The 57,045-nt window shown below is 66.6% G+C and carries 52 protein-coding genes and 1 pseudogene (2 of these 53 only partly in view); 28 read left to right on the forward strand and 25 right to left on the reverse strand.

Annotated features, from left to right (window positions below; translation table 11 throughout):
• Together SLQ33_RS31040 and SLQ33_RS31045 are read right to left on the reverse strand one after the other, a co-directional pair.
• Window positions 1-536: pseudogene (locus tag SLQ33_RS31040) on the reverse strand (SDR family oxidoreductase) (its annotated part extends 172 nt beyond the left edge of the window); the annotation flags it as partial.
• Between the two features lie 36 nt (window positions 537-572).
• Window positions 573-1,784, reverse strand: coding sequence for a cytochrome P450 (locus SLQ33_RS31045; protein WP_319457774.1), 1,212 nt, complete (start codon window positions 1,782-1,784; stop codon window positions 573-575).
• Between the two features lie 186 nt (window positions 1,785-1,970).
• Here SLQ33_RS31045 and SLQ33_RS31050 point away from each other — a divergent pair, with 186 nt between their 5' ends.
• Entirely contained in the window at window positions 1,971-3,467 is a 1,497-nt protein-coding gene (locus tag SLQ33_RS31050; RefSeq protein ID WP_319457775.1) for an aldehyde dehydrogenase family protein, read from the forward strand.
• On the opposite strand, the gene SLQ33_RS31055 is transcribed toward SLQ33_RS31050, so the two are convergent.
• The 4 genes from SLQ33_RS31055 to SLQ33_RS31070 are packed head-to-tail and all read right to left on the reverse strand — an operon-like array spanning window position 3,464 to window position 7,350.
• A complete protein-coding gene (locus SLQ33_RS31055) occupies window positions 3,464-5,092 on the reverse strand; it encodes an acyl-CoA synthetase (protein WP_319457776.1) in 1,629 nt (542 codons plus the stop codon). The two genes, SLQ33_RS31050 and SLQ33_RS31055, sit on opposite strands and share 4 nt — an antisense overlap.
• 25 nt (window positions 5,093-5,117) lie before the next feature.
• Complete coding sequence (locus SLQ33_RS31060; RefSeq protein ID WP_319457777.1) at window positions 5,118-5,720, reverse strand: PaaI family thioesterase; 603 nt, start codon at window positions 5,718-5,720, stop codon at window positions 5,118-5,120.
• Window positions 5,717-6,337 (reverse strand): cysteine hydrolase, encoded by a 621-nt coding sequence (locus SLQ33_RS31065; protein WP_319457778.1) that lies wholly within the window; start codon window positions 6,335-6,337, stop codon window positions 5,717-5,719. The genes SLQ33_RS31060 and SLQ33_RS31065 overlap by 4 nt, the downstream gene beginning before the upstream one ends.
• Window positions 6,334-7,350, reverse strand: coding sequence for a Rieske 2Fe-2S domain-containing protein (locus tag SLQ33_RS31070; RefSeq protein ID WP_319457779.1), 1,017 nt, complete (start codon window positions 7,348-7,350; stop codon window positions 6,334-6,336). The genes SLQ33_RS31065 and SLQ33_RS31070 overlap by 4 nt, the downstream gene beginning before the upstream one ends.
• A gap of 101 nt (window positions 7,351-7,451) precedes the next feature.
• On the opposite strand from SLQ33_RS31070, the gene SLQ33_RS31075 reads away from it, so the two are divergent.
• Window positions 7,452-8,975: a carboxylesterase/lipase family protein gene (locus tag SLQ33_RS31075; protein WP_319457854.1), complete on the forward strand. Its 1,524-nt coding sequence runs from the start codon at window positions 7,452-7,454 to the stop codon at window positions 8,973-8,975.
• Here SLQ33_RS31075 and SLQ33_RS31080 read toward each other — a convergent pair.
• A complete protein-coding gene (locus SLQ33_RS31080; protein ID WP_319457780.1) occupies window positions 8,941-9,564 on the reverse strand; it encodes a TetR/AcrR family transcriptional regulator in 624 nt (207 codons plus the stop codon). The two genes, SLQ33_RS31075 and SLQ33_RS31080, sit on opposite strands and share 35 nt — an antisense overlap.
• Before the next feature lie 69 nt (window positions 9,565-9,633).
• Here SLQ33_RS31080 and SLQ33_RS31085 point away from each other — a divergent pair, with 69 nt between their 5' ends.
• From SLQ33_RS31085 to SLQ33_RS31100, 4 genes are read left to right on the forward strand one after another with little or no spacing between them, the layout of a single operon-like run.
• Window positions 9,634-10,689, forward strand: a complete 1,056-nt coding sequence (locus tag SLQ33_RS31085; RefSeq protein WP_319457781.1) for a phosphotransferase — start codon at window positions 9,634-9,636, stop codon at window positions 10,687-10,689.
• Window positions 10,686-11,060, forward strand: a complete 375-nt coding sequence (locus SLQ33_RS31090; protein WP_319457782.1) for a nuclear transport factor 2 family protein — start codon at window positions 10,686-10,688, stop codon at window positions 11,058-11,060. The genes SLQ33_RS31085 and SLQ33_RS31090 overlap by 4 nt, the downstream gene beginning before the upstream one ends.
• Window positions 11,057-12,100, forward strand: coding sequence for a TIGR03857 family LLM class F420-dependent oxidoreductase (locus SLQ33_RS31095; RefSeq protein ID WP_319457783.1), 1,044 nt, complete (start codon window positions 11,057-11,059; stop codon window positions 12,098-12,100). The genes SLQ33_RS31090 and SLQ33_RS31095 overlap by 4 nt, the downstream gene beginning before the upstream one ends.
• Before the next feature lie 4 nt (window positions 12,101-12,104).
• Window positions 12,105-13,250: an LLM class flavin-dependent oxidoreductase gene (locus SLQ33_RS31100; RefSeq protein ID WP_319457784.1), complete on the forward strand. Its 1,146-nt coding sequence runs from the start codon at window positions 12,105-12,107 to the stop codon at window positions 13,248-13,250.
• 13 nt (window positions 13,251-13,263) lie between these two features.
• Here the strand turns inward: SLQ33_RS31100 and SLQ33_RS31105 are convergent, their stop codons facing one another.
• The gene (locus SLQ33_RS31105) at window positions 13,264-14,760 is read right to left on the reverse strand and encodes an acyl-CoA carboxylase subunit beta (RefSeq protein WP_319457785.1); all 1,497 of its coding nucleotides are present in this window, start codon (window positions 14,758-14,760) and stop codon (window positions 13,264-13,266) included.
• A gap of 119 nt (window positions 14,761-14,879) precedes the next feature.
• On the opposite strand from SLQ33_RS31105, the gene SLQ33_RS31110 reads away from it, so the two are divergent.
• The 3 genes from SLQ33_RS31110 to SLQ33_RS31120 are packed head-to-tail and all read left to right on the forward strand — an operon-like array spanning window position 14,880 to window position 18,062.
• A complete protein-coding gene (locus SLQ33_RS31110) occupies window positions 14,880-15,950 on the forward strand; it encodes an LLM class F420-dependent oxidoreductase (protein ID WP_319457786.1) in 1,071 nt (356 codons plus the stop codon).
• 10 nt (window positions 15,951-15,960) lie between these two features.
• Window positions 15,961-16,827 carry an SDR family oxidoreductase gene (locus SLQ33_RS31115; RefSeq protein ID WP_319457787.1) on the forward strand — a complete coding sequence of 289 codons (867 nt, stop codon included), beginning with the start codon at window positions 15,961-15,963 and terminating at the stop codon, window positions 16,825-16,827.
• Window positions 16,827-18,062, forward strand: coding sequence for a cytochrome P450 (locus tag SLQ33_RS31120; protein ID WP_319457788.1), 1,236 nt, complete (start codon window positions 16,827-16,829; stop codon window positions 18,060-18,062). Before SLQ33_RS31115 ends, SLQ33_RS31120 begins: the two co-directional genes overlap by 1 nt.
• Here the strand turns inward: SLQ33_RS31120 and SLQ33_RS31125 are convergent.
• The 6 genes from SLQ33_RS31125 to SLQ33_RS31150 all read right to left on the reverse strand — a co-directional run bounded on the left by SLQ33_RS31125 (window position 18,059) and on the right by SLQ33_RS31150 (window position 24,726).
• The gene (locus tag SLQ33_RS31125; RefSeq protein ID WP_413467760.1) at window positions 18,059-18,196 is read right to left on the reverse strand and encodes a CstA-like transporter-associated (seleno)protein; all 138 of its coding nucleotides are present in this window, start codon (window positions 18,194-18,196) and stop codon (window positions 18,059-18,061) included. The two genes, SLQ33_RS31120 and SLQ33_RS31125, sit on opposite strands and share 4 nt — an antisense overlap.
• Window positions 18,196-20,499 carry a carbon starvation CstA family protein gene (locus SLQ33_RS31130; RefSeq protein WP_319457790.1) on the reverse strand — a complete coding sequence of 768 codons (2,304 nt, stop codon included), beginning with the start codon at window positions 20,497-20,499 and terminating at the stop codon, window positions 18,196-18,198. Before SLQ33_RS31130 ends, SLQ33_RS31125 begins: the two co-directional genes overlap by 1 nt.
• Before the next feature lie 118 nt (window positions 20,500-20,617).
• The gene (locus tag SLQ33_RS33675; RefSeq protein WP_413653779.1) at window positions 20,618-21,097 is read right to left on the reverse strand and encodes an N-acetyltransferase family protein; all 480 of its coding nucleotides are present in this window, start codon (window positions 21,095-21,097) and stop codon (window positions 20,618-20,620) included.
• 53 nt (window positions 21,098-21,150) lie between these two features.
• Window positions 21,151-22,689 carry an ATP-dependent DNA ligase gene (locus SLQ33_RS31140; protein WP_319457792.1) on the reverse strand — a complete coding sequence of 513 codons (1,539 nt, stop codon included), beginning with the start codon at window positions 22,687-22,689 and terminating at the stop codon, window positions 21,151-21,153.
• A gap of 21 nt (window positions 22,690-22,710) precedes the next feature.
• Window positions 22,711-23,088: a GatB/YqeY domain-containing protein gene (locus SLQ33_RS31145; RefSeq protein ID WP_319457793.1), complete on the reverse strand. Its 378-nt coding sequence runs from the start codon at window positions 23,086-23,088 to the stop codon at window positions 22,711-22,713.
• Window positions 23,089-23,190: 102 nt separating this feature from the next.
• Window positions 23,191-24,726, reverse strand: coding sequence for a molybdopterin-dependent oxidoreductase (locus SLQ33_RS31150; RefSeq protein WP_319457794.1), 1,536 nt, complete (start codon window positions 24,724-24,726; stop codon window positions 23,191-23,193).
• Between the two features lie 115 nt (window positions 24,727-24,841).
• On the opposite strand from SLQ33_RS31150, the gene SLQ33_RS31155 reads away from it, so the two are divergent.
• The 3 genes from SLQ33_RS31155 to SLQ33_RS31165 all read left to right on the forward strand — a co-directional run bounded on the left by SLQ33_RS31155 (window position 24,842) and on the right by SLQ33_RS31165 (window position 28,824).
• Window positions 24,842-25,609, forward strand: a complete 768-nt coding sequence (locus SLQ33_RS31155) for an SDR family NAD(P)-dependent oxidoreductase (RefSeq protein WP_319457795.1) — start codon at window positions 24,842-24,844, stop codon at window positions 25,607-25,609.
• A gap of 74 nt (window positions 25,610-25,683) precedes the next feature.
• A complete protein-coding gene (gene poxB, locus SLQ33_RS31160; RefSeq protein WP_319457796.1) occupies window positions 25,684-27,420 on the forward strand; it encodes a ubiquinone-dependent pyruvate dehydrogenase in 1,737 nt (578 codons plus the stop codon).
• Between the two features lie 42 nt (window positions 27,421-27,462).
• Window positions 27,463-28,824, forward strand: a complete 1,362-nt coding sequence (locus SLQ33_RS31165) for a neutral zinc metallopeptidase (RefSeq protein ID WP_319457797.1) — start codon at window positions 27,463-27,465, stop codon at window positions 28,822-28,824.
• A gap of 23 nt (window positions 28,825-28,847) precedes the next feature.
• Here SLQ33_RS31165 and SLQ33_RS31170 read toward each other — a convergent pair whose 3' ends face one another.
• Entirely contained in the window at window positions 28,848-29,522 is a 675-nt protein-coding gene (locus tag SLQ33_RS31170) for a helix-turn-helix domain-containing protein (RefSeq protein ID WP_319457798.1), read from the reverse strand.
• Between the two features lie 126 nt (window positions 29,523-29,648).
• Between SLQ33_RS31170 and SLQ33_RS31175 the strand changes: the two genes are divergently transcribed.
• Both SLQ33_RS31175 and SLQ33_RS31180 read left to right on the forward strand, forming a co-directional pair.
• Entirely contained in the window at window positions 29,649-30,476 is an 828-nt protein-coding gene (locus tag SLQ33_RS31175; RefSeq protein ID WP_319457799.1) for a class I SAM-dependent methyltransferase, read from the forward strand.
• A gap of 105 nt (window positions 30,477-30,581) precedes the next feature.
• Window positions 30,582-31,646 carry a phosphotransferase family protein gene (locus tag SLQ33_RS31180; RefSeq protein ID WP_319457800.1) on the forward strand — a complete coding sequence of 355 codons (1,065 nt, stop codon included), beginning with the start codon at window positions 30,582-30,584 and terminating at the stop codon, window positions 31,644-31,646.
• 4 nt (window positions 31,647-31,650) lie between these two features.
• On the opposite strand, the gene SLQ33_RS31185 is transcribed toward SLQ33_RS31180, so the two are convergent.
• The 3 genes from SLQ33_RS31185 to SLQ33_RS31195 all read right to left on the reverse strand — a co-directional run bounded on the left by SLQ33_RS31185 (window position 31,651) and on the right by SLQ33_RS31195 (window position 34,447).
• Window positions 31,651-32,400: a sulfite exporter TauE/SafE family protein gene (locus tag SLQ33_RS31185; protein ID WP_319457801.1), complete on the reverse strand. Its 750-nt coding sequence runs from the start codon at window positions 32,398-32,400 to the stop codon at window positions 31,651-31,653.
• 83 nt (window positions 32,401-32,483) lie between these two features.
• The gene (locus SLQ33_RS31190; RefSeq protein WP_319457802.1) at window positions 32,484-32,786 is read right to left on the reverse strand and encodes a DUF4193 domain-containing protein; all 303 of its coding nucleotides are present in this window, start codon (window positions 32,784-32,786) and stop codon (window positions 32,484-32,486) included.
• A gap of 125 nt (window positions 32,787-32,911) precedes the next feature.
• Window positions 32,912-34,447: an amino acid permease gene (locus tag SLQ33_RS31195; protein WP_319457803.1), complete on the reverse strand. Its 1,536-nt coding sequence runs from the start codon at window positions 34,445-34,447 to the stop codon at window positions 32,912-32,914.
• 125 nt (window positions 34,448-34,572) lie between these two features.
• On the opposite strand from SLQ33_RS31195, the gene SLQ33_RS31200 reads away from it, so the two are divergent.
• Entirely contained in the window at window positions 34,573-35,625 is a 1,053-nt protein-coding gene (locus SLQ33_RS31200; protein WP_319457804.1) for a putative nucleotidyltransferase substrate binding domain-containing protein, read from the forward strand.
• Window positions 35,626-35,633: 8 nt separating this feature from the next.
• On the forward strand, window positions 35,634-36,422 hold the full coding sequence (locus SLQ33_RS31205) for a Fic family protein (RefSeq protein ID WP_319457805.1): 789 nt from the start codon (window positions 35,634-35,636) through the stop codon (window positions 36,420-36,422).
• On the opposite strand, the gene SLQ33_RS31210 is transcribed toward SLQ33_RS31205, so the two are convergent.
• Both SLQ33_RS31210 and SLQ33_RS31215 read right to left on the reverse strand, forming a co-directional pair.
• Window positions 36,419-38,068 carry a SulP family inorganic anion transporter gene (locus SLQ33_RS31210; protein WP_319457806.1) on the reverse strand — a complete coding sequence of 550 codons (1,650 nt, stop codon included), beginning with the start codon at window positions 38,066-38,068 and terminating at the stop codon, window positions 36,419-36,421. The genes SLQ33_RS31205 and SLQ33_RS31210 overlap by 4 nt on opposite strands.
• Window positions 38,065-38,442 (reverse strand): metalloregulator ArsR/SmtB family transcription factor, encoded by a 378-nt coding sequence (locus SLQ33_RS31215; protein WP_319457807.1) that lies wholly within the window; start codon window positions 38,440-38,442, stop codon window positions 38,065-38,067. Before SLQ33_RS31215 ends, SLQ33_RS31210 begins: the two co-directional genes overlap by 4 nt.
• A 244-nt stretch (window positions 38,443-38,686) precedes the next feature.
• Between SLQ33_RS31215 and SLQ33_RS31220 the strand changes: the two genes are divergently transcribed.
• Entirely contained in the window at window positions 38,687-39,184 is a 498-nt protein-coding gene (locus SLQ33_RS31220) for a homocitrate synthase (RefSeq protein WP_319457808.1), read from the forward strand.
• An 11-nt stretch (window positions 39,185-39,195) separates the two neighbouring features.
• Here SLQ33_RS31220 and SLQ33_RS31225 read toward each other — a convergent pair whose 3' ends face one another.
• Entirely contained in the window at window positions 39,196-40,677 is a 1,482-nt protein-coding gene (locus SLQ33_RS31225; protein ID WP_319457809.1) for a cytochrome P450, read from the reverse strand.
• A 121-nt stretch (window positions 40,678-40,798) separates the two neighbouring features.
• On the opposite strand from SLQ33_RS31225, the gene SLQ33_RS31230 reads away from it, so the two are divergent.
• On the forward strand, window positions 40,799-41,428 hold the full coding sequence (locus SLQ33_RS31230) for a TetR/AcrR family transcriptional regulator (RefSeq protein ID WP_319457810.1): 630 nt from the start codon (window positions 40,799-40,801) through the stop codon (window positions 41,426-41,428).
• 13 nt (window positions 41,429-41,441) lie between these two features.
• A complete protein-coding gene (locus SLQ33_RS31235) occupies window positions 41,442-42,296 on the forward strand; it encodes an SDR family oxidoreductase (RefSeq protein WP_319457811.1) in 855 nt (284 codons plus the stop codon).
• Between the two features lie 6 nt (window positions 42,297-42,302).
• On the opposite strand, the gene SLQ33_RS31240 is transcribed toward SLQ33_RS31235, so the two are convergent.
• Genes SLQ33_RS31240 through SLQ33_RS31250 form a run of 3 tightly spaced genes read right to left on the reverse strand, consistent with a single transcriptional unit; the run spans window position 42,303 to window position 45,176 of the window.
• Window positions 42,303-43,463 carry an AAA family ATPase gene (locus tag SLQ33_RS31240; RefSeq protein ID WP_319457812.1) on the reverse strand — a complete coding sequence of 387 codons (1,161 nt, stop codon included), beginning with the start codon at window positions 43,461-43,463 and terminating at the stop codon, window positions 42,303-42,305.
• Between the two features lie 11 nt (window positions 43,464-43,474).
• Entirely contained in the window at window positions 43,475-44,530 is a 1,056-nt protein-coding gene (locus tag SLQ33_RS31245) for a DNA polymerase IV (protein WP_319457813.1), read from the reverse strand.
• Window positions 44,531-44,558: 28 nt separating this feature from the next.
• Window positions 44,559-45,176 carry a helix-turn-helix domain-containing protein gene (locus SLQ33_RS31250; RefSeq protein WP_319457814.1) on the reverse strand — a complete coding sequence of 206 codons (618 nt, stop codon included), beginning with the start codon at window positions 45,174-45,176 and terminating at the stop codon, window positions 44,559-44,561.
• Between the two features lie 47 nt (window positions 45,177-45,223).
• On the opposite strand from SLQ33_RS31250, the gene ponA2 reads away from it, so the two are divergent.
• The 7 genes from ponA2 (at window position 45,224) to SLQ33_RS31285 (ending at window position 55,284) form a co-directional block, all read left to right on the forward strand.
• Entirely contained in the window at window positions 45,224-47,734 is a 2,511-nt protein-coding gene (gene ponA2 / locus SLQ33_RS31255) for a transglycosylase/D,D-transpeptidase PonA2 (RefSeq protein WP_319457815.1), read from the forward strand.
• A 90-nt stretch (window positions 47,735-47,824) separates the two neighbouring features.
• Entirely contained in the window at window positions 47,825-48,367 is a 543-nt protein-coding gene (locus tag SLQ33_RS31260; RefSeq protein WP_319457816.1) for an NADPH-dependent FMN reductase, read from the forward strand.
• A gap of 464 nt (window positions 48,368-48,831) precedes the next feature.
• A complete protein-coding gene (locus SLQ33_RS31265; RefSeq protein ID WP_319457817.1) occupies window positions 48,832-49,083 on the forward strand; it encodes a redoxin NrdH in 252 nt (83 codons plus the stop codon).
• Window positions 49,084-49,114: 31 nt separating this feature from the next.
• Entirely contained in the window at window positions 49,115-49,573 is a 459-nt protein-coding gene (gene nrdI, locus SLQ33_RS31270; RefSeq protein ID WP_319457818.1) for a class Ib ribonucleoside-diphosphate reductase assembly flavoprotein NrdI, read from the forward strand.
• On the forward strand, window positions 49,540-51,711 hold the full coding sequence (gene nrdE / locus SLQ33_RS31275; protein WP_319457819.1) for a class 1b ribonucleoside-diphosphate reductase subunit alpha: 2,172 nt from the start codon (window positions 49,540-49,542) through the stop codon (window positions 51,709-51,711). Before nrdI ends, nrdE begins: the two co-directional genes overlap by 34 nt.
• Before the next feature lie 223 nt (window positions 51,712-51,934).
• The gene (locus SLQ33_RS31280; RefSeq protein ID WP_319457820.1) at window positions 51,935-52,432 is read left to right on the forward strand and encodes a hypothetical protein; all 498 of its coding nucleotides are present in this window, start codon (window positions 51,935-51,937) and stop codon (window positions 52,430-52,432) included.
• Window positions 52,429-55,284, forward strand: a complete 2,856-nt coding sequence (locus SLQ33_RS31285; protein WP_319457821.1) for a hypothetical protein — start codon at window positions 52,429-52,431, stop codon at window positions 55,282-55,284. The genes SLQ33_RS31280 and SLQ33_RS31285 overlap by 4 nt, the downstream gene beginning before the upstream one ends.
• A gap of 36 nt (window positions 55,285-55,320) precedes the next feature.
• Here SLQ33_RS31285 and SLQ33_RS31290 read toward each other — a convergent pair whose 3' ends face one another.
• Window positions 55,321-55,707, reverse strand: coding sequence for a DUF5997 family protein (locus tag SLQ33_RS31290; RefSeq protein WP_319457822.1), 387 nt, complete (start codon window positions 55,705-55,707; stop codon window positions 55,321-55,323).
• A 28-nt stretch (window positions 55,708-55,735) separates the two neighbouring features.
• Here SLQ33_RS31290 and SLQ33_RS31295 point away from each other — a divergent pair, with 28 nt between their 5' ends.
• Entirely contained in the window at window positions 55,736-56,449 is a 714-nt protein-coding gene (locus tag SLQ33_RS31295; RefSeq protein ID WP_319457823.1) for a LysR family substrate-binding domain-containing protein, read from the forward strand.
• A gap of 59 nt (window positions 56,450-56,508) precedes the next feature.
• A protein-coding gene (locus SLQ33_RS31300; RefSeq protein WP_319457824.1) for a GNAT family N-acetyltransferase crosses the window boundary here: on the forward strand, window positions 56,509-57,045 show its 5' portion. It continues 375 nt past the right edge of the window; 537 of the gene's 912 nt are visible here — the first part of the coding sequence; it begins with the start codon at window positions 56,509-56,511; its stop codon lies off the right edge, out of view.

The raw sequence follows: 57,045 nt of genomic DNA on the forward strand, positions 1-57,045 counted from the left end.
CTGCGCGCCTTCGCGACGGCCTCATCGCCGCCCAGGAGGTTGCGGATGACCGCGGTGGCGATACGTGTCTGAGGCCATAGGCAATTCGCGTCTATCCCGAACTCGGCGAACTCGGCGGCCCACCCCAGCGTCAGGATTGTCATCGCGTATTTCGTCATCGTGTAGGCAGGGAACCGACCGAGCCACGCGGGCGCCATGTTCAGCGGTGGGGACAACGTGAGGATCGCTGGATGCGAGGAATCGCGTAGCGCAGGTAAACACGCCTGGGTAAGCGCGAACGTGCCGCGCATATTGACGTCTGCCATCAGGTCGTATCGCTTCAACGGAAGTTCGTTGGTGCCGGCCTGAGCCATCGCGCTGGCATTGTTCACGACGATGTCCACCGTGCCAAAGTCATTGACTGCCACGTCAACTGCTCGGCGGACGTCCTCCTCGTTTCGCACATCGCCGACTACCGCTCGAGCACGGCCACCGGCGCGCTCGATCTGCTCGACTGCGGTGTGGACCGTGCCGGGCAGTCGTGGATCTGGTTCGTCCGGTTAGGCAGGCCCGCTCGAACGAAGCATCGGCGCTCACGCGGCGTCGAACGTCACCGGCAACACATTCGGCGAACGGAACGGTTGGCCGTGGATGTGCGGATCGCCCTCGTCGAGCAGTGTGATGTTCTTCAGCCGGCTCAGCAGACACTCCACCGCAACGCGGGATTCCAAGCGCGCCAAGTGAAGTCCCAGGCAGGTGTGCTCGCCTGCGGCGAACGTAATGTGCGGCGTGCGCTTGCGGAAGATGTCGAACTCCTCTGGACGGTCCCACCGTGACTCATCGCGGTTGGCCGAACCCATGCACACGTCGATCACGGAGTCCTTGGGGATTTCGATCCCGTCGAGTTCAGTGTCCTCGCTGGTAAAGCGCTGCACCGTCGTCAGGGGCGTTTCGAATCGCAGCCCCTCCTCGATGGCGGGTCCGATGAGCTCGTGATCGTCTTGCACTGCGGCGAACTGGTCAGGGTGGGTGAGCAGCAGGTGCAGCAAGTTGCCCGACGACCGGTAGGTGGTCTCGAGGCCAGCGGGCAGGAGAAGCCGCAGGAACGAGTAGATGGCCTCCTCGGTCAGCTTCTCCCCGTCGATGTCCGCAGTGACGAGATCGCCGATGATGTCTTCGGTGGGGTTGTCCTTGCGGGCATTCATCTGTGTCAGGAAGTAATCCTTCAGCGCCGCAGACGATTCGAACGCCTGCTTGTACTTGACCGTATAGCTGATGAGGTCGACGGCCCACTTGCGGAACTTGGGCAGATCCGCTTCGGGGAGACCGAGCAACTTGGCGATGACGCGAGTGGGGAACTCGAACGTGAATTCCTTGATGAGGTCCGTCCGGCCCGAGTTGATGAACTCGTCGATGAGTCCGTCGACGACGGGCCGCACGATCTCGGGCTCCCACCGCACCAACGACCTTGACTTGAACGCCGCTGATACGAGGTTGCGGTGCGCACGGTGTTCGGCTCCACCCATCGCGAGAATCGTCGGGCCGATGAACATGCCGATGGTGGAGTCGTACATCGCGGAGTTGAAGGTCTTGCCGTCCCGGTACACTGTGTTGACCGCGTCGAATGACATGGCGGAGTAGCACTGCTTGGGACGGAACTGCTCGGGTGTCTTGGAGTAATCCATGACGGTGCCCTCGAAGACGCCGTTCTCCGCGCGCTTCTTGGCGAAGAACGGATACGGGTTGCGCAGCAGGCTGGCCCTGTCGGCCCGCTGCTGGCTGGCGTCTTGTACTTCGGTTTCCACCACAGCCCCCCGCGTCGTAAAGCCTAGTGGACGGCGATGCCGCACGTCCGTACTGTAAATATTACAGTAGCTTATCCCACGTGCCCGGAGCGATGACGGCGACATCGCAGACGGCCGCGAATCGGGTGCTACCGTGAGCCTTACCGGAGGGCGTCGCGCCGCCGGGAGTTACGGAGTCTGGTGGCGATGAGTACAGCGGAACAGCACCTCGGCGTTGAGCTCGGGGCCGAAGCCTCGCAGATGCGGGAAGCCCTCGACCGCCAGCGCCGGGCCTTCGTGGCGGACGGCCCACCCAGTCTGGCCGTTCGGCGCAACCGCATCGACCGACTGATGGCGTTGGTGCTCGACAACACCGACGCATTCGTCGACGCCATGGCGGCCGACTTCGGCACCCGGTCACGGGCGGCCACGTTGTTCACCGAAGTGGTCGGCATCATCCCGGTGATCGAGCACACACGCGCGCACGTGGCGGAGTGGATGTCCGCCACCAAGCTGATGCGGGTGGGACGCATCTTCGGGCTGCGCGCCGAGGTCGAGTCCACCCCACTGGGCGTCGTGGGCATCATCGGCCCGTGGAACTTCCCGCTGAACCTGGTCGTGCTGCCCGCCGCCGCGGCGTTCGCGGCGGGCAACAGGGTTATGCTCAAGATGTCCGAGATCACCTCCCACACAGCGGAATTGATGGCCGCCGTCGCGCCGAAGTACTTCAGCCCCGAGGAACTCGTCGTGGTGACGGGTGGCCCGGACGTCGCGGCCGAGTTCTCGACGTTGCCGTTCGACCACCTCTTCTTCACCGGGTCGCCGTCGATCGGCGCTCGCGTGCAACGCGCCGCCGCCGAGCACCTGGTTCCGGTGACGCTGGAACTCGGGGGCAAGAACCCCGTGGTCGTCGCACCCGACGCCGACGTCCGTCGCTCGGCCGCCCGCATCGCCGCGGCCCGAATGGTCAACGGGGGACAGGTGTGCGTGTGTCCGGACTACGTTTTCGTCCCCGACGACCGAATCGACACCTTCGTCGACGTCGCGCGGGAGACCCTGCGTGGCATGTTCCCCACGATCGTGTCGAACGGCGACTACTGCTCATCGGTGAACGAGGCCAACTTCGACCGCGTGGTGGGTCTGATCGACGACGCGCGCGACGGTGGCGCCCAGGTCGAGAGCATCGCGCCAACCGGTGAGGCGTTGCCCGATCGGGCCACCCGCAAGATCGCGCCGACCATCGTGCGCGGGGTGGACGATCGCATGAAGATCGCCAGCGAGGAGGTCTTCGGGCCCGTGCTGGTCGTGATGGGATACGCACAACTCAGCGACGCCATCGACTACATCAACCAAAGGCCCGCGCCGTTGGTGGCCTACTGGTATGGGCCCGACGGGGCGCACTTCCGCAGCTTCGTGCGGAACACCCGCAGCGGCGGCGTCGCGCGAAACGACTTCGCGGCACAGATGATTCCGTCGGCCGCACCCTTCGGCGGCGTCGGCCGCAGCGGTATGGGCGCCTACCACGGCAAGGCGGGTTTCGACACCTTCAGCCATCAGCGGACCGTCGTGGGCACCGACCTTCCGTTCAGCATCACGGGTTCGGCCTCGCCGCCGTTCACCCGGCCGATGAAGGCCTACGCCGACATGTCCTTGCGCATGGCGCGGCGCCGCACCAATCGACGCCTCAAGTCCAACGAGGCCTAGGTGCTCGCCTGCTCGCGAGCCCACCGGTAGTCGGCTTTGCCCGCCGGGCTGCGCTCGATCACCGGGCGGAATACGACGGCCTTCGGCAGCTTGTAGCGCGCCAACGACGTTGCGGCGTGGGCGATCAACTCGTCCGCGTCCACCACGGCACCGTCGGCGAGCGCGACCACCGCCACCACCTCCTGGCCCCAGCGCTCGCTGGGTCGCCCGGCGACCACCACGTCGGCCACGGCCGGGTGCGCGGCGATGGCCGTCTCCACCTCTTCGGCGAAGATCTTCTCGCCGCCCGAGTTGATGGTGACCGAGTCGCGCCCGAGCAGTTCGACGGCGTCGGCGTCCACGAGCCTGGCCCGGTCGCCGGGAATGGCGTAGCGCACCCCGTCGACGACGGGAAACGTCGCCGCAGTCTTGGCTGCGTCACCCTTGTAGCCCAGTGGTACGTAGCCACGCTGGCCAAGCCAACCGATGCCGTCGTGGCCTGCCTCGAGCACGGTGCTCATGTCCTCGGAGATCACGACCGTGTCCGGGCCTGGCTTGAACCGCCCGGTCGACACCGCACCCGGTGCCGACATGTGCGACATCTGGGCACCCGTCTCCGACGAACCGACTCCGTCGACGACGACGAGGCCGGGTTTGGCATCGATCAAGCGCTGCTTGGTAGTTGGAGTCAGAAGCGCCCCGCCGTTGGCGACCGCGGCCAGCGGCGTCGAGCCCGCACGTTCGATGGCCGCGGCGAGCGGTCTGGCCATGGCGTCGCCGACGACCGTCACGACCATGACCCCCTCGCGTTCGATGGTCGCGACCACCTCGTCGGCGTCGAGGCGGTCGACCACCGAGGCGAACACTACTGTCTGTCCCGTGGTCAGCGCCGTCATGACGCCCCACTGGGCGGCCCCGTGCATCAGCGGCGGGAGGATCATCAGCTTGGTCCCCGTCCCGGCGGCGGCGCGCTCGACGAGCCCCTCGATCGAATCGATCACCGTGCCGTCGAACAGATTCCGCCCACCGAACGAGGTGACGAAGATGTCGTGTTGGCGCCACAGCACGCCCTTCGGCATGCCGGTGGTGCCACCGGTGTAGAGCACGTAGAGATCGTCGGGGGAGGGCTCGACGGGTGGTGGCTCCGCTGCGCTGGACGCCAAGGCTTCTTCGTAGTCGACGGCGCCGTCGAGCAGTTCGTTGCCGGAGTCGTCGGCGATCTGGATGAGCACCTTCAGCCGTGGCAGGTCGGGCAGGATCTCGGCCACACGCGGAGCGAAGGCGGCGTGGTAGACCAGTGCAGTGGCACCGGAATCCGCCAGCAGGTACTGCAATTCGTTCTTGACGTAGCGGTAGTTGACGTTGAACGGCGCGACGCGGGCCCGGAACGAGCCGAGCAGGGCCTCGACGAACTCGTTGCCGTTGTAGGCGTAGACGCCGAGTAGGTCCTGGCCGACCTCGTGGCCCGCCAACGCCGATCGGCCGGTGTGGCAACCCAGTCCGCGTGAGTGCAGATAGGACGCCAGCCGGTTGGACCGGTCGACGACGTCGGCATACGTGTAGCGTCGGTCGCCCTGGGTGAGCAGGACGCGATCGGGAATCGCGGCCGCGACGGCGTCGAACACGGCGGAAACGGTGAATTGCATTGCGGTCCTTGAAGTCTTCGTTAAGTCAGGGTTGGTGGGGGAGTAGCTTGATCATGAGTCCGTTGGCCTCCGACAGCACGGTGCCCTCGGCATCGGTCATGGTGGCGGTGATGAAGGCCTTGCGGCCGTCGAGCCGGTCGATGCGGCCCCGCGAGATCAGCGGCTGATCGATCGGCGTGACGGCGCGGTAGTCGACGTGCAGGTACGCCGTCCGGCTGATGGGGCGCCCCGCGGCCGACACGATCATGCCGAAGTGCCAGTCGTAGAAGAGCGGGATGACGCCGCCGTGTACGGCCATGTTGCCGCCCACGTGAAACCGGCTGAATTGGCCCTCCATGGTCACGCCGTCCGCGCTGTAGTCCGTGAACGTCCACGGCGGAATCAACGGATGGCCGAGGCCGGGCAGCTTGGTGGCCCGCCCCGCGGGAGCCTGACCATCCGGAACCTGATGCGGTTCAAGCGTTTCGCAGGCCCGCTCAATCGCCTCGGTGGCCGCGGTCCAGGACTCGCCGTCCGGATCGGTGGAGACGGCGAGATCCTGCAGCCGGCGCACCGCCGCGGTGAACCGCTCCAGTTCCGGTGGCGCGTCGACGGGTTTGAGCTCGGGGAAGCCGCGCGTCTCCGTCATGGGGCCTGCCAGGTCGTGATGAGCTCGTCGGTCGTGGTCACCGTGGCGAGCAGGGAAAGGCTGTTGTCGATGACGGCGGCGCCGTACTCGGCCGGGAAACCCGCCACCGCGTCGCGCGGCAGGACCACGGTGTATGCGGCGTTGACGGCGTCCATGACGAGGTTGGGGATCGCAATGTTCAGCGAGACCCCCACCGCGACGATGGTCGTCACGCCGAGGTTGCGCAGGACCGCATCGAGGTCGGTGCCGCCCATCGGGCCGACGCCGTGCCAGCGGGACAGTACGAGATCGGTTGGGGCAGGGCCGAGTTCGGGCAGCAGCGTCGCCCCTTCGCTGCCCGGGGTGACGTCGACGCCCTTGGCGGCGCCGGCGAACAGTCGCGCATTGTGGTTGGCGCCAAGCCCGTCGGGGCGGCGCTGCACCAGGCAGTGCACGATCCGCACGCCCGCCGTGCGGGCGGCGGGCAGCAGTCGGACGATGTTGGGCAGCGCCTCGCGGCGGGCCTCGGCGGCCAGCACCGCAAGCCCTGCGTTCGGGCCCATCACCGCGCCCTGGCACTCCTGGGTGACGATCGCGGTGTGGGCAGGCGTGACGAGGTCACCGAGCGCGGGTCTCATACGCGGGTCTCTGCCGGCTCGGCGGCGGAGACCTCGTAGAACTGTGTGGCCCATTTGCGCATGGCCATGTAGGGGATGGCGTCGATCTTGGCCAGGGCGGGTCGTTCGACGTACTTTTGGTAGCGCCAGATGTCGCAGTCCTCCCAGACGGTCTTGAGGAATTGCTTCTCGACCTGGGTGCGGACGTGATCCGGTGGGACGTCGGAGGTTTCGCCGTCGACCTTGGGCCACCAGATCGAGTAGAACATGTCGGAGACTTCGTCGTCGACGGGTGTGCAGGCGAAGATCAGCCGATGGTTGGACGAGCCCTCGAACACGCTCATCGCGAATCCGAGTCCGGAGAAGTGACTGTGGATGCGCAGCGCCATCTCGTTCGGGTCGTCGCTGCGGGCGTCGGGCCAGCCGGTCAGGAACCGCCATTCCTCGTCGACGTGTTCCCAGTGCAGACATACCGGTGTCACCGAGGCTCCGTGCACGTAGCGGAAGTGCGAACTGTCCGGTCCGTTCTCGGCGACGATCTGGGGGTGCACCGGGATGGCGTCGGCGCGGCTGGAGAACTCGGGGTAGGGCCGGTAGTACGCGTTCGGGTCGGTCTCGAATTGGGGGAACTTCAGAAAGATGTCGGGCAGTTCCCAGCGCGGAGGGTCCCCGGCTGGGTGGTACCACATGAAGATGCAGCCGTACTGCTCCTGGACGGGGTAGGAGCGCAGCCGCAGCCCGCGGTTGGGCCGGTCGGGTTGGTACGGGATGTAGCGGTTGGTGCCGTCGGGGCCCCAGCGCCAGCCGTGGAAGGGGCATTCGACGCAGTCGCCGACGACCTTGCCGCCGTGTCCGATGTGCGCGCCGAGGTGCTTGCAGTGCGCCTCCATCACGTGCAGGTCCCCGGATTCGTCGCGGTAGGCCGCCAAGTCCTCGCCGAAGTACTTGAGCGCCTTGACGTCGCCCACTTCGAACTCGGCCGACCAGCCGATCATGAACCAGCCCGTGACCTTCCAGGTGAACGGCACCTTCACTGCTAGCCACCCCTTTGATCGGTCGAAACGAGGTCAATGGAATACATTACAGTAGAGGCTTCGGCAGGCGCTTCGGACCGGGTTGGGAGACGACGACGGTGGTGATCGATCAGTCGGCGCGGGTACACACCACCGGCGGCATCGTCCAGGGCTTCGTGCGCGCCGGCTTGGCGAGGTGGCGATCCATCCCTTATGCCCGGCCACCCATGGGACCACTACGATTTCGTGCTCCACAACCGCCGCTGCCCTGGCGCGGCGTGCGGTACTGCGAGGAGTTCGCCTACTGCGCGCCGCAGGATCCGCGGTACACGTTCATGGGGCGCGGCGGCCGTCAACCGATGAGCGAGGACTGTCTGACGCTCAACGTCGTCTCCTCGACCGAACCGCACGACGGGCCACTGCCCGTGATGTTCTTCATCCACGGCGGCGGCTACATGTTCGGCAGCTCCGCCACGTCGGTGTACGACGGCGCGGCCATCGCGCGCCGGGGAGCCGTTTACGTGTCGGCGAACTATCGGCTCGGGGCGCTGGGGTGTCTCGACCTGTCGTCGCTGTCCACGCCGGAGCACCCGCTCGAGGCCAACCTGTTCTTGCGCGACCTGGTGGCGGCGCTGGGTTGGGTGCGCGACAACATCGCCGAGTTCGGCGGTGACCCCGACAACGTCACGATCTTCGGCGAGAGCGCGGGAGCCCATGCCGTGACGACACTGCTCGCCGTCCCCGAGGCGGCCGGGCTGTTCCACCAGGCGATCTCGGAGAGCCCACCAGGCGGGCTCATCCACCAGGCCGAGTACTCCGCCGAGATCGCTCGCCGATTCGCCGCCGGGCTCGGTGCCGATCCGGTGGAAGGCGCGCGGGCCGTGATGACCGCACGACCGTCGCAGCTCGTCAGGACGCTGGAGCGCATCATGACGGACACCATCCGCGAGACGCCCGACTCCTTCGGGATCGGCGCCACCGTTGGCGGCGACTACCTGCCACGGACGCACGTCGACGCGATGGCGCGTGGGGAGGCACACCGCGTGCCGCTGATCATCGGCAGCAACGCCACCGAGGCCAGCCTGTTCGCGAAGTTCATGGACTACCTGCCGACCAACGAGCCCGTCATCGAGAAGTTCCTCGAAAGCGCGGAACCCGAAGTGGCGCAAGGAGTGCGGGAGGCCTACCCGGGATATCCGAGCAAGGCCGCCTGCCTGGCCTTCGGCAGTGACTTCACGTTCGGCGCGAGAGCCTGGGAGCTCGCCGAGGCGCATTGCCTGCACGCGCCGACGTACCACTACCGCTACGACTACGCGCCGCGCCCACTGCAGTGGACCGGCTTCGGCGCCACCCACGGCAGCGAACTGCTTGCGGTGTTCGACGTGTACGACACCCGGATGGGTGGGTTGTTGACGGTGGCGGGCGACCGCGGGTCGGCGCGTTCGGTCAGCAGGGACGTTCAGCGCCGCTGGCGGTCGTTCAGCAAGACTGGCGTGCCCGGCGACGACTGGCCCCGCTACACCACCGGCGAGCGAGCGACGATGATCTTCGATCGCCGTTCCCGCGTGGAGTCGGACCCCACGGCGGCGCGGCGCGCGGCATGGGCGGCGCTCAGCGCGTCCCGCGGGGACCGTAGTCGGAGCTGATGCGCGTCCGGGCGAAGTCCAATTCCCTTGCGAGGTCGTAGCGTTCGGACATCACGATCCAGTGGAACGCGATGCCGAAGATCGACGCGCTGATGTCGTTGACTGCCCGCTCGACGTCGATGTCGGGCCGGACCGATCCGTCGGCTATCCCGGTTCGCAGCCCCGCCTCCACGGCCTCGACGCCACGCTCGAACCAGGTCTGCATCACCGTACGCACTGGCGAGGTCGTCTTGACAGCCTCGAACGTCATCGCGAACATCGCGCGCAGGAAGTCAGGGTCCTGCGCATACATCTCCTCGATCCGGTGGAGGTGGGCGACCGCGTTCTCCATGCCGGTGGCGCCGGGCTCTGGGCCGGGTAGCAGACGTTGCACGTAGCCGTCTTGCAGGAACGCGTCGAGGATGGCGTCCTTGCTGCCGTACCGCGCATGAACCATCGCGCGGCTATAGCCCGCGCGCCTGCCAATCTCGGCGGCCGTGGTTGCTTCCCAACCCTTTTCGGCGATGAGCTCAGCGGCGGCCTCGACGAGTCGACGGTTGGACGTCTCGACTCGTTGCGGTTGCGTAAGCCCGCGGCTGGGAGTGGGCACCCTTGCATAATAGACGCTCGACAACTAACTTAGTTGTTTATCGTCAACTACCTCGATGGGGAGGCCCGTGTGACTTCGGCTACCTCGGCTGTGCCCTGCGGTATCGAGGGCGTCACCGCGCCGTGGCTGTCCGAGGCACTCGGAACCCGGGTCGACGCCGTCCGCAGTGAGCAGATCGCGCAGGACAGCGGCTTCTCCTCGCTGCTGTACCGGCTCCACCTGACCGGCGGGGACGTGCCGCCCACGCTGATCGCCAAGTTGCCCGCGCTCTCGGAGGCGCGGGGTGCCATGGAGATGATGGGCGGCTACGCCAAGGAAGTGGCGTTCTACCAACGGGTGGCCGGCCGCGCTCCAATGGGCACACCGCACTGTCATGTGGCTCTCATGGCAGTGGATTCGTCGGACTTCGTGCTCTTGCTCGAGGATCTCGTGGACTGGGACAACGCCGATCATCTGGCGGGCCTGTCATTGGACCGGGCCCGCTGCGGCATCACGCATCTCGCGGGCTTGCACGCGTGGTCGAATGATCCGACCAATGCCGATGCGCTCGAAGCCTTTCCCAGCATGAACTCGCCAATGATGCGGGAGCTCCTGCCGTCTGCATTCGGCATGGGATGGCAGACGTACCGCGAGAACACCGCGACGAGGGTCCCCCCGGCCGTGGCGACCTTCGCCGAGCGGTTCGCGGAGCATGCTCCCACGGCGCTCGAAGCCCTGACCGAGCGTACGACCCTGGTGCACGGCGACTTCCGCGCCGACAACATGTTCTTCGCCGGGGATGAACTCAAAGTGGTCGACTTCCAGTTTGCAGCCCAGGGCGTCGGCACAGCGGATATCGGCTATCTACTCAGCCAGGGTCTGCCCGCGGCCGTACGAGCTGGGCGTGACGAGGAGCTGCTCAGGGAGTACCTCGTCCGACTGGAAGAGCGCTCGGTCAGCGACTACTCGTTTGACGAGGCTTGGCGCCATTACCGATTCGCGGTCGCCTACTTGATGGTTCTTCCCGTCGTCGCCCTGCTCGGCGCGGCGAACATGCCAGAACGAGCGCGCCGGCTGTGCATGACGCTCATCGACCGTGCGGTGACAACCATCGACGACATCGAGGCACTGGAGGTATTCGAATGACCCGCACCGCCCGTGAGGTAGTCGAGCTCTACAACCTGGTGGTGTGGAATCAGCGCGACTTCGCACTCGCCGAGGAACTGATGGGCGACACCGTCACCCGGCACGACGTCGGCGAGGTGACCGTGCTCACCCACGCGCAGGCGGTGGCGCGCATCGTGGACCACTGGGAGATGTTCGAGACGATCCGGTTCGACCTGAACCTGGTGGTAGCCGGCGACGACGGCGTGCACGTGGTGATCGTGTACGAGTCGCCGATGAAGCTCAAGGACGGCACCGAGACGACGATCAGCAGCATGGAGATTTTCCGCGTCGTCGACGGCAGGATCACCGAAGTGTGGAATTGTGGCTATAAGCAAGGGGTTTGGGCGTGACGCGAACTTTGGACGAGTTAGGTTATTACCTGCTTGCCGGGGCCGGAGGTGAGGGTCCGGCCGGGTTGATGGACGAGGCCCGGCGCGGTGAGGAGCTCGGCTTCGGCACCGGATTCATCTCCGAACGATGGAACGTCAAGGAGGCGTCGTCGCTCACCGGTGCGGCGTGCGCGGTGACCAGCCGCATGCAGATCGCCACCGCCGCAACCAATCACAACACCCGCCATCCGCTCATCACCGGGTCGTGGGCCACCACCATGCACCGGCTGTCCAAGGGGCGCTTCACCCTCGGCATCGGCCGCGGGGTGGCGGCCATGTACGGAGCGTTCGGCGTGCCGCCGGTGACGACGGCGCAGATGGAGGATTTCGCTCAGCTGATGCGCAGGCTCTGGCACGGCGAGCTCGTCTTCAACCACGACGGACCGATCGGCAAGTACCAGTTGCTATTCCTCGACCCGGACTTCAAGGAAGACATCCGGTTGGCCATCGTGGCGTTCGGTCCGCAGACGCTGGCGCTCGGCGGGCGAGAATTCGACGACGTCATCCTGCACACCTACTTCACCCCGGAGACGCTGCAGCGCGCGGTGAAGACCGTCAAGGAGGCCGCGGAGCAGGCCGGCCGCGACCCGGACGACGTGAAGGTGTGGTCCTGTTTCGCCACCGTCGGCGACCATCTCCCCGAGGAGCTCCGGTTGAAGAAGACGGTGGCGCGGCTGGCAACCTACCTGCAGGGCTACGGCGAACTCCTGGTCAATACCAACGGCTGGGATCTATCGGTGCTGCAACGCTTCCGGGACGACAAGGTGGTGCAGTCGATCGCAGGCGGTATCGACCACAAGGCCACCGCCGAACAGATCGAGCACGTCGCCACGCTGATCCCCGACGAGTGGCTGGAACCGTCGGCCACGGGTTCGGCGCAGCAATGTGTCGAGCGCATCCGCAAGGAGTTCGACTACGGTGCCGACGCACTGATCATGCACGGCGCCACTCCCGACGAACTCGAGCCGATCGTCACCGCCTACCGCGCGACCGTCGGCTGATTTCGTGGCGGGTGTGCGCGTCGGGTTGATGGACCCGGTGATGGCCGCGCGCGTACGCGTCGACGCGTTCAGCCGGGCGAACTATCTTGGTGCCGTGGCGAATCGGGTCGACTCGTACTGGGTGCCCGACCACATCAACGGGCAGACACCGCGACCGCTGTGGGACCCGAAGCACACCGCGGCGGCGCGGCTGCTGCGCTCACCCGATGCGGCGATGGATGCGTGGACACTGCTTGGCGGGCTGGCCGCGCGACGGCGCTTCAACCGGGTGCGGCTGGGCATCGGCGTGACCGACACCGGCAAGCGTCACCCCGCGGTCACCGCGCAAGCGGCGGCGACGCTGAACCTGATGACGCGCGGGCGTGCGATCCTGGGCATCGGTCCTGGGGAGCGGGTCGGCAACGAGCCCTACGGCGTGGACTGGTCAAAGCCGGTGGCGCGGTTCGAGGAGGCGCTGGCCACTATCCGGGCACTGTGGGAGTCGAAAGGCCAACTGGTCAACCGCGACTCGCCGTTCTTCCCGCTGCGCGACGCGATGTTCGACCTGCCGTCCTACCGGGGCAAGTGGCCGGAGATCTGGGTCGCCGCGCACGGCCCGCGCATGCTGCGAGCGACGGGCCGCTACGGCGACGCCTGGTTTCCCGGCTTCGCCCACCTGCCGAAGGACTATGCCGCGCGCCTCGACGTCATCCGGTCGGCGGCCAGCGATGCGGGGCGCGACCCGATGGCGATCACGCCGGCCTTCTGGATTCCGGTGGTCGCCGCCGCGAACAGAGCTGCCGTCGACGCGGCCCTCGACACGACCGTCGTCAAGGCGTGGGCGCTCAACGCGCCGTCGGACTTCTACGCCCACTTCGGTACCGGACACCCGATGGGCGCGGGCTTCTCGGGCATGCAGGACCACGTCGCGTTCAACATCGACGAGCCGACCATTCTCGAGAAGTCGGCGAAGGTTCCGCTGGAGGTGGTCAAGGGCATGATGCTCAACGGCACCGTCGACGACGCGCTCGACCAGGCCGCCCAGTGGCGCGACCACGGCGTGCGCTACTTCGTCGTGGTCAACTTCGGGCCGATGCAGCCCGGCTTGAAGGCGGGGCTCGCGACGATGGGCCCGTTCAACAAGGTGGTCCGCGGGCTCAAGAGGCTGTAAGCGGCGAGGATGGTTACGGCAGGATGACGGTGCGGCTCACCGGTTCTGCGGCGGCCTGCCTGCTGTACAGGCCACGCTGCAGGCCAGCCAGGAGCGCGTCGCGGGTCTCACGCGGATCGATCATCTCGTCGAAGCCGAGGTTCTCGGCGGAGCGGTACGACGCCTGCAGCTCGGCGTCGCGCAGCTTGGCGCTCAGGTCCTCCTCGGCGTTGGTGGCGCGGCTCAGGGCGGCGGCGCTCATCGCGCCCATCGTCGCCCCAGGGAAGCCGTACGTCGCCACCTGATGGTCGAAGCCCAGGATGGACATCACCATCGAGCCGAAGCCGTACGCCTTGCGAAGGGTGACCTGAAGCTTCAGCGTGGTGGCCGCGGTCTGCGCGGCGAACATCCTTGCGCCGGCCCGCAATACACCGCTGCGCTCCGACCGACTGCCGGGCAACATGCCGGGGTTGTCGGCCAGGAAGATGATCGGCAGGTGGAACGAGTCGGCCACCATGATGAAGTGGGCGGCCTTGTCGGCGGCGTCGGCGTCGATCGAGCCCGCAAGCACCTGCGGTTGGTTGGCCACCACCGCAACGGGATGCCCGCCGAGGTGGGCCAGCGCGCACAGCATGGCCCGCCCGAACTTTGGCTGTACCTCGAACCAGTCGGTGTCGTCGAAGACGACGTCGAGCACCTTGCGCATGTCGTAGACGCGCTTGTTGTCCCGCGTGACGATGTCGAGCAGTTCGGGGGTGGGGCGCGGCGCGGATGCCTCGTCGGCGGTCCGCGGTGCCGGGTATGACCATGCGCTGGGCGGGAAGTAGGACAGGTATCTCTTGACGTCGTCGATGACGGCCTCGTCGTCCTCCGCCACGTTGTGGATCACGCCGCTCAACGCGGCGACGGTCGGGCCGCCCAGGTCCTCCTTGGTGATCTCCTCGCCCGTGGACTCCTTCACGACCGGTGGACCCGCGGTGAAGATGGCGCCTTGCTTGCTCATGATCCGGAAGTCGCACACCGGAGCGACGAGCGCGCCGTGCCCGGCGGATGGCCCCAGCACCGCCGCCACGGTGGGTACCTTCCCCGAGCAGTTGGCTTGGGACAGTAGGTCGGTCGGGGTGCGTCCGTAGTGCCCACCGGTGGGTCGGAAGCCCGCGCCCTCCAACAGCATGACGAGCGGAATACGGTCGCGCAGCGCGAGTTCCGCGATCCGGTAGCGCTTCGAGTTGCCGCCAGGCCCGATGCTGCCCGCCATCGTCGTGAAGTCCTCCGCACCCACCATGAGGGGAATGCCGTTCAGGAGTCCCGAACCGACGACGATTCCGTCGGCCGCGATCTCGCCGCCGACGAGCGTCCCGAGCTCGCGGAAGGAGCCCTTGTCGACGAGGCGATCGATGCGGGCCCTGGCGTCGAGCTTGCCCTTCCCGTGGTGCTTGGCCAGCCGCTCGTCGCCGCCCATCGCACGGGTGCGCTTGCGGCGCTCCTCCAAGTCGTCGAGCGTGTCCTGCCAGTCCTCGGCCTTCGTCATGCATCCATCCTCACAGCTCGGGTGCAAGCGGGTTGCGACTCGTAGCGTTGACCATACTGAAGTGCTTACTGTAGCGTCTTCTTGCATGATGACGGCCGTCGGGGGTCTGGTGCTCGTGCATGAGTGCTGACGGCGGCGGGCTCAAGATCGATAGGGGCATTCCGAGCGAACTCGCCCGTGTCCCAGGCATAGTCACCGACCTCGAGCGAGCGGGCTACGACGGCTGCTGGGCCGGCGAGATCGATCACGACCCTTTCCTGCCGGTCCTGCTGGCCGCCGAGCATTCGTCACGGCTGGAGGTCGGCACCAGCATCGCGGTGGCGTTCGCCCGCAACCCAATGAACGTCGCCAACCTCGGCTGGGATCTGCAGACGTATTCGCAAGGCCGATTCAACCTGGGCCTGGGCTCGCAGATACAGCCGCACATCGAACGACGCTTCAGCATGCCGTGGAGCCATCCGGTGCGGCGGATGCGCGAATTCGTCCTGGCCATGCGCGCCATCTGGTCGTCGTGGCAGGACGGGACGAAGCTCGCGTTCCAGGGCGAGTTCTACACCCACACCTTGATGACGCCGATGTTCACGCCGGCGCCGACGCCGCATGGTTTCCCGCGGGTGTTCATCGCCGCCGTGGGCGAAGCGATGACGGAGATGTGCGGCGAAGTCGGCGACGGCCTGCTGGCGCACGCGTTCACCACGAAGCACTACGCGGAGCAGGTCACCGCGCCCGCACTGATGCGTGGACTGGCGCGAGCGGGGCGCGACCGGTCGGACTTCCAGGTGTCGTGCCCGGTGTTCGTCGTCACCGGCGAGGACGAGGCGCAGCTGACCGCAGCGGCGTCGGTGACCCGCAAGCAGATCGCGTTCTACGGCTCGACGCCCGCCTACCGCAAGGTGCTGGACCTGCACGGCTGGGGTGACCTGCACACCGAGCTGCACCGGCGCTCCCGCGCGGGTGACTGGGACGGCATGGCGACGTTGATCGACGACGACGTGCTGGGCGAGTTCGCCGTCGTCGCCCCGCTCGACGAGGTGGCCGATGCGCTGTGTCGGCGCTGCGACGGCGTCATCGACCGTGTCATGCCCGCGTTCCCGGCCGGGCTCTCCGAGGATGCCGTCGGCACCGTGCTCGCGGAGGTTCGCGAGCGTTCGAATGCGTTGGGGGACAACGTGGCCCCCGCAATCACCTAGAAGGATCGCCATGGACAAGATCAGGGGCAAGACGATCGCCATCACCGGCGCCGCCCGAGGTATCGGGTACGCGACGGCGAAGGCACTGTTGGCTCGCGGCGCGCGCGTGGTGATCGGTGACCGCGACGTGGCGACGCTCGAGTCGGCGATCGCCAAGCTGTCGGACCTTGGCGTGGTTTCGGGACACCCGCTGGACGTCACCGACCCCGAGTCGTTCGCGACGTTCCTGGACGAGGCGCGCACCGACGGCGACGGACGCGTCGACGTGTTGATAAACAACGCGGGCGTGATGCCCATCGGCGCGTTCCTCGAGCAGTCCGACGAGGCCATCCGCACGTCGATCGAGGTCAACTTCTGCGGGGTGCTGACGGGCTGCCGATTGGTGCTGCCCGAGATGGTTGCCCGGCGCGGCGGACACATCGTCAACGTCGCCTCCCTGGCAGGAATGCTGGCGGTGCCCGGTCAGGTCGTCTATGCGGGAACGAAGTTCGCGGTGGTGGGACTGTCGACGGCGTTGGCCGACGAGTTCGCACCGCACGGCATCGAGGTGACCGTGGTGATGCCGCCGTTCGTCAAGACCGAGTTGATCAGCGGCACTCACGGTGTCGGCGCGGACAAGGCGGTCGAGCCCGAGGACATCGCTGCGGCCATCGTGAAGGTGCTGGACAAGCCGAAGACCCAGGTGTCGGTGCCCGGCGGGCTGCGGTTCTTCCTGACGATCCTCAACCTGCTGGGTCCCCGCGGCAGACGCTGGATGAACCGCCGCTCCGGCACCGACCGCATGTTCCTCGACTTCGATTCGGGCGCACGGCAATCCTATGAGGAGCGCGCGCAGCATGCGACGGGCCTGGCGCCCGCAGGCGAAGGGAGCAAGTGATGAGTACGCCCATCATCGACGAGGCTGCGAAGGTGCTGGCCGACCCACAGGCCTACACCGACGAGGCAGGGCTGCATCGGGCGCTGAGCCACCTGCGTGCCCACGCCCCGGTGTCCTGGGTCGAGGTGCCGAACTACCGGCCGTTCTGGGCCGTCACCAAGCACGCCGACATCATGGCGATCGAGCGTGCCAACGACTTGTTCACGAACTCGCCACGGCCGGTACTGATGACCGCGGAGTCCGACGAACTGCAGGCCGGCGTCGGCATCAGCACGCTGATCCACATGGACGATCCGCAGCATCGCGTGGTGCGGGCAATCGGTGCGGACTGGTTCCGGCCGAAGGCCATGCGCGCCATGAAGGTTCGCGTCGACGAGCTGGCCACCCGCTATGTCGACCATATGGCGACCGTCGGTCCGGAGTGCGACTTCGTGCAGGAAGTCGCGGTGAACTTCCCGCTGTTCGTCATCATGTCGCTGCTCGGGGTGCCCGAGGCGGACTTCCCGAGGATGCTGCAGTACACCCAGGAACTCTTCGGCAACGACGACGCCGAGTTCGGTGGAGGCGGTGCCAAGGAGGACCAGATCGCGGTGCTACTCGACATGTTCGGGTACTTCAACGCAGTGACCGCCGCGCGCCGGGAACAGCCGACCGATGATCTGGCTTCGGCGATCGCCAACGCGAAGGTCGACGGCGAGCCGCTATCCGACGTCGACACGGTGTCTTACTACGTCATCGTCGCCACTGCGGGCCACGACACCACCAGCGCGACGATCTCCGGTGGACTGCAAGCGCTCATCGAGCACCCCGACCAGTTGCGGCGGCTTCAAGCGGATCCCGGACTGATGGGGCTGGCGACCGAGGAGATGATCCGCTGGGTCACCCCGGTCAAGGAGTTCATGCGAACGGCCCGTGAGGACACCACGATTCGCGACGTGTCGATCGCGGCGGGGGAGTCGTTGCTGCTGTCGTACCCGTCGGGCAACCGCGACGAGGACGTGTTCGTCGACCCGTTCCGGTTCGACGTCGGACGTGACCCCAACCGGCACGTGGCGTTCGGCTACGGCGTGCACTTCTGTCTGGGCGCTGCGCTGGCTCGCATGGAGGTGAACAGCTTCTTCTCGGCGCTGATACCCCGGCTGAAGTCGATCGAGCTAGCCGGCACGCCCGAACACACCGCGACGATCTTCGTCGGCGGGCTCAAGCACCTGCCGATCCGCTACGAGTTGGACTAGCAGCAACGCGCGTTCGGGTTGCGCTCGGTCGCGTCGTGGCGCATCCGCCAGTACTCCCGCTCGGTCAGCACGGGCTCGTCGGGATGGGTGCGCTCGCGATGGTCGACGTAGCGGCGATAGTGGTTGTCACCCATCAATGAGCCCCAGTACCAACCGATTTGGCGTGCGGTTTCGGTAATTCGTCCCACTGCTTCTGCACCTCCTTCTCGGCCTTGGTCGGAATCAACCCCGACGGCGCGAAGATCCGGGACGGCACTGGCTCGTCCTCGGTGAGTGGGCGTCCCGAACCGCGAATTGCCTTCGCCGCCATGATGACCCCCGCGGCGAACACGGTGAGGACGAGGACCGCGAACACGATCGACAGCGTGCCCTGGACGAACGTGTTGCGGATGACGGCATCGATCTGATCGGGGTTCTTGGCCGCGCCGAACGCCGTCTTGCCTGCCTCCTTGGCGTCGCGGTACTGGAAGTGTTGAGTCCAGTAGCCGAGCTTCGGGTCGCCCGAGAAGATCTTCTGGAATGAGGCGGTCATGGTGACCGTGAGGTCCCACAGCAGTGGAACACCGGGAATCCACGCCCATTTCAGAAGGCCGCGTTTGATCACCACGACGGTGGCGACGGTAAGCGCGATGGCGGCGAGCAACTGGTTGGCGATGCCGAACAGCGGGAACAGCGTGTTGATACCGCCCTGCGGAGCTTGGACGCCCATCAACAGGAAGTAGCCCCACGCCGCCACCACGATCAGGCTGCAGATCCACGCGCCGACCCGCCAACTCGGGTTCTGCAGCTTCTTCAGTGGTCCGCCGAGGTTGCCGAGTGCGTCGGAGAGCATGAACCGCGCCACCCGCGTGCCGGCGTCGACCGTGGTCAGAATGAAGAGCGCCTCGAACATGATCGCGAAGTGATACCAGAAGGCCTTGAGGCCCGCGCCGCCGAACACCTGGTGCAGCACCTCGGACATGCCGAACGCGAGGGTGGGGGCACCGCCGGTACGCGACACGATCGACTTCTCGCCGACGCTCTGGGCCGCGGCGTCGATCTCGGCGCCGGTGATCGGGGCCCCGGACAACCCGAGTCCGTTGACGTAGTCGGCCGCGGTCTGGGCGGTGGTGCCCGTCGATGCGGCGGGTGCGTTCATCACGAAGTACAGATGCTGGTTCAGGATTGCCGCGGTGATCAACGCCATGATCGCGACGAACGACTCGGTGAGCATGCCCCCGTAGCCGATGAGCCGCATCTGGCTCTCCTTCTCCAGCAGCTTGGGCGTGGTGCCGGAGGAGATCAGCGAGTGGAAGCCCGACAGTGCGCCGCACGCGATGGTGATGAACAGGAACGGGAAGAGGGACCCGGCGAAGACGGGACCCGTGCCACTGCTGGCGAACGACGAGACTGCGGGCGCCTCCATGATCGGGCGGGCCACCAGGATTCCGATGGCCAGCAGGATGATGGTGCCGACCTTCATGAAGGTGGACAGGTAGTCGCGGGGGGCGAGCAGCAACCACACCGGCAGCACCGACGCCGCGAGGCCGTAGATGATGATGCACCAGGACAGCGTCACCTTGGAGAGCGTGAACCAGTCTGCGCCCCAGTCCGTTTCGGCCACCCAACCACCCGAGACGACGGCGAGCAGCAGCAGCGCGACGCCGATCAGCGACACTTCGGAGACGCGTCCCGGCCGCAGGAAACGAAGGTAGAGCCCCATGAAGAGTGCGATGGGAATCGTCATCGCGATCGAGAAGACGCCCCACGGGCTCTCGGCCAACGCGTTGACCACCACCAAGGCCAGCACCGCCAGCAGAATCACCATGATGACGAGCACGCCGATGATCGCGGCGGCGCCGCCCACGACTCCGAGCTCGTCCTTCGCCATCTGACCCAGTGAGCGACCGCGCCTGCGCACTGAAATGGACAGCACCAGGTAGTCCTGGACGCAACCAGCGAGCACAGCACCGACGATGATCCAGATGGTGCCCGGCAGGTAGCCCATCTGCATGGCCAGCACCGGGCCCACCAGCGGACCCGCGCCCGCGATCGCGGCGAAGTGGTGCCCGAAGAGCACCCGCCGGTCGGTCGGCATGTAGTCGGTGGCGTTCTCGAACACCTCTGCCGGGGTGGCGACCTCGTCGCGCGGCTTCACGATCTTCATCTCGATCAGCCGCGCGTAGAACCGGAACCCGATGACGTAGGTGCAGATCGCGGCGATCACGAACCACACCGCGTTGATCGTCTCACCGCGGAAGAACGCGATGATCGCCCAGGCGATGGCGCCGACCAACGCGATTACGCCGAAGACGATCTTGTGCCTGGTGGTGATCGGTGACCGGTCGATGATGGCTACCGGCGGCAGGTCCTTGTCGGTGCGCACGTAGGTGAGGTCGCCAACGGTTTCCTCGGTGCGCTCGAATGAGGCAGGGGCGGGGGATGACGTGGAAGCCATAGCCCGATCCTGTCATCGTGCGTCAGGCGTTTTGGCGGAAACGCCGCCATTGGCTCAACAACGGCTGCAGTCGGTGGTCACTACCAATGGGAAAGCGCCGTGTGGCGCTCGACCACGATCACCGCAGATCTCTGCGCATTGCGATACCGAGGGCGCCGCGTCCCCGGCCCACCACTCGAAATCCCTTGCGCTCGTATAGGTGCACCGCCGGGTTTCGTTGGTGGACGTTCAGGCTGAGTGCCTCGTAGAGACCCGTGCAAAGCACGATCAACTCATCCAACAGCGCACCGCCGACACCCTTTCCGCGCAGCTCAGGCGCGACGGCGATGGAAAGTTCCGGCACGGCAACGGCGTCGCTGTCGACTAGGAGCGGGGGTTCATGGTGAAAGGTCCACACGACTCCTAGCGACGTGCCAGTCGGATATTCGGCGACTACTACCACGTCGTCGGCAGTCGGCAGGAGGCTTCGCGTTTCTTCGGAGTCCGGCTCGGGAAGGGGCCAATCTTCGATGACGCAGGCATGGCGCGCCATCTCAACGATGAAGGCTGCGTCTCGGGTCGTTGCAGCACGTAGCCGCACACTTGGGGCCGGGGGCATTCGTCAATCATTTCAGCCCGCCGCGGCCGGGCACTACGCAATTCCAGGCGGCGCTAGTCGCGTTCATAGAAGGTGCGGACGACGTCAATCGTGTCGGCTTCGGCAGGCCCCTTGTCGTCGCGGTAGCGCAGCACCCGGGCGAAACGTAGCGCCATCCCACCCGGATAGCGCGTCGAACCCTGGACGCCGTCGAACGCGATTTCGACTACTTGTTCCGGCCGCACCCGGACCACGTAGCCGTCCGTGGGCCCGTCGGCGAGTTCAGTGAACCTGGCGGTCTGCCAGGCCAGCATCTCGTCGGTCATGCCCTTGAAGGTCTTGCCGAGCATGACGAAGCCACCCGTCGCCGGATCGCGGGCGCCGAGGTGGATGTTCGACAGCTTCCCGGTGCGACGGCCGGAGCCCCACTCCACGGCGAGTACCACCAGATCGAGGGTGTGGACGGGTTTGACCTTGAGCCAGCCCGCGCCGCGTCTGCCCGCCTCGTACGGCGCCGTCGGTGACTTCGCCATGACCCCCTCGTGTCCGGCGGCCAGCGTCGCGTCCAGAAACGCCGTCGCCTCCGCGACATCGGCGGTGGCGAGCCGATCGACGCGCTGCGCCGCGGGCACGATCGCGTCGAGTCGCGCCAACCGCTCGGACGTCGGCAGGTCCAGCAGGTCGGTGCCGTCGACGTGCAACACGTCGAAGAAGAACACCGACAGCGGCTGCTCGACCGCATCCCGACCTGCCCGTCGCCCGAACCGCGACGCGGTGACCTGAAATCGGTCGGGCCGCCCGTCGGGCCGCAGCGCGATGGCCTCGCCGTCGGCGATCAGCGTGCGAACTCCAAGCGCGCGGGTGGCCTCGACGACTTCGGGCAGGCGGTCCGTGACGTCGTCGAGGCTGCGGGTGTAGATCGAGACGTGGTCGCCGTCGCGGTGGATCTGAACGCGTGCGCCGTCGAGCTTCGCTTCGAAAATCGCTGTGCCGCTGAGCTTTTCGAGCGCGTCGGCAACGCCGGTGGTCGGCTGGGCGAGCATTGGCCCGACTGGCCGGCCGACGGTGAGAGCGAACCGTGCGAGCGCGGGCAGCCCACCCGTCAGCGCGGCCGCCGCCACGGTGGGTAGCTCACCGCCCAGCATCGCGGCGCGGCGCACCTCGGCCGCGGGAACGCGAGCCGCTGCGGCGACCGCGTCGGCCATGACACCCACCAGTGCGCCCTGGCGCAGTTCGCCGCCGAGCAGTCGGCGCAGGAACGTCTGCTCGACGTCGGTTGCAGCGCCGAATACCGCGCCGAGGAGCTCCGCCCGCCGCGATTGCGAGCCCTTGCCCGCCACGGCACCGAGCTCGGTGAAGGCCGCATCGACGCCGCGCACGGTTAGCGTCGGCTCGTCGGCCGGCGGTGGCAGCGAGCGCAGCGCCGCCCACCCGACCCCGATCTGGCGTTGCGGCAATTCCCCGGACAGCCAGGACACGACGATGGCGATCAGCTCCGGATCGGATTCCTGACCGGCCCCGGTGAGCAGGTCGGCGATCAGGCGCGACTTCGCCGAGCGCGCCGAGGTCGCGCCCACTTCGGCGGAGGCTTCGGCCACGTCGACGAGGAGCACGTGCTCAGCCTGGCACGGAGGTCAGACATCCTCTAGAAGCCCGGTCAGGACCGCGATCTCGGCGTGCACGTCGGCGGCGCGGTCCGGCCGGCCGGCCGAAGCGAGTTGCTCGGCAGCCTCGATGCGCTCGTCGACTTCGGCTCGGATCACCGTGCGGATCTCGGCGTCGGTAAGCGTGCGCCGGGCCACCTCAGCGGCACCGAGTCCCATCGCGCTGTCGGTGATCGCCCCAGCTCGGGGTGCGGGCCCGTCGGGTGTCTCCGCGTTGTCGATCGCGCTCAGCGCCGACCGCAGCGCCGAGACGCGCACGGCGTCGCGTTCCTTGCGGGCGGCCATCAACTCACCGCGCAGCGTCGCGCGCCACCGTTGGGCTGGTCGTTCCGACGTGGGCTGGGACACGGCCCCGAAACTAGGCGCGAGCGTGCGGATTTGCACGCCATTTACGGCGTGTCGCCCCGCAGACACGCGCGCTCGCGGAGAAAGGGGGGTGGCTCACGACAGTTACTTCACCGCGAATGACACGGTATGCCAGCCGGTGGCGCCGTCGGGGACGACGCCGGCTTGATCGGAGGTCTGCACCGCACCCGTGCCGTCAGTGGCCCTGACGCGGATCTTGTGAGGGCCGGGATCGTCGGCCTGCCACTGAAAGCTCCACAGTCGCCAGGTTTCGTTCGAGTATTCCTCGCCCAAGTCTGCGGGGCGCCAGTCCCCGTCGTCGACGCTGACCTCGACGTCGCGAACGCCGCGGTTCTGCGCCCAGGCCACTCCCCCGAAGGTGACGGGGCCGCGGCTAACGTCCTGTCCGCTGCGCGGGACGTCGATCCGCGACTCGGTCTTGATGGGCCCGCGGGCCGACCACCCCAGCCGGGTCCAGTACGCCTGGGCCCGATCGAACCGCGTCACCTCGAGGTCGACCACCCACTTCGTCGCCGAGACGTATCCGTACAACCCCGGCACCACCAGCCGTGCGGGATACCCGTGCTCGGTCGGCAGCGGCACGTCGTTCATGCCGATCGCCAGCAGCGACTCGCGGTCGTCGGTGAGCGCCTCGACGGGTGTTCCGGCGGTGAAGCCGTCGATCGACTTCGACAACACCATGTCGGCCTCGGGACGAACCCCCGCCTGCGCCAACAGATCCCGCACCCGGTAGCCGGTCCACTTGGCGTTGGAGATGAGCTCACCGCCGACGGGGTTGGACACGCAGGTCAGCGTCACGACCTTCTCGATCACCTCGAACCGATCGAGCTCGCCGAACCCGAATTCGAGCTCGCGATCGACCATGCCGTGGATGCGCAGCCGCCATTCGTCCCGGCTGACCTGCGGCACGGACAGCGCGGTGTCGATGCGGTAGAAGTCGTCGTTGGGAGTGATGAACGGCGGCAGCGCCACCCCGTTCGGTTGCGCGGCGGCAGGTACCGGCGCGGCGGTCGTGGCGGCAGAGGGTAGCGCGAAGGCGTCGCGGTCACCGGCCACCGACGAGCGCAGTCGGTTCAATACCGTGCCCGCGACTCCGGTCACGACGCCCGCGGCGAGCAATCCGACAGTGATCAGCGACAACCGCCGTCCGCGATCCGGCTCAGCATCGGCGGTGTCGGGGGTGGCATCGGTGAACCGGCCCGACACCAGCAGCCGCAGCACCGCGATTCCGCACACGGTGCCGACCAGTGTCGGCACGACGTCCACCCAGGCCGTGCCCGCCCTGGTCAGTACGGCCGCACATCCGGCCACGCCGGCAAGCCCGATCGCGATGCTGCCCAACGGTATTCGCCCGCGCTCGCGTTGGCCGGTGAGCGCGGCGATGATGGCGATCACCGCGAGCACGATGATCGTTGGCGCCAGCTTGTCGGCGGTGCCGAACAGCTGGATCGCCGCCTCCTTGACGGGGCCGGGCGTGAGGTCGATGACGGTGGACCCGACGGCGGTCAGGGAATCGGCGCCTGGGCCGAACGGAACTGCGGCCAACTGGGTTACGCCGAGTGCCACCGCTGCGGCGGCGACACCTACGAGAGCGCTGGGGCGGGCAGCCGGTTCGGGCATGCCGCCAACGTACCGATTAACCCGACCCGAAAGGCTTACGGGAAAGTGACGTCGGCTAGGTTGCTTTACAGTCTGACGTCATTTTGCAAAGTACCTCCAGCGGAAAGGGAGCTAAATGGAGATCTCGGGGAAGAAGGCCATCGTCGTCGGTGGCGCATCCGGTTTTGGACGGGCGACGGTGGAGACGCTTATCGCACGCGGAGCGACCGTGGCGATCCTGGACCGGCCCCAGTCCGAGGGCAAGGCCGTTGCTGCCGAGGTCGGCGCTGCCTTCCACGAGGTCGACGTGACGGACTTCGACGGAACCGAGCGGGTGCTCAACGAGGCCATCGAAGCACTCGGTGGGCTCCACATCATCGTGACCACTGCGGGCGGCGGCATCGGTGAGCGCACCATCAAGAAGGACGGCCCCCACAGCCTGGATTCGTTCCGTGCCACCGTCGACCTCAACCTGATCGGTAGCTTCAACATCAGCCGGCTGGCCGCCTTCCAGATGAGCAAGCAGGAGCCCGTCGACGACGAGGCCGAAGAGCGCGGCGTCATCATCAACACCGCGTCGATCGCCGCATTCGAGGGCCAGATCGGGCAGGTGGCCTACACCGCGTCGAAGGCCGGCATCGCTGGCATGTGCCTGACGATGGCAAGGGATCTCGGCAGCCTGGGCATCCGCGTTCTGGCCATCGCGCCGAGCCTGTTCGCCACCGGCCTCACCAAGGGCATCCCCGACGAGTTCGCCAGTGCGCTCACCAAGGATGCCGCCTTCCCGAAGCGCCTCGGCAAGCCCGAGGAGTACGCCAAGCTGGTCGTCGCGATCGTCGACAACCCGATGCTCAACGGCCAGTGCCTCCGCTTGGACGCCGGCCAGCGCTTCGCCCCCAAGTAATAGAGTGATTTCGGCGCGCTAACGGACGGTGACCGGGCGAAAGCGCGCCGAAATCACTGACTCGGGAGGCGCCCATGGCCACTGTTGCGACCCACCTCATCGCGGCCTTGGCGCGCAGCGGCGTGCGCCGCGTGTACGGGCTGCCGGGCGACAGTCTCAACGGGTTCACCGACGCCATCCGACGCTCGGACGACGTGACGTGGGAGCACGTCCGTCATGAGGAGAACGCGGCGTTCGCCGCAGCCGCCGACGCAGCGCTGAACGGCGCGCTTGCGGTCTGCGCGGGCAGCTGCGGGCCGGGCAACCTGCACTTGATCAACGGGCTCTTCGACGCGCAGCGCAGCAGGGTCCCGGTGCTCGCGATCGCGGCGCACATCCCGCGCACCGAGATCGGTTCGCAGTACTTCCAGGAGACGCATCCCCAGGAGTTGTTCCGCGAGTGCAGCGTCTACTGCGAACTCGTCAGCACTCCCGAGATGGCGCCCCGCATAGTCGAGATGGCGATGCGGGCGGCGATCGAGGAGAACGGCGTCGCCGTCGTCGTCGTCCCCGGTGAGATCTTCCTTGCCCAAGCACCCGAGTCCGGCTGGCTGGCCCGCGCCGTCGAGCCCACCCAGTCGGTGATCCGCCCCGACGACGCGTCGCTGCGCAGGGCCGCCGACATCCTCAACGCCGCCGAGAACGTGACCATCCTCGGCGGCGCTGGAGTGGCCGGCGCCCACGACGCGCTCGTCCAGCTCGCGGGCACCCTCAACGCGCCCGTCGTGCACGCGCTGCGCGGCAAGGAGTTCATCGAGTACGACAACCCGTTCGACGTCGGGATGACCGGGCTGCTCGGGTTCGCCTCCGGATACAAGGCCATCAAGGAAGCCGACGCACTGCTGATGCTCGGCACCGACTTTCCGTACGGCCAGTTCTATCCCGACCATGCGCGGGTGATCCAGGTCGACGTCCGCGGCCGAAACCTGGGCAGGCGCACCCCGATCGAGCTCGGCCTCGTCGGCACCGTGGCCGATACCCTGGCCGCGCTGGAACCCCTGCTGGTGCAGAAGACTTCACGGGCGCACCTGGACCGTTCGTTGCAGCACTACCGCAAGACGCGCAAGACCCTGGACTCGCTGGCCGTCAACGACCGGGACCGCAGTCCGATCCGACCCGAATACGTTGCGGGACTGGCCAATCAACTGGCCACCGACGACGCGGTGTTCACCGTCGACGTCGGCTCACCAGTGGTTTGGGCGGCCCGCTACCTGACCATGAACGGCAGGCGCAGGCTCGTCGGGTCGTTCAACCACGGCACCATGGCCTGCGCGCTGCCGCACGCGATCGGCGCCCAGACCGCGTTCCCGCACCGGCAGGTGGTGGCACTGTGCGGCGACGGCGGCCTGACCATGTCGTTCGGCGAACTGATTACGTTGAGCCAGAACCGGTTACCGGTCAAGGTGATCGTGTTCAACAACTCGTCGCTGAACTTCGTCGAGCTCGAGATGAAGGCGGCGGGCATCGTCAACTTCGGCACCGAGCTGGTCAACCCAGACTTCGCCGCCGTGGCGCAGGCCATGGGGCTGTTCGGGCGGAGGGTCGAACGTCCGGGCGACCTGGCCCAGGCGCTCACCGACGCGTTCGCTCACGACGGTCCCGCGGTGGTTGACGTGGTCACCGCGCGCCAGGAGTTGTCCATTCCGCCCGCCATCACCGCCGAACAGGCGAAGGGCTTCTCGCTGTACGCGATCCGCACGATCCTGGCCGGGCGCGCCGACGAACTGCTCGATCTGGTCACCACCAACGTGGCCCGCAGGGTGCTCGACTGAGCTCGCTACCCGGAAACGCGGAACGCCCGCTAATGTCTGTTCGTGCGAAAGAGCTCATTGGCGTTGGTCGCCACGGTCCTTCTTCTTGCTGGCTGCGGTGGACCCAAGCCGGAGATACCGCAACAGTCGCAGGCCAAAAAGCCCGATACCAGCAACATCGACATCGAGGGTGACCGCGACGCTCCCGTGAACAAGCTCGCCATCGAGGCCATCGCCGACCTCCAGGCGTTCTGGACCGAGCAGTTCCCCAAGCTCTACGACGAGGACTACAAGCCCGTCGAGGGCGGCCTGTACGCGCTGACCCCGGATTCGGAGTCCGGGCCGGAGTGCGCGTCGAGCTACGCCGACGTCGAGGGCAACGCGTTCTACTGCAAGCTCGACGACTCGGTGGCCTGGGATGCCGAGGAGCTGCTGCCCACGCTGCAGAAGAAGTACGGCGACTTCGTCATCCCGGTGGTGCTCGCGCACGAATGGGGCCACGCGATGCAACAGCGGTCCGGCTTCTTCGACCAGAACGAGCTCACCGTCAGCTCTGAGCTTCAGGCGGACTGCTTCGCAGGCGCTTGGTCCCGCCACGCCCAGGACGACGGCGTGTTCGACGTAGACAGCGGCGACCTCGACAGCGCCCTGGCCGGCATCCTCGACCTGCGTGACACTCCCGGCACCAACGTGACGGATCCGTCGGCGCACGGCAGCGGATTCGACAGGGTCAGTGCGTTCCAGGACGGCTACGACAACACCGTCGAGAAGTGCAAGGAGTACAAGGACGGCGAGCCGCTTGTGCTCGAACTGCCCTTCAACGACGCGCAGGACGCGGCCAACGAGGGCGATGCGCCTTATGACTCCATCGTCAACGGCGTTCCCTACGACATCGAGGACTACTGGACCCAGGTGTACCCGGAGCTGGCCGATGGGCAGGCGTGGCCGCCGCTGAAGAGCATCGAGCCCTTCGATCCGTCGAGCCCGCCGAACTGCGGTGGGTCGCCCGCGAAGGGCTTCGTGCTGTTCTACTGCATCGACGACGACTACGTCGCGTGGGACAACGTCGACACGATGCCGACGGTGCACGCCAGGGGCGGCGACTACGCCGTCACGACACTCCTGGCCACGCAGTGGGGCCTTGCGGCACTGACGCGGCTCGGCGACGACTCCGACGAGCAGACCTCCACGCTGCGCGGCGACTGCCTAGCCGGCGCGTACAGCGCGAGTGTGATCCTCCAGAATCGCAGCGAGACCAGCAGCTGGTCCATGTCGCCCGGTGACCTCGATGAGGGCATCAAGGCGCTGCTGATATTCCGCGGAGGCGGCGACGTGGAACGCCAGGGCGCCGGCTTCGACCGCACCCGAGCGTTCCGGGAAGGCGTGATCAACGGCGCGCAGCCCTGCCTCGAATACGAGGCGTAGTTCGGCTCAGCCGAGCACGACCTTCACGCAGGCCGCGGTACGGCCGATAGCGTCGATTGGCCAATCCAGGACGGGATCGCGCGGCGCACGTCGGCCGGGCCGGACACCGCCACGCTGCCGTCGAGCAGCGCTTGCGACCACCCCACGTCGCCCCGCCAGATCCGGGTGAGGGTGCGCAGGCTGGTCTCCACGGTGCCCGCCACCTCGTAACCCGGGTCGAAGTCGCAGACGTCGGCCTCGCCACCGGCGACTACCAGCCACCAGCGCGACGCCTTCGGCGCCACCCCGTCAAGCCGAAATGCCACCGTGGTGCGCGACCGTGGCCACGCGTCGATCGGGATGGTGCGGCGCATATCCCACATCAGCAGGTGCGGGTCGAGGTCCTCCTCGCCGAGCTCACCGATCCAGCGGACTCCCCAAGCGCCCAGTGATTCGACGACGTCCGCGAGTTCCTTTCCGCATTCGGTCAGCGAGTACGTGGTGCGGCCGTCGACCTCGGCGCGCTCCACGACCCCGGCCCGGGTCAACGACTTCAGCCGCTTGGACAGCAGCGCTGGCGACATCTTCGGCACCCCGCGGCGCAGGTCGTTGAAGTGCGTGCTGCCTGCCAGCAGTTCGCGCACGACCAGCAACGTCCACCGTTCGTCGAGTAGCTCCATTGACTTGGCCACCGGACAGAATTGGCCGTATCCAGACATTTGCGCACCTCCGAGCGTTCAGTGGGCAGTACAGATATGGAACCAGTGCCAGTACAGATCTGTAACTAGATCGGTGCGATTGGCGACGGGACGATGTTTGCAACCGATCAAGGAAGGACAACGATCATGAGCAATCCGACCGCAGCCGTCGACCTGAGCCAGGTGGCGGCCAAACACCGAGCGATGTGGGCATCCGGCGACTACGAGAAACTCGCCACCGACCTGTTGACGTCGCTCGGCCCCGTGCTGGTGCAAGCCACCGGGATAGCCCGGGGCGATCGAGTGCTGGACGTGGCCGCAGGCACCGGAAACGTGGCGATTCCCGCCGCGGAGACCGGAGCGAGCGTCGTCGCAAGCGACCTGTGCCCGGAACTGTTGGAGCAGGGTCGCGCGCTTGCCGCCGAGCGCGGCATCGACCTCGAATGGCGCGAGGCCAACGCCCACGAATTGCCCTTCGGGGACAGCGAATTCGACGTTGTCATGTCGTGTATCGGCGTGATGTTCGCGCCGTTCCATCAACTCGCCGCCGACGAGTTGGTTCGGGTGTGCAAAACGGGCGGCAGGATCGGCGTGATCAGCTGGACGCCCGAGGGTCACATCGGGCAGCTGTGGGCCGCGATGAAGCCGTACGCTCCGCCACCCCCGCCCGGCGCGCAGCCGCCTCCGCTGTGGGGGCAAGAGGAACACGTCCGCGCGCTGCTCGGCGACCGCGTCACCGATGTCGTCACCGAGCGACGGACGCTGACGGTCACCCAGTTCGCCGACGGAGCTGAGTTCCGCGACTACTTCAAAGCGCTCTACGGACCGACGATCGCGGTGTATCGCAACATCGAGGGTGATCCGGACCGCGTGGCCGCCCTCGACGCGGACATCGCTGCGGTCGGTGACAGTGTCCTGAGCAGTGCGTCGACCATGGAATGGGAGTACCTGCTGCTGACCGCGCGCAAGCGGTAGAACTCAACCCAGCGCGGTGGTGCACCGTTGGCAGAGTGACGGTGCACGGCAACGACTTTCGCCGATCTCGGGACGCCTGAACGGTTGACCGCGACGATGGCAGCCATGGCCGATGACGTGATGGTGCCGCCGACGTTGAGCGACGACGACCAGGCCACGCTCCAGGGCTGGGTCCGCGACCAGGGGCTCGGCTCGGAGGTTACCGACGTCGCGCCGCTCACCGGTGGAACGCAGAACATCGTCGTCCACCTGCGCATCGACGGTCGCGCGATGGTGCTACGCCGCCCGCCTGTGCATCCCAGGCCTACCAGTGACAAGACGATGTTGCGGGAAATCGCGGTGCTGCGCACGCTGGCGGGCACCGACGTGCCGCACCCCGAGTTCATCGCGGGCTGCGCCGACCTGAGCGTGCTGGGTGTCGTCTTCTACCTGATGGAGGAGGTCGACGGATTCAACCCGGGCACCGAGGTTGCGCCGTCGTACGTCGCCGACCCCGCCAAGCGGCACGACGTCGGGCTGTCCTACGCGGCGAGCGTGGCACAGTTGGGCAACGTCGCGTGGGAGGGCAGCCCGCTTGCGGAACTACGCAAGCCGGGATCCTTTCTGGCGCGCCAGGTTCCGCAGTTCCTCGGGCTACTCGAGAGCTACCGACACGAGCTGTACCGACCCGAGTCGTTGCCCGCGGTGACTGACTTGGCCAACTGGCTGGAGACCAACCGGCCACCCGACGGTGAGCCCGGCATCATGCACGGCGACGCGCACCTCAACAACGTGTTGTTGCGCAACGAGCGTGCCGAGTTGGCCGCCTTCATCGACTGGGAGATGTGCACGGTGGGCGACCCGCTGCTGGACCTCGGCTGGATGATGGTGTGCTGGCCAACGGAACCCGACACCATCAACGCGGGTTCCGAACTCGCCGCGCTCGGCGGGTTGGCCACCCGCGCCGAACTGCTCGAGGCGTACCGCGCGGCCGGTGGGCGGCCCGACGCGGCGTTGGAGTGGTACGTGGCGCTGGCCTGCTTCAAGCTCGGCATCGTCATCGAGGGCACCTGGTCGCGATATCTGGCCGGCCAGGCGAACCGGGAGGCGGGGGAGCGGTTGCATGAGTCCGCCGCCAGTCTCATCGAGCTCGGCACGCGAGTGGCCAAGGGCGACAACCCGTTCGAGTGAGGCGTCACCGGTAGGCGTCGAAACCCAGTTTGACGGCCAGGGCCAGGCCTGCGACGGCGATCAATAGCCGCAAGGGGGTGGCCGGCGCACGTCGAACGACCATTGGGCCCAACCGGGATCCGATCAGACAGCCGACCGCCAGCGGCACCACTGCGGCCCAGACGACTGGCGCGAGCACGACGAAGACCACTGCAGCCGTGGCGTTCGCGACCCCGAGGACGACGTTCTTGGTGGCGTTCGCGTGGGCCAGCGACTGGCTGCCGGTACGCAGGAACGTCGCGAGCAGGAGCACGCCCGCGGCCGCGCCGAAGAAGCCGCCGTACACGCAGATCGCGAAGATCGCGACGCCAAGGAGCACCTTGTGCGTCGTGCTCCGGCGCGCATCGGCGTCGCCTCGGTGGGGCAGCGCGATGACGATGGCCGAGAAGCCGAGCAGGATGGGCACGACGCGCTCGAACCCGTCCGCGGGGATCGACAGCAGCAGGGCGGCACCGGCCGCGCCGCCGAGCACCGCGACGGGTAACAGCCGCAAGAGCGCACCGCGCTGCCCGCGCAGTTCGGGCAGCGAGCCCCAGACCGAACCGACACCGTTGAGCACCAGCGCGACGGTGTTGGCGATGTTGGCGCTCACCGGCGGGAGCCCGACCAGCAGCAGCGCGGGATAGGTGGATACCGATGCCAGGCCCGCGATGCTGCCCGCCAGCCCGCCACCGATCCCGGCCGCGACCATCAGCAGCACTTCCCACGCGGTCATTGGCGAACGACGTTAGGCGAGCGGACGGATCGACCGCCAATCACCGCGCGGGACTATGGCCCAAATCTCAGACGGCCCAGCTCTCAGATGCAATCCGAGCAGATCATTTCGCTGCCAGTCTGTTTCGCCAACCGGTGCCGGTGGTGGACCAGGAAGCAGCTCGAGCAGGTGAATTCGTCGGCCATCTTGGGCAGCACCTTCACCATCAGTTCCTCGCCGGACAGATCGGCGTCGGGCAGTTCGAACGACTCGAACGGGTCTGCGTCATCGACGTCGATGACCGCAGTCGTGGCGTCTTTGCCGCGGCGTGCGGCGAGCGCCTCCAACGACTCGTCGGCGACATCGTCGGTGGGGGCCTGTCGGGGGGCGTCGTAGTCGGTTGCCATCGGAGTCCTTTCCTCGTCCTGCCGCGAGAACGCTGCGGGGTCAGTGATTGTTCCCGTGGTGTCACGGAACCAAACCCCGCACCGCTTTCGCCGACCGACGACGATGGCGACGTTGGTTCGGCGCCCTACTTCTCGGCCTTCTTGCCGACTAGGGCGTCGACGGGATCGGGGGCGCCTTCGCGGTCCTTGACCACGCGGTAGGCGACGTAGCCGACCAGCAGCGTCAGGGCTACGAAGATGACGGCGAAGTATTGCATGAACCATCCGGCGCCCGCCACGTCGTACACCTCGGCGCGGGGCCAGCCGATGTTGACGACCAGTAGGCCGCCGATCACCACGGCGATGAGGTTGACCGGAATTCCCCACTTGCCCAGGTCCATCACCGGAGGACCGTAGGACAGGCTGGTGCCGCGGAGCCGGTGGATGAGGGCAGGCACGGTGACCATCAGATAGGCGATGTACACGATGACGACCGACACGGACGCGATCGCGGCGAACACGCTGGACTGACCGATGTTGACCAGCAGCACTCCAATGGCGAGCGTGCTGACGGCGACACCGGTGATGACAGGGGTGCCGGTGCGCTTGTTGACCTGGGACAGGAACTTGCCGAACGGCAGCCGGTTGTCCCTGGCCATCGAGAACATCACCCGCGAGGCCGAGGCCTGGATCGCCAGCGTGGCCGAGAACATCGCGACGGCCACCAGTGCCAGTAGCGTCTTGCCGAGCCAGGTGTCGAGCTGGCTCTCGATGATCCAGGCCATCCCGCCGGTGGCGAGGTCGTCGCCGAGGCTCGGGGCCGACATCAGGGCGGCGATGATCATCAGTCCGCCCCCGAAGAACGACACCAGCAGCGCGTTGACGATGGCCTTCGGCGCGGTCTTGCGCGGGTCCCGGGTCTCCTCGGAAAGTTCTGCGGCGCTGTCGAATCCGTACATCACGTAGGCGGCCATCAGCATCGACGCAAGGAACGCCGGTAGGTAGCCGATCCCGGTGCCGTGGTCGCCTGAGTTGGCTACCGCCTCGACCGGGTTGCGCTCGGCGTTGAGGAACATCGCCCCGATGATGAGGGCCACGCCGATGATCTCCAGGGTGACCCCGGTGACGGTGATGCGGCCCATGAACTTCACGCCCGCCGCGCTGATGATGGTGCACAGCACGATGGTGATGGAGCCCAGGATGATTCCGTTCTCCGCGCCGGTGACCGAGAGCGGGTCCATGTCGCCGCCGATGATCTGGAAGCCGCTCCAGATCGGCGGCAGCACCGTCTGCATCGCGATCGCGAGCGCGGCGATGGACACGATGTAGCCGATCAGCATGAACCAGCCGGCGAACCAGCCGACGGCGTTGCCCGCCAGTCGGCGCGACCACTGATAGATGGCGCCTGCCACTGGGAACTTGCCCGAGAGCTCTGCGAAGACCAGACACACGCAGAACTGACAGACGAACACGATCGGCCACGTCCAGAAGAACGCGGGGCCGCCGAGGGCGAAGCCCAGGGGGAAGAACGCGAACACGGTGGTGAGGATCGAGACGAACGAGAAGCCGGACGCGAACGCGGCGTAGCCGCCGATGCCGCGATGCAACTCCTGGGTGTAGCCAAGCTCTTCGAGCGTCGATGCGTCCTCTTCGGACGAGATCGCGGGATCGATGGCGGTCATGCGCTGCTCCTGGGTCTGGTGCTAATAACTATCGATTGATAGAAAATAGCGGTAGTTTGCGTTCCTCGCATTTCGAAGCGGTCACGACTGTGTGACCAGGTACTCGACAGGTGACAATCATGGGCATGTCCAGCGTGTTTCGATCCGGTCGTGGAATCGCCGCCACCATCCGGGACATCGATGTTGCCAGCGACGAGCCACGTCTGCGCGCCGGGCTGGACCGGGCGTTCGACGCCGTCGGCGCGGAGTTGCGGGCCCACACGCCTGCGTCGACGCTCGCGGCGGCCTGGTCGGAGGTGTTGCGACACGCCGTCGGGGCGGCGGCGCGCATCGAGTCCGGCGCGGATGTGCCGCAGTGGACGTGGTTCGTGTCCGGAAGTGGCGCGCGGGGCGAGGCGGCCCCGGGATCGGACGTCGAGACGATGGTGATGCTCGCCGACACCGTCGAAGGCGCCACCAAGACCGCGTTGCTCGCGCGTGCGGCCGAGGTGCACGCGCTGCTGGAGCGCTGTGGAGTGCTCGGCGACGCCAACGGCGTGCTGGCCAGCCGTCCTCGGTTCTGCCGACGGCGGCTCAGCTGGGCCGAGGGCATAGAGCAGTGGACGGCCAACCCGCGGGACGACCGCGGCGTCGTGATGACCGGGCTGATGGCCGATTCGACGGCGGTGTGGGGCACGCTCGGCGTGGCCGACGACGAGCTGCGTGGGCAGAACCTGAAGGCGGTCGGACGCAACTACCCGGTGCGCCAGGCCATGCTGCAGGACGCCACCGCGACGCGAGCCGCCTTCCCGTCGCGGCTGCGAATGTTCACCACCCACGCCGACACCGTCGACCTCAAACTGGTCGCCATCGACCCGGTGGTCAAGATCGCGCGCTGGGCGGGTCTCGTCGCGGACTCCGACGCGCTGTCGACGACGCAGCGACTGGAGGCGGCCGCCGCGGCGAAAGCGCTTGACGCCGACGACGTCTCGAGCCTGCTCGAATGCCACCAGTGGCTGGTGCGGTTTCGCTGGCGGATCCGCGCGGGCGCCTTCCTCGACGGACGGCGGGTGTCCGACCTGGTGTCGTTGTCGGAGCTGGCACCGCAGGAGCGGGCGATGCTGCGCAGCGTCGCGCGGGAAGTGGCGGGCATCAGCCGCAAGTTGACGTACCTGGCGTCGACGTCGGCCTTCCACTGAGCCCGGCCGTGACGTTCGATCCGGGTCGGCATGCCGTCGCCCAGACCATCGCCGCCGAGCGGCTGGAGGGTTGGGCGCCAACGGACGAGCACGTCGTCGCGCTAAAGGCCCTGGCCCGCGGCGACGTCACCTTTCCCGATTATCTGGCGTCGTTTCGCGCCCGTCATCCACCTCCCGCGCCGGACGCTCGGCGCTGGCGGCTGCGCAGGCTTCCGTACCTGATTCCCGGAACCAACGTGCTGCGCAACGAGTTCGGCGCGCAGTCGGGAGCGATGCTGGCGGAGCTGGAGTACGTCGCCACCGCGGGGCGGATGGTGTGTTGGTTGCGCGCACTCGATGATGCGGCCTCCGAGAGTCTGGACGTGCGGGTGCTGCACCGGCACCTGTTCGCCGACGTCTATTCGTGGGCGGGCGAGCTTCGGATCGCCGAGCTGCGCCGCGGCGACCACTGGTTCGCCTGGCAATCGGCGCTGCCCACGGGGCTGTCCGCGTTGCACCGTGAGGTCAGCGCCGTCGTGGAACTCGGTGCCGCCCAGGATGATTCGCGGCTAGCGTACGCGCTGGCCCGGCTCTACGCGGATTACAACCAGCTCCACCCGTTTCGTGAGGGCAACGGTCGGGCCGGTGCGCTGTTGTTGCACGGCGTGGCGGCGGCCTGCGGCCGCACCCTCGACCTCTCGGGGATCACCCGCGAGCAGTGGTACGGCGCGGCGGCCGAGAGCATGCCATTCCGGCGGGACGGGCGGGCGAGCCATCGACCGTTCCTCTATCTGCTGTTGGGGAAGACGGCGCGCTAACCCACCGCCGCGCTGCCGCAGTGAAGGCGCGCGTGGACGATCGCGTCGTCCAATGAGTCGATGAGGTGGTTCTCGTGACGCAGCGACTCGATGACGCCGACGTTGGTCAGCAGGTCCATGTGCTCGGATTGGACACCCTTGATGATGACGGTGACGCCCCGCGACTCCAACTCTTCGGCGATGCGTCCCAGGGTGTGCGCACCGGTCGCGTCCAGCATCCCCAGCTTCGACATCCGGATGATCACGACCGAGACGTCCGGACGATCGGCATCGGTGATGGTGTTCGAAATGCGCTCGGCGACACCGAAGAACATGGCGCCGTCCAGCCGCAGCAACGCGATCCGCTCGTCGCCGGGGCGGGGTGGCCCGGGCAGCTCCTCGCGTGTCACGCTGCTCCGGCGCGCCACCGAGCGCAACGCGAACACCGCCGCGACCACCAGGCCGATCTCCACGGCCTCGATCAGGTCGAAGCACACCGTGACGACCGCGGTCAACGCGAAGGTCAGGGCGTCGGAGCGGGTGGAACGCAGAACACTGCCCACCGTCTTCGCCGAGATCATCCGGAAGCACGTCACCATCAGCACCGCGGACAGCGCGCACAGCGGAATGGCCGACACCGGACCGGTGGCGAAGTACACGACGCATAGCAGCACCAGGGAGTGCACGATGGCCGAAACCCGGGTGCGCGCCCCTGAGCGCACGTTCACCGCAGTGCGGGCGATGGCTCCCGTGGCCGGCATGCCGCCGAACACCCCGGAGGCCACCGACGCCAGGCCCTGGCCCACCAGTTCGCGGTTGGGGTCGTACGGGCCGGTGGGCGACATGGTGGCGGCCACCCGCGCCGACAGCAGCGACTCGATGGCGGCCAGCGCCGCGATCGCAACGGCGGCACCGAGTAACGCGCGCAACGCATCTAGATCGGCGTGCGGCAGCACGGGCGTGGGCAGGTGCGAGGGCAGTTCCCCGATGCGGGCGACGGGCAGCTTCGCGACGACCACCAACACCGTCGCGGCCAACACGCCGGTCAATGACTCGGGGATGGCGCGGTGCAGCCGGGGCAGTCCGATCATCAGCGCGGCGACCAACAAGGCCACCATCAGCGTCGTCGCGGCGACCGTCCAGTCGGCCCCGCGCACGACGGTCCACGCCGCGAACAGTGGGCGCTGGCCCTCGGGGACGGCGCTGCCCAATGCCGCAGGTACCTGCTGAAGGAAGATGATGGTGGCGATGCCGAGGGTGAAGCCTTCGATCACCGGCCACGGAATGAACGTCACCGCGCGTCCGAGCCCGGTGACACCGGCGGCCACCACGATCAGTCCGGCCAGCACCGACACGAGCGCGATGCTGCCAAGCCCGTAGTGCGTGACGATGGGCGCCAGCACCACGGCCATGGCGCCCGTCGGCCCCGAAACCTGGACGTGTGAGCCGCCGAACACCGCCGCCACCAGGCCGGCGACCACCGCAGTGATGAGCCCGGCCGCCGCCCCAACCCCTGAACTAATGCCGAAGGCCAGGGCCAGCGGTAGCGCAACGACCCCGACGGTCACCCCGGCGAGCACGTCGCGGCGCCAGGATCGTGGCAGGCCTGCGTAGTCGGAACGGTGGGGGAGCAGCCGGGCTACCGCAGCGGTGCGCGCACCGATCATTCCCGAATTCCCAAGGGCGGCAATGCGTCCACCGCATCGAGTTGGTCTCGACGCGCAGTCAGGGTATCGACGAGGAAGGTCCGGGCGATGGCAAGCAGCTCCGAGATCTTCGGGTGGGCCAGCTCGTAGTAGACGGCGTTCCCCTCCCGCCTGCTGCGGACCACGTGGTGGCGCTTGAGCACTGCCAGATGCTGTGACAGCAGAGTCGGCTCGATTTCGGTCGCCGCCAGAATCTCGCTCACCGGCGTCGGGCCGGCACTGGTGGAGAGGATCTCCAGCGTTCGGATACGCGCCGGGTGGGCCAGCGCCTTGAACAGATTCGCCTTGATTTCGTAGAGCGGTCGCTCGGACCCGTCGAGGAAGCGGTTGGGCACGTGGAACGACCTAACAATTGATGGATTGAACGAATACTCAATCCACTGTACTTTGCGGCTTCGCAGACTCGTACCCGCCGCCGATGTATTCGGTTGCGTCGGGTGCGGAAATGCGGCTACTGTCGCGTCCGTGCCGAAGCGACTCGTAGTAGCAACCCGCAGCGGGGTCTGATCCAGACCGACCCCTCGCTGTGGGTCGTTGCTACACCGTCGGTCATTTCCTCTGGCAAGAGAAGACCGGCACATGTTCCCCACCACTTCGGCACCGTCCGGCACCAACACGGCCCAACGGGCCGCGGCGCACCTTCCCGTTCCGCTGCCCGTGGGCCTTCGCGAGGAGGCCGATTCCATGTCGTTCGACGAGTTCCACGCCACCTACGCATCGACGTCCGGCCCGGTGCGGCTCGGTCAGTGGGAGTGCACCGACGGGTATCGGCCGTCGACCCGGCTCGGCCCGCAGGCCCGTAATTACCGCGCCACCATCGCCGTCGCGGACCGCATCAGCACCGCCACCGCCGCCGCCAGCGGGCCCATCGCAGCTCTGACCTCCATGCTGTACGACCGCGGCGTCGCCGTGGAACTGCTGAAGTTCCACCAGCTGGCCGCCGACGACGGCATCGCGACGTTCGTGCACGGGACCAACGGCTCCGCCGACGAATGGGCGATGGGGATGTCGGGCGATGCGACCCAAAGCGCACTGCGCGCGATGATCGCCTGCGCGAACCGGCTGCTCGCGGCCTGACCCGTGGCCGTTTAGCGCAGCGGGCGCAGCACGATCGGCAGCCCGTCCATGGGCACCGGCATGCCTGCGTAGTCCCACTGCTCCTTGTAGCCCGGCCGCGCCGGCTCCAGCCGGTACTTGCGCAGCAGCCGGTGCATGATCGTCTTGACCTCGAGTTGGCCGAACAGCATGCCGATGCACTTGTGCGATCCGCCGCCGAACGGGGTGAACGCGTACCGATGCTTCTTGTGTTCACTGCGTGGCTCGGCGAACCGGTCGGGGTCGAACTTCATCGGGTCGGTCCAGAACTCGGGCAGTCGGTGGTTCAGGCCGGGATAGGCGATGACGTTGGTGCCCTTGGGTAGGTAGTAACCGAGCAGTTCGGTGTCACGGACCGTGCGCCGCATCGCCCACTGCACGGGCGTGACCAGTCGGATGGACTCGTTCATGACGAGGTCGAGCGACTCGAGCTTCTCCAGCGACTCGATGTCGACGGGCCCGTCGCCGAGCCGGTCGGACTCGTCGCGACAGCGGTCCTGCCACTCGGGGTTCTCGGCCAGGTAGTACGCCATCGTGGTGGCCGTCGACGTCGAGGTGTCGTGCGCGGCCATCATCAGGAAGATCATGTGGTTGACGATGTCGGCGTCGGAGAACTTATTGCCGTCCTCGTCCTCGGTTTGGCACAGCACCGTCAGCAGGTCGTTGCCCTCCTTGCCGCGCCGTTCGGCGACGCGCGCCTGGAAGTAGTTCTCCAGCAGCTTGCGCGCCTGCAAACCCCGCCACCACGTGAACGGCGGCACGCTGGTGCGGATGATCGCGTTGCCCGCGCGAACCGTCGTGGTGAACGCGTTGTTGACCTTGGTCACCAGTTCGTTGTCGGTGCCGGGCTCGTGGCCCATGAAGACCATCGAGGCGATGTCGAGCGTCATCTGCTTCATCGCCGGATAGAGCAGGAACCTGGGGTCGTTGGCCACCCAGTCGTTGGCGATCACCTTCGACACCACCTGGTCGACCTGCTCGGTGTAACCCACCAGTCGGGTGCGGACGAAGGCCTCCTGCATGATCCGCCGGTGGTACATGTGCTCGTCGAAGTCGAGCAGCATCAGCCCGCGGTGGAAGAACGGCCCGATGACCGGAACCCAGCCCTCCTGCGAGAAGTCCTTGTTGCGGTTGGAGTAGATCGCCTGGGCGGCGTCCGGCCCGAGTGCCGTGACCGCCGCGAGCACCGGCGAGTCGGCGTAGTACACCGGACCCTTCGTGTTGTAGAGGTGCATCAGGTAGTCGGGCCCGCCGCGGAACATCTCGACCATGTGCCCGACGATCGGTAGCCCTGCGTCACCCATCACGGGCTTGAGGTCGCTGCCCGCGGGCGGAGCGGCCAGGGCGGACTCCTTGAACTCCGTGCGGAGCAGCTTGCGTTCGAGCGCCCCCATGCCCGGGAAGTTGTTGATCGAGGGGGTGAACCGCCGCTTCGCCTGGTCGAGCAGATACTCGGGGGTACTGATGGTCGCCATCTGGACACTCCTGAAGCTCAACGGGCTGTGGTCGATGTCACGTGAGATTCCATCCTGTAGGGCACACTTGACGCATGTCAAGTTTTGAACTGTCGTGTCCCGGGTGCGATCGTTTACGCCCATGACAGCCGAACCCATACCGGTCCGCCGGAGCCGTGGTGACCGGCAACGCGACGCGATCGTCGCCGCGGTCTACGAATTGCTGCAGGAGCGGTCCTTCGCCGACCTGTCCGTCAGCACGATCAGTGAACGCGCCGGTGTCGCCCGGTCGGGCTTCTACTTCTACTTCGATTCCAAGTACGCGGTGCTCGCGGTGATCCTCGCCACCGCCGGCGAGGAACTCGACAAGATGACGCACCACTTCGCGCCACGCGAACCGGGCGAGACGCCGTCGGAGTGCGCCAAGCGAATGGTCGGCGCCGCCGCGGCGGTCTATGCGACGAACGACCCGATCATGCACGCGTGTGCGCTGGCCCGGAACACCGATGCGCAGATCCGCGAAATGATGGACGATTTCGCCGACGGCATCATCGACAAGATCATCCGCGTCGTCGAGCAGGATGCCGACGCGCGGCCGATCTCAAGGGATCTGCCCAGTCTGGTGCGGACGCTGGCGGCGACGACGACGATGACGCTCACGCAGGACAGCGCGTTCGTCGGGCGCGGAGAGGATCCCGCCCGGGCCATCGAGATCGTCGAGCGGCTATGGCTGTACGGCCTGTGGGGCGGCTCTGACCTACGTGGCGACTAGGTAGGGTCACCGGATGGCTCAGGGCTTTGCGGGCAAGCGGTGCTTCCTGACCGGGGCGGCCAGCGGCATCGGCCGCGCGACGGCGTTGCGGCTCGCCGCCGAGGGCGCCGAACTCTTCCTCACCGACCGAAACGCCGAGGGCTTGGCGCAGACGGTCGCCGACGCGCGTGCGCTCGGCGCGCTGGTACCCGCCCACCGGGCGCTCGACATCTCCGACTACGACCAGGTGGCCGCGTTCGGCGCGGACATCCACGACGCGCACCAGAGCATGGACGTCGTCATGAACATCGCCGGAGTCTCCGCATGGGGAACCGTCAGCCAGCTCGAGCACCGGCACTGGGAGTCGATGGTCGCCATCAACCTGATGGGGCCCATCCACGTCATCGAGACCTTTGTTCCGCCCATGGTGCAGGCAGGTCGAGGCGGGCACCTGGTCAACGTGTCGTCGGCGGCCGGTCTGGTCGCATTGCCCTGGCACGCCGCCTACAGCGCGAGCAAGTTCGGCCTGCGCGGGGTCAGCGAGGTGCTGCGGTTCGACCTCGCCCGGCACCGGATTGGCGTGTCGCTGGTGGTGCCGGGCGCCGTGAAGACGCCGCTGGTGCAGACCGTCGAGATCGCAGGCGTGGACCGCGAACACCCGCAGGTGCGCAAGTGGATCGACCGGTTCGGCGGGCACGCCGTCTCACCGGAGCACGTCGCCGACCGGATCCTCGTCGGCGTCACGCGAAACCGCTACCTCATCTACACCTCACCCGACATCCGGGCGCTGTATGCGTTCAAACGCCTGGCGTGGTGGCCGTACAGCGTTGCGATGCGGCGGGTGAACGTCGTCTTCACCCGCGCGCTACGGCCTGCCAAACCCGGCTGACGGCAGTCACCGCTTTCCCCAGTCCCACGGCGGTGCGGTCACCATGGTCTGACCCACGACGCGAGTCTCGCCCCACTCCTTGCACAGCTCGACCTCGGAGCTATCCGCGCCTGCGAGCTGTTCGCGCATGGCCGCCGAGTGGGTGACCACGACGACTTGGGTGTTGGTGGCGGCGGCGTTGATCATCGAGGCCAGCGGGGCGACCAGGTCGGGGTGCAGCGAGGTCTCCGGCTCGTTCAGCACCATCAGCGACGGTGGGCTTGGGCTCAGCAGGGCGGCTCCCCACAGCAGGAATCGCAATGTGCCGTCGGACAATTCGGCTGCCCGCAGTGGGCGCAGCATCCCGCGTTGGTGGAGTTGGAGCTCGAAGAGGCCGTCGGTGACGGCCACCGACACCGACGCCCCGTCGAAGGCTGCCGCGACCGCCCGGGCGAGGTCGTCGAACCCGGCTTCGACGATGGTCTGGATGGCCGCGGCCAGGTCACCGCCGTCGTCGGACAGCGCAGGCGTGCGGGTGCCCACCCGTGGCTGCCGCGCCGGGGCAGCGGCGTCGACGCGGAATCCGTCGTAGAACCGCCAGCCGCGCAGTCGCTCCCGGACGGCCGCTAGCTCGGGCAGCGCGCCGGGGTGGGCGTACTCGGCGAGCACGCTGCGGTAGGTGGGCAGCGCGCGCGTCAACTCGGTGAAACCACGACCGGACTCGTCGGCGACCTCGGCGTAGTCGCGGCCGCGGCGAACCAGGGTGGCGGCCGGACGCAGCCGCGGGCCCACGAACACCGCCTCCCGCTTGATTTCGGGGTCGCGCGCGAAGAACGACCCTGGACCCGCGAACTGAGGTAGGCCAAGATCGACGAGGTATCCGAAATCGTCTGCGGCGAAGCCGAGTTCGAGCGCCACGGGGCGGGTGCGCGTGGTGCCCTGCGACGTGCCCGTGCGCCGGGCGCCGCTGGTGTGCTCCGGCCCGGCCCACAGCACCGACTCCAGCCCACCCTCTCGCGCGAGCGATCCGATGACCTCGCCCCTGCCGCAGTCGGCGAGCAACCGCAGCGCCCGGTACACCGACGACTTGCCCGTGCCGTTGGCGCCGGTGACGACGGTCAGCCCGGCGAGCGGCAGGACGAGCTCCCGCAACGAGCGGTAACCGCGGATCGCGATGGTGTGCAACACGGTTCGTGACGCTAGCGGTCGCCGGTGACAGCCGGCTCTGGCATGGCCAGTTCCAGCCGCACGCCGAGCAGGCGGATCGGGCGGTCGAGCTCGAACTGATGCAACAGGTCGAGCGCCGTTTCGACGATCGCCTGCTGGTCGTTGCCCGCGACCGCTAGCTTGCGGATCTTCGTGCGCGTGTAGAACGTCTTCGTCCGCACGGTGACCGCGACCCGGGTGACCGTGCGGTCCGCCTCGACGATCTCGGTGAGCGTCTGCTTGGCCAGTTCCGTGATGGCGGAGTCGATTTCGGCCTGCTCGGTCAGGTCCTCGGGAAACGTGACGACGTGGCTACGCGACCGGGGCACCCATGGCTCGGCGCTGACGTTCGTGTCGCCGCCGCCCTTGGCGAGCAGCAGGATCCACAACCCGGTGGTCGGACCGAACGTGGAGGTGAGAAGCGTCGCGTCGGTTGCAGCCAGGTCGGCGACGGTGGTGATGCCCAGTCCGGCAAGACGTTTGGCCGTCTTGGGGCCGACGCCCCACAGCGCATCGACAGCGCGGTCGCCCATGACGGTCATCCAGTTTGCGTCGGTGAGTTGGAAAACCCCCGCAGGCTTGCCGAATCCGGTCGCCACCTTGGCGCGCTGCTTGTTGTCGCTGATGCCCACCGAACACGACAATCCGGTCTCGGCCTCGATGACGGAACGGATCCGCTCGGCGAGCGCAACCGGGTCGTCCACGTCGGCGCCGAGGTAGGCCTCGTCCCAACCCCACACCTCCAGCGGGTGCCCGAGATCGCGTAGCAGCCCCATGACCCGGTCCGAGGCCTCGTCGTAAGCCGCCGGGTCCGACGGGAGGAAGGTCGCGTCGGGACAGCGGCGCGCGGCGTTGCGCAGCGGCATGCCCGCGTGGACCCCGAATTCACGGGCCTCGTACGACGCGCAGGTGACGACCTTGCGCGGTTCGCTCGGGTCGCCGTTGCCGCCGACGATGACGGGTAGGCCGCGCAGCTCGGGACGGCGCTGGAGCTCGACCGAGGCGAGGAACTGGTCGAGGTCGACGTGCAGGACCCAGGGCATTGTCATCTGCTCTTCGCGCAAGCGCTCATCGCCGCTAGTGCCCGCAGAGCTTGCGCGCCACGCCCTCCCACGCGTCACCCTGCGCGTCGAGGCTGAGGCCGAGATCGGTCAGTTGATGGGTGACGTAGTCGGCGTCGAGCAGCGCCAGCAGTGCATCGGCCTGGGTGTCGAGGTCGCCGGTGGTGTCCGCGGCCGCCAGCAGCGTCCGGATGTGGGTGCGGTGCAAGGTGGCGGGGGAGTTGAACCGCGTCGCGGGGTCGTGCCAGACGTCGGACAGCAGGGCGCGGTGATTCCAGACGAACTGCAGGCGTTCGCGGCCGTAGGCCAGCAGCCGTTCGAGCGGCGGCGCGCCGGGCCCGAGCGGTGGCGGACCGAACATGAACCCCTGCTGCTGGATCTTCTCGTCTTCGTCGAGCAGGACGACCATCAGCCCTGCCCGGCTGCCGAACCGGCGGAACAACGTGCCCTTGCCGACGCCCGCGGCGGTCGCGACGTCGTCCATCGTGACCGCGTCGGCGCCGCGATCGGCAACGAGCTTGCGCGCCGCATCCAGAAGCAGCGCACGGTTGCGTGCGGCGTCGCCACGCTCGACGGGCACGGAGTCGGCGACCGGTAGGCCGGACAACCCCGCCGACCCGTTGCTGACGCCCATGCCTGCACTTTAGCTGCGTTGGACCTCGAGGCACCTACGCTGGCGGCATGGCGGATCGGCCAACGGCGGTGGCAACCCTTGCCAAACTGGCGTTCCACACCGTGTTGTTCGGGGCGCTTGCGGCGGTGTTCATGTTCCCGCTCGTCGGTGGTGCAGGCGTGGCGGTCACCCGGATCTCCGACGTGGTGATCGAGGACTCGGCGCAGATCGTCGAGGGCACGGTGCCGACCATCACGACCATGGTGGACGCCGCCGGGAACCCGATCGCGTGGCTGTACGCGCAGCGTCGGTGGGAGGTGCCCAGCGACCGGATCGCCGACACCATGAAGTTGGCGATCGTCTCGATCGAGGACAAGAGGTTCGCCGACCACAACGGTGTGGACATGCAGGGCACCCTGGCCGGACTCGCTGGCTACCTGCGGGATGCCGACGGCGCCAGGGGCGGGTCGACGATCGAACAGCAGTACGTCAAGAACTACAACCTCTTGGTGAACGCCAAGACCGCCTCCGACCGCCAAGCGGCGGTGGAGACGACGCCTGCACGCAAGCTGCGCGAGATACGGATGGCGCTCGAGCTCGACAAGGTGCTCACCAAACCGGAGATCCTCACGCGATATCTGAACCTGGTGTCGTTTGGCAACGGCGGATATGGCGTCCAGGACGCGGCTCGGACCTACTTCGGCATCGACGCGTCGCAACTCAACTGGCAGCAGGCCGCGCTGCTGGCCGGACTGGTGCAATCGACCAGCACACTGAATCCGTACACCAACCCCGAGGGTGCGTTGGCGCGTCGGAATCTCGTACTCGGCACCATGATCGAGAACCTGCCGGACAGCGCCGACGAACTACGCGCCGCCGCCGCCCAGCCGTTGGGCATCCTGCCCCGGCCCAACGTGCTGCCCCAGGGCTGCATCGCCGCGGGTGACCGCGCGTTCTTCTGCGACTATGCGCTGACCTACCTGGCCGCCGCGGGCCTCAGCAGGGAGGACTTGGCGCGCAACGGCTATCTCATTCGCACCACCCTCGACCCCAAGGTGCAGGCGAGTGTGAAACGCGGAGTCGACGCCGTCGCGTCTCCCACGGAGGACGGCGTCGCCAGCGTGATGTCCGTGATCAAGCCCGGCAAGGATGCGCACCGCGTGCTGGCGATGGCGGACAACCGCACCTTCGGCCTCGATCTCGCCGCCGGCCAGACCGTGCAGCCGCAGCCCTACTCCATGGTCGGCGACGGCGCCGGCTCGATCTTCAAGATCTTCACCACCGCCGCGGCGCTCGAGCTGGGGATGGGCATCAACGCCCAGCTCGACGTCCCGCAGACGTTCAAGGGCACGGGCCTGGGCAGCAGCAACACTCCCGGGTGCCCGCCGCAGACGTGGTGTGTCAAGAACGCCGGCGGCTACCGCGGCACCATGAGCGTGACCGACGCGCTGGCACAGTCCCCGAACACCGCGTTCGCCAATCTGATTGCGCAAGTGGGTGTCCCGCGCGCGGTGGACATGGCGGTCAGGCTCGGGTTGCGGTCGTACGCGCAGCCGGGCACCGCCCATGGCTACGACCCCAACAACGACGAGAGCCTCGCGGACTACATCAAGCGGCAGAACATCGGTTCCTTCACGCTCGGCCCGTTCGAGCTCAATGCGCTCGAATTGTCCAACGTCGCGGCGACATTGGCGTCCGGCGGCACGTGGTGCCCACCGACCCCCATCGACAAGGTCTTCGACCGCGAGGGTCGCGAGGTGGCGCTGGAGACGGCCGCCTGTGAGCAAGTGGTGCCCGAGGGGCTTGCCAACACGCTGGCCTTCGCACTAGGCAAGGACACCACCAGCGGGACTGCCGCCGGTGCGGCGGGTTCGGCGGGATGGAATCTGCCCATGTCGGGAAAGACGGGTACGACCGAGTCCCATCGGTCGTCGAGCTTCCTCGGCTTCACCAATCAGTACGCCGCCGCCAACTACATCTTCGACGATTCCCCGAAACCGTCCGGGCTGTGTTCCTATCCGCTGCGAAAGTGCGGTGACGGCAACCTGTTCGGTGGCAAGGAGCCGGCACGCACCTGGTTCCTGGCGATGAAGCCGATCGCCAAGGACTTCGGTCCGGTCGCGCTGCCCCCCACTGACCCGCGCTACGTCGACGGCGCCAAGGGCAGCCAGGTGCCTAGCGTGACTGGCCTGAAGCTGGCGGCGGCGCGCAAACGCGTGCAGGATGCCGGCTTCCGGGTGGCCGACCAACCCACCCCGATCGACAGCTACCTCGCGAAGGGGGCCGTGGCGGGGACCACGCCGAAGGGCAAGACCATTCCCGGCTCGATCGTCACGATCAACACGAGCAACGGGATCGCGCCTGCGCCGACCTACTACCCGCCGTCGGATGTGCCACCGCCTCCGCCGCCCGAGGCGCCGCCACCGCCACCGGAATTTAACGTCATTCAGATTCCAGGGCTGCCGCCGATAACGTTGCCGATGCCACCGCCGCCCCCACCACCGCCTCCGCCGCCGCCCGCGCCACTGCCCGACCCCGGACCGCCGCCCGCGGGTGCACCGCCACCTCCGCCGCCGTAGCAGACTCGGCTCCATCAGAATGGCGGGATGAATCGGACCGCGGTCCGGCGTTACGTAGGGCGAGCATCACAACGACCGAAGGAATGGAACATGTCGAACGTCAAGGTCTTGGTCCTGGTGGGCAGCCTGCGGGCGCAATCGGTGAACCGTCAGCTGGCCGACCTCGCGGCAGAAGCCGCTCCCGAGGGCGTCACGTTGGTGAGGTTCGACCGGCTGGGTGAATTGCCCTTCTACAACGAGGACATCGACAACGAGGACGTCGCCGAGTCGGTGAAGGCGCTTCGCGAGGTGGCCGGCGCGGCCGATGCCGCGCTCGTCGTCACGCCCGAGTACAACGGCAGCATCCCCGGCGTGCTGAAGAACGCGATCGACTGGTTGTCGCGCCCGTTCGGAAACGGCGCGCTCAAGGGCAAGCCGCTGGCCGTCATCGGTTCGTCGGCCGGCCAGTACGGCGGCGTCTGGGCGCACGACGAAACCCGCAAGTCGTTCGGCATCGCCGGGCCCAGGGTGGTCGAGGACCTGAAGCTGACGGTCCCGGTGAAGGTCTTCGACGGGAAACACCCCCGCGAGAACGCCGACGTGGCCGCCGCGCTGGGCGACGTGGTCGGCAAGCTGGCCGCCGAGGTCGGTTGATCGAATCCCACGCAAGCCGTCGATGAACCCGGTTCGTCGGCGGCTTTGCTGTTGGTAGGGAGCCGCGGCCACCTTGTCGGTGCCCGGTGGTAGACACGTGTGCGTAGCGCGACACACCCCACGGGGTGGTGCGCGACACGCCGGGAAATGTTCGGCGCCGCGGCTTACGACCTGGGAATTCCATCAATGTGGTTCAGAACATCTAGTATCTCTTCTGATTGTCGGACACCAGGTGTAGTGTCTTGCAGACCGACAGACCCCCACGGTTCGGAGGTCGGCCGGAGCCCACAATCCGGCGGTGTCGGTACTCGGAATCGCTCAATTGAAGGCCTCGGTCGGCAGGAATTTCAGAGGTCCGGAGGCCGCTGTATTACCAAGCGGAGAGCAGTACCCGAGCAGTTGCCAGTCGCGTGCAGTCCACGTTCAGTTCTTGCTAGTTCTTCAAAGAGGGAGCCGTACCGAAGATGACTCAGCCATCGATCACCGTGTACACGAAGCCCGCTTGCGTGCAGTGCAACGCCACCTACAAGGCGTTGGACAAGCAGGGCGTCGCCTACGACGTCGTCGACATCAGCCTGGACACCGAAGCGCGCGACTACGTGATGGCGCTCGGCTACCTGCAGGCGCCCGTCGTCGTGGCCGGCAACGACCACTGGTCGGGTTTCCGGCCGGACCGCATCAAGTCGCTGGCTGGAGCGGTCGCAGCATCTGCATAACGGGTAGTCCAAGGGCAGGAAGGAGAATGCGATGAGCAAGCTCGTCTATTTCTCCAGCGTCTCGGAGAACACTCACCGCTTCGTCGAGAAGCTGGAACTGCCCGCCACCCGGATCCCGGTACTTGGACGAATCGAGGACCCTGACTTCGTCCAAGAGCCCTATGTACTGGTACTGCCCACCTACGGCGGTGGACACGCCAACGGTCCCGATCCCGATGCCGGGGGCTACGTCCCCAAGCAGGTGATCGCCTTCCTCAACAACGAACACAACCGGTCGTTGATCCGCGGAGTGATCGCCGCGGGCAACACCAACTTCGGCGCCGAGTTCGGCTATGCGGGAGTCGTCGTCTCCCGCAAGTGCGACGTGCCATACCTCTACCGCTTCGAATTGATGGGCACCACGGACGACGTATTCGCCGTCCGTGAGGGCCTTGCCGACTTCTGGAAGGACCAGACGTGCCACCAACCGTCACAGCTGCAGAACCTGTAACCTCGAGCGCGCCAAACGCGCTGCCCGGGGAGACGGATTACCACGCGCTCAACGCGATGCTGAATCTGTACGACGCCGACGGCAAGATCCAGTTCGACAAGGACCGGGAAGCCGCGCACCAGTACTTCCTGCAGCACGTCAACCAGAACACGGTGTTCTTCCACAACCAGGACGAGAAGCTCGACTACCTGGTCAAGGAGAACTATTACGAGCGTGAGGTGCTCGACCAGTACAGCCGCAACTTCGTGAAGTCGCTGCTGGATCGGGCCTACGCCAAGAAGTTCCGGTTCCCAACGTTCCTCGGCGCGTTCAAGTACTACACCTCCTACACGCTGAAGACGTTCGACGGGAAGCGCTACCTAGAGCGCTTCGAGGACCGCGTCGTCATGGTGGCGTTGACGCTGGCCGCCGGCGACACGACTCTGGCCGAGAAGGTGGTCGACGAGGTCATCGACGGACGGTTCCAGCCGGCCACCCCGACGTTCCTCAACTCGGGCAAGAAGCAGCGCGGTGAGCCAGTCTCTTGCTTCCTCCTTCGCATCGAGGACAACATGGAGTCCATCGGGCGCTCCATCAACTCGGCGCTGCAGCTGTCCAAGCGTGGCGGCGGAGTTGCGTTGCTACTGAGCAACATTCGCGAGCACGGCGCGCCCATCAAGAACATCGAGAACCAGAGCTCCGGCGTCATCCCGATCATGAAGCTGCTCGAGGACTCGTTCTCCTACGCCAACCAGCTCGGAGCTCGCCAAGGTGCGGGCGCGGTGTACCTGCAGGCGCATCACCCCGACATCTTCCGGTTCCTCGACACCAAGCGCGAGAACGCCGACGAGAAGATCCGCATCAAGACGCTCTCGCTGGGCGTCGTGATCCCCGACATCACGTTCGAACTCGCGAAGCGCAACGAGGACATGTACCTGTTCTCGCCGTACGACGTCGAGCGCGTGTACGGGGTGCCGTTCGCCGACATCTCGATCACCGAGAAGTACTACGAGATGGTCGACGACGCCCGAATCCGCAAGACGAAGATCAAGGCGCGCGAGTTCTTCCAGACGCTGGCCGAGCTTCAGTTCGAGTCCGGCTACCCGTACATCATGTACGAGGACACGGTGAACCGGTCGAACCCGATCGAGGGCAAGATCACGCACAGCAACCTGTGCTCGGAGATCCTCCAGGTGTCGACGCCGTCGCTGTTCAACGAGGACCTGACCTACGCCAAGGTGGGCAAGGACATCTCGTGCAACCTCGGCTCGCTCAACATCGCCAAGGCGATGGACTCGCCGGACTTCGCGCAGACCATCGAGGTGTCGATCCGTGCGCTCACGGCCGTCAGCGACCAGACCCACATCTGGTCGGTGCCGTCGATCGAGCAGGGCAACAACGACTCTCACGCCATCGGGCTGGGCCAGATGAACCTGCACGGCTACCTGGCTCGCGAGCGGATCCACTACGGCTCCGAAGAGGGCGTCGACTTCACCAACATGTACTTCTACACGGTGCTGTACCACGCGCTGCGGGCGAGCAATCGCATCGCGATCGAGCGGGGCACGGCGTTCGGTGGCTTCGAGCGGTCGAAGTACAAGTCGGGCGAGTTCTTCGACAAGTACACCGAGCAGGCGTGGGAGCCGGCCACCGAGCGGGTGCGCGAACTGTTCGCCGATGCGGGCATTCGCATTCCCACGCAAGAGGATTGGGTGCGGCTCAAGGAGTCGGTGCAGGCGCACGGCATCTACAACCAGAACCTGCAGGCGGTGCCTCCGACGGGGTCGATCAGCTACATCAACCACTCGACGTCATCGATCCACCCGGTCGCCAGCAAGATCGAGATCCGCAAGGAAGGCAAGATCGGTCGCGCCTACTACCCAGCGCCGTACCTGACCAACGACAACCTGGAGTACTACCAGGACGCGTACGAGATCGGCTACGAGAAGATCATCGACACCTACGCCGCGGCCACCCAGCACGTGGACCAGGGACTGAGCCTGACGTTGTTCTTCAAGGACACTGCCACCACCCGTGACGTGAACAAGGCGCAGATCTACGCCTGGCGCAAGGGCATCAAGACGCTGTACTACATCCGACTGCGCCAGATGGCGCTGGAGGGCACTGAGGTGGAGGGTTGCGTCAGCTGCATGTTGTAAGGCATTACAGCTCCTGCCAAACGATGTTCGCTCTCCAGACGATCCGGAATCAGTAGCCGGAGTGGGTGATCCGAAGGTGTACGGGCGTCAGCAGAACACAGTTGCTATCTTAAGAAAGCGAAGCTTGCGACTCGCTGGCGTGTATCAAACGGCAATACAGACACTCGGGACTCCGGCGGAGGATGGCTGCGAGTCGGCTCGCGTTGCGATTGTTTGCCACTGCATGCGTGAGTTGATGAACTGCCTGCCGTCGGTGATCACGGACACCTCAATTCCGCGCCCGAATCCATCGGCGAGCCGGCAGACAGCAGATCTTCCCCGGCTACGTGACGAGCATCCCGAGATGGACCTTCTCGCCGATCAAGACGTTGTCCCAGTGCCAAGAGCCTTCGCTGAAGCCCTCGATCAGCTGATTAGCACGGTCGTTCGAGAGAATGGACGGAACCGCAGGATTGCCGCCGAGCTTGTCACCGGAGGGCAGGATGGCAAACACCCTGCCGTAGAGCAGTGGAGGCGTGCGCAGGATTTCTTCTTGGGGTGGGCGCACATCGATCGCAATCATGAGGGAGGCAAGGAACTTCCGAGCGACGCCGACTTGTTGGCCAACATCAAGGTTGTGGAAGACATTCTTGAGGTCCGCACTGCGGCCTTCTTCGAAAATGTGAAGTCTCTGGAGGGCATGCTTGCGCAAATAAACGCGCCGATTGAGGAGGACTTGTGACGGCGAAGTTCCGACCTCCTGCCGGTGACGAAGTCAAGGAGGTTCTCCGGAGAATCCCGACAACGCAATTGAGGCGTGCATTTTTTGAAGGCCTGAACAACCCGGAGTGGGTTGTTCCGTTGGCGACGGAAGGTGTCTTTGACAATCCCCCCGAACCGGTGAAGACAGATGATGGGCTTGTCCGAGATATCTATTGGCCAGAGATCGATTATCTGATCCGTATGGCAGCCTATGTACCTGAAGCGGTCGTCGACGTCTTATTGAAACTCCATAAAAGCAACAACGCTTGGGTCAAACGAGCCTGCTTTGCCGTGGGCGCAACAATTCCCGCAGATCAGGCCGCTCGGTTAGCGCCACTCCTCAGATCGTGGAAGTCGAGAGGGTTTGGTTGGAGGACTGATCCACGGGATCTCGTCGCTTTTACCATCAATCTATTTCAAGGCGGCGAGGTCGTCGCTGGCACCTGGTTGGCTAACGTTATCTTCAAGCCGCACAACGTAAGTAGTGGCCGAAGATCCGAAAACGCGCTGGAGGCCTATTGGTACAGACAGGGTCTGCCGAATCTTGTCGCCGTACTTGGTGATGATGGCCTCGGCCTCGTGCTTCCTTGGCTCGTTTCCTACGAGAGGGCCCACAGGAATCTAACGAAGCAGTTCGATATGACGTACTTCTGGCGGGACTCGGTACGCAGCGGATCCGACGAACGCGAAGATATCGAGCAGGTACTAATTGATGCAGTCCGGGACTTGGCAGTAAGAGCCATGCTTGTTGATCCGTCGACAGCGAAGCATCTGCTACTCGGCACCAATATGCTTCTTGCCCGCAAGGTTGCCTTGTTCTCGCTCGGGGCTGCGATCCGACAGATCGGTGACTCTCAGCGGATGAAGCGCTTCCTGTCTGTGGCGACCGAGCTCTTGTTCGATGAGCAGTCGAGTCACGATTCCTGTCGAATCGACTATGCCGAACTTGCGCGCGCAGTCGCGCAAGCTTCGCCGGACTCGCTGGATCCACTTACTGAATTCATCGACCTAGGTTCTCGTGCTGGCGACGATGACCTTCGAGAGCGGATTCGCAGCGATGGAAGAGACGAGGCGGAGGTCGATGAAGTAGTTCAGGAGTACGAGGAACGCTGGAAGCATCGTTGGCTGTCTGCGATCGGTGTTGAAGCCCTGCCGCCGCCATTGGGCGCAGAGCTGGCAACTCTGGATTCCAGGTACGGCGTCATCGACCAACCGCTCGTACCGACTCCGCGCATCACAAGCTGGGTTGGGCCGAATAGCCCTGTTAGCCAAGAAGAGATGGCAGGCATGAGTCCCACCGAGCTGATAAGCCATCTGGAGAGCTGGCACGACACGGGGAACGGATGGGGACCGGAGCCATCTCACGAAGGTCAAGCGCGCGAGCTGACCGCCCTCATGACAACAAATCCTGAGATCGTTGCGGGTATCAGCGACCTTGTCGGCCGGCTGCGCCCCACCTACGTCAGAGCGATCCTGCGCGGATGGGAGGCTGCGATTAAGTCCGATCTCGTCCCGGAGTGGAACCAGGTCGCTGAAGTCGTTGCGGACGTACTGCGCCACGATGATGCGTCCGCCTTCCCGGCCGAAGGCGGTCGCGGAGATGACGACCCGGACTTCCGTTGGGCCAAGCGAGCGGCAGTAGGATTGCTTGAACATCTCGTGCAAAAACGCGAAGTGCTAACGATGCCCGAAGAAACTATGGCGCGGTTCGCCGAGATGCTCGTGACTTCAGCGGTGGACGAAACGGCTTGGCTTGAATACGTTTCGGACGCTGCAGGTAGCGGCATGGATCCCCTTACGGTCTCGCTTAACTGGCAATGGCCGATCGGAGTCCGCGGACTCGTTAATCTAGTTTCACAGGGCAGAGAGACCAGTTGGTACGAGTCGGCCCGGTCTGCATTGGAAACGGAGCTTTCGAGGCCAGATCCAATTGGCGCATCGAGGGCGGTTATCGGCCGAAGCCTAGGGCGGCTACTCTCGGCAGACCCGGAGTGGCTGAAACCAAGAATCCCTGAGCTTTTCGGCGCCGAAGCTGGACTGTCCGTTGCGCAGCAGATAGCGCTAACGACTGCCGTCGCTAGCCATCACTACCATCCAACACTGTATAAGTTGCTTAGTCCCTCGATGATCGCGGCAATTGTGATCGACGAGCCAATCGTTGCCGGCTGGCGTACTCAGATCGAGCCGCTTCAACAAATCGGAGCTTGGGCCATCAGGGCGATTACCCTGGGGCACAATACGATTGATGATCCTGTCGCTCGTGCGTTTTTCACTGCGGCGCCGCCAAAGGTCCGAGGCGATTCGTTGGGGCATATCGCATGGTCCTTCATGCACGCACCGAAGGTTGATGACCCGATTAGAGATCGGCTAGCCGAACTGTGGGACTCGCGGGTTGCGCACGTCCGCGTGCATCCGGAGGATCGCGACGAGCTCAACGACTTCTACTGGTTCGTCAAGAGCAACAAGTTCGCAGTGCAATGGTGGCTGCCCCGGCTGAGGGAGGCGTTGGAACTTTGCCCTGAACTTGGCGCCGAGCGATACATGATCGGTAAGGAGATTGCCTTATCTGCAGATATCGATCCACGCAACGCATTTGAAGTGATGAAGCTCTTACTAAGTGGGCGTGACGAAGCGGGGATGACGGTGTATGACCTGACACGCAACGCGGTTCCCATGGTCATCGCTCGGTGCATGACCTCTGGCGATGAGAGTCTGAAGCAAGAGGCGGAGATGTATATGAACGAACTCGGCGAAGCGGGCAACCTCACGCTCCAGGCCGAGGTCACGAAGTTCTTAGCTGGCGTACTCGGCGAAGGCGACGTGGACGAGTAGTGGACGCCTGTGATGAAGGCTCCGGCGCTATTCGGATCAGCCCTTGCGAGCCCGTTCTTCATGCAGGGCCTTCAGGCGTCGCTGCTCGCTCAGCACCGCCTGGTAGCTCTCGCGCTCCGCGACAAGCCAGTCCGGCTTCTCCTCGAGCAGCGCATCGATCTGCTCGGTGGTGAGCGCATCCACGACGCCGCCGCGCCCAAGACCGGCGATCGAGACGCCGAGCTTGGCTGCCACCAGGTTCTTCGGGTGCGGGCCGCTCTTGCGGAGGTCCTTGAGCCACTGGGGCGGATCCTCCTGCAGGGCAGCGAGTTCGGAGCGGGTGGTCGGGTTCTCCTGGAACTCCGCGGGTGTCGCGGGCAAGTACACGTCCAGCTTCTTCGCCGCGGTGGCGGGTTTCATGGACTGCGCGTTCGGCCTGCTCATGGCGCTAGCCTATCGGTAGCCTGATGCGGTGACCCAGTCCTCGCTCACCCTCGGTTACGTCCCGGGAGGGACTCCCGCGAAGTGGGCCCGGATCTGGGCGGAGCGCCATCCCGAGGTTCCGCTGCAGTTGTGCGCCGTCGCCGCGGCAGACGCGGCCGCCGCAGTGCGTGCCGGCACCGTCGACGTGGCGGTGCTCCGGCTGCCGGCCGACACATCGGGGCTCGCCGTCATCCCGCTATACGAAGAGATCACGGTGGCCGTGGTGCCGACCGATCACATTCTCACTGCCGTCGACACGATCACCGCCGCAGACCTCGACGGCGAGCCGATGCTGCTCCCACTCGACTACGTCGTCGACTGGGCGGACGCTCCCGGCAATAAGGTCGATCACCGACCCGAAACCACCGAGGGTGCAATAGAACTCGTCGCCTCGGGGATCGGCGTGCTCATCGTTCCGCAGTCGCTGGCGCGGCTCTATCACCGCAAGGACCTCACGTACCGCCCGATCACCGACGCGCCCACCTGCCCCGTGGCGCTCGCCTTCCCGGAAGGGCCGCAGCCTGCCCTGGTCGAGGAGTTCATCGGGATTGTGCGCGGCCGCAAGCCCGATTCGTCGCGTGGGCAGGCCCAGCCGGTACCGAAGCGCACGGCGCGGGAGAAGACGCTCGCGAAGCAGGCCGTCCGCGCCGCCGCGGGTAAGGCCGCCCGCAAGACGGGTCGGGCCGAGCGCGGTAGACGCTGACGCACCGGGCCGCCGGAAAATCAGTGGAGATTCCCGCGGGAGTCGATCACGCTCGATGAGTGAACGTTCGCCTGTACTCGACGCCCGCCGACTTCGGTGCGGTCGCGCGATGGGTGTACCGCCGGGACCCGGTGCGGTACACCCTCGAGTTGACGACCCTGCGTACTGCGACGTGGCCGGACCGCCGGATCCTGGCGTCATTCGTGGATCGTGGCGTGATCGGTGCTGCGGTACAGGGCAGCGACGGATGCCTACTGGTCAGTGGACTGCCCGTCGAACTCGCGGGTGAGGCGGCTACCGCGCTCGCCCCGGTAGGTCTTCGGTCCGTGCGCGGAGCCCGCCCGGCGGCCGAGGCCTTCACCGATGCATGGTGTGACGTCACCGATGGACAGGCCGTGCCGACGACCGAAGACGTGCTGTACCGGCTCGGCGACCTCGTGCCGCCCACCGGAGTCCCGGGACGCGAGCGGCCGGCGCTCGACGTCGACGACGAGTTGATCGTGGACTGGCTCGACGAGTTCCTCGTCGAGGCCTTCGGATACGCGCCCGATCGCGCGGCGCGCGTCGGCTATCTCCGCGAGATCGTCGATGCGGGT

The sequence above is a fragment of the Mycobacterium sp. RTGN6 genome (genome assembly GCF_033804605.1).
GTDB lineage: Bacteria > Actinomycetota > Actinomycetes > Mycobacteriales > Mycobacteriaceae > Mycobacterium.

Coding starts and splice junctions, on each gene's coding strand:
- SLQ33_RS31050 (WP_319457775.1), top strand. CDS start 1,971: ATGAGTACAGCGGAACAGCACCTCGGCGTTGAGCTCGGGGCCGAAGCC.
- SLQ33_RS31055 (WP_319457776.1), bottom strand. CDS start 5,092: ATGCAATTCACCGTTTCCGCCGTGTTCGACGCCGTCGCGGCCGCGATT.
- SLQ33_RS31060 (WP_319457777.1), bottom strand. CDS start 5,720: ATGACGGAGACGCGCGGCTTCCCCGAGCTCAAACCCGTCGACGCGCCA.
- SLQ33_RS31065 (WP_319457778.1), bottom strand. CDS start 6,337: ATGAGACCCGCGCTCGGTGACCTCGTCACGCCTGCCCACACCGCGATC.
- SLQ33_RS31090 (WP_319457782.1), top strand. CDS start 10,686: ATGACCCGCACCGCCCGTGAGGTAGTCGAGCTCTACAACCTGGTGGTG.
- SLQ33_RS31105 (WP_319457785.1), bottom strand. CDS start 14,760: ATGACGAAGGCCGAGGACTGGCAGGACACGCTCGACGACTTGGAGGAG.
- SLQ33_RS31110 (WP_319457786.1), top strand. CDS start 14,880: ATGAGTGCTGACGGCGGCGGGCTCAAGATCGATAGGGGCATTCCGAGC.
- SLQ33_RS31115 (WP_319457787.1), top strand. CDS start 15,961: ATGGACAAGATCAGGGGCAAGACGATCGCCATCACCGGCGCCGCCCGA.
- SLQ33_RS31120 (WP_319457788.1), top strand. CDS start 16,827: ATGAGTACGCCCATCATCGACGAGGCTGCGAAGGTGCTGGCCGACCCA.
- SLQ33_RS31125 (WP_413467760.1), bottom strand. CDS start 18,196: ATGGGTGACAACCACTATCGCCGCTACGTCGACCATCGCGAGCGCACC.
- SLQ33_RS31130 (WP_319457790.1), bottom strand. CDS start 20,499: ATGGCTTCCACGTCATCCCCCGCCCCTGCCTCATTCGAGCGCACCGAG.
- SLQ33_RS33675 (WP_413653779.1), bottom strand. CDS start 21,097: ATGCCCCCGGCCCCAAGTGTGCGGCTACGTGCTGCAACGACCCGAGAC.
- SLQ33_RS31150 (WP_319457794.1), bottom strand. CDS start 24,726: ATGCCCGAACCGGCTGCCCGCCCCAGCGCTCTCGTAGGTGTCGCCGCC.
- SLQ33_RS31155 (WP_319457795.1), top strand. CDS start 24,842: ATGGAGATCTCGGGGAAGAAGGCCATCGTCGTCGGTGGCGCATCCGGT.
- poxB (WP_319457796.1), top strand. CDS start 25,684: ATGGCCACTGTTGCGACCCACCTCATCGCGGCCTTGGCGCGCAGCGGC.
- SLQ33_RS31170 (WP_319457798.1), bottom strand. CDS start 29,522: ATGTCTGGATACGGCCAATTCTGTCCGGTGGCCAAGTCAATGGAGCTA.
- SLQ33_RS31175 (WP_319457799.1), top strand. CDS start 29,649: ATGAGCAATCCGACCGCAGCCGTCGACCTGAGCCAGGTGGCGGCCAAA.
- SLQ33_RS31180 (WP_319457800.1), top strand. CDS start 30,582: ATGGCCGATGACGTGATGGTGCCGCCGACGTTGAGCGACGACGACCAG.
- SLQ33_RS31185 (WP_319457801.1), bottom strand. CDS start 32,400: ATGACCGCGTGGGAAGTGCTGCTGATGGTCGCGGCCGGGATCGGTGGC.
- SLQ33_RS31190 (WP_319457802.1), bottom strand. CDS start 32,786: ATGGCAACCGACTACGACGCCCCCCGACAGGCCCCCACCGACGATGTC.
- SLQ33_RS31195 (WP_319457803.1), bottom strand. CDS start 34,447: ATGACCGCCATCGATCCCGCGATCTCGTCCGAAGAGGACGCATCGACG.
- SLQ33_RS31200 (WP_319457804.1), top strand. CDS start 34,573: ATGTCCAGCGTGTTTCGATCCGGTCGTGGAATCGCCGCCACCATCCGG.
- SLQ33_RS31210 (WP_319457806.1), bottom strand. CDS start 38,068: ATGATCGGTGCGCGCACCGCTGCGGTAGCCCGGCTGCTCCCCCACCGT.
- SLQ33_RS31220 (WP_319457808.1), top strand. CDS start 38,687: ATGTTCCCCACCACTTCGGCACCGTCCGGCACCAACACGGCCCAACGG.
- SLQ33_RS31225 (WP_319457809.1), bottom strand. CDS start 40,677: ATGGCGACCATCAGTACCCCCGAGTATCTGCTCGACCAGGCGAAGCGG.
- SLQ33_RS31230 (WP_319457810.1), top strand. CDS start 40,799: ATGACAGCCGAACCCATACCGGTCCGCCGGAGCCGTGGTGACCGGCAA.
- SLQ33_RS31235 (WP_319457811.1), top strand. CDS start 41,442: ATGGCTCAGGGCTTTGCGGGCAAGCGGTGCTTCCTGACCGGGGCGGCC.
- SLQ33_RS31245 (WP_319457813.1), bottom strand. CDS start 44,530: ATGACAATGCCCTGGGTCCTGCACGTCGACCTCGACCAGTTCCTCGCC.
- SLQ33_RS31250 (WP_319457814.1), bottom strand. CDS start 45,176: ATGGGCGTCAGCAACGGGTCGGCGGGGTTGTCCGGCCTACCGGTCGCC.
- ponA2 (WP_319457815.1), top strand. CDS start 45,224: ATGGCGGATCGGCCAACGGCGGTGGCAACCCTTGCCAAACTGGCGTTC.
- SLQ33_RS31260 (WP_319457816.1), top strand. CDS start 47,825: ATGTCGAACGTCAAGGTCTTGGTCCTGGTGGGCAGCCTGCGGGCGCAA.
- SLQ33_RS31265 (WP_319457817.1), top strand. CDS start 48,832: ATGACTCAGCCATCGATCACCGTGTACACGAAGCCCGCTTGCGTGCAG.
- nrdI (WP_319457818.1), top strand. CDS start 49,115: ATGAGCAAGCTCGTCTATTTCTCCAGCGTCTCGGAGAACACTCACCGC.
- SLQ33_RS31280 (WP_319457820.1), top strand. CDS start 51,935: ATGCGTGAGTTGATGAACTGCCTGCCGTCGGTGATCACGGACACCTCA.
- SLQ33_RS31290 (WP_319457822.1), bottom strand. CDS start 55,707: ATGAGCAGGCCGAACGCGCAGTCCATGAAACCCGCCACCGCGGCGAAG.